At 67.4% G+C, this 57,527-nt stretch carries 51 protein-coding genes, 1 tRNA gene and 1 pseudogene (1 of these 53 running past the window's edge); 29 read left to right on the top strand and 24 right to left on the bottom strand.

The window, feature by feature from the left end; translation table 11 throughout:
- Positions 1–1,509, top strand: partial view of a xanthine dehydrogenase family protein molybdopterin-binding subunit gene (locus tag INP57_RS25925; RefSeq protein WP_200072973.1) — the 3' portion only. It extends 852 nt beyond the left edge of the window; the window shows 1,509 of its 2,361 coding nt (coding positions 853–2,361); its start codon lies beyond the left edge, outside the window; the stop codon is at positions 1,507–1,509.
- A gap of 421 nt (positions 1,510–1,930) precedes the next feature.
- On the opposite strand, the gene INP57_RS25920 is transcribed toward INP57_RS25925, so the two are convergent.
- The gene (locus INP57_RS25920; protein ID WP_233628300.1) at positions 1,931–3,355 is read right to left on the bottom strand and encodes an MFS transporter; all 1,425 of its coding nucleotides are present in this window, start codon (positions 3,353–3,355) and stop codon (positions 1,931–1,933) included.
- Positions 3,356–3,618: 263 nt separating this feature from the next.
- Between INP57_RS25920 and ligD the strand changes: the two genes are divergently transcribed.
- From ligD to INP57_RS25905, 3 genes are all read left to right on the top strand, one after another.
- Positions 3,619–5,208, top strand: a complete 1,590-nt coding sequence (gene ligD, locus INP57_RS25915; RefSeq protein WP_307850283.1) for a non-homologous end-joining DNA ligase — start codon at positions 3,619–3,621, stop codon at positions 5,206–5,208.
- A 232-nt stretch (positions 5,209–5,440) separates the two neighbouring features.
- Complete coding sequence (locus INP57_RS25910; protein WP_200072970.1) at positions 5,441–6,748, top strand: MFS transporter; 1,308 nt, start codon at positions 5,441–5,443, stop codon at positions 6,746–6,748.
- A 106-nt stretch (positions 6,749–6,854) separates the two neighbouring features.
- Positions 6,855–7,343 (top strand): DUF1707 SHOCT-like domain-containing protein, encoded by a 489-nt coding sequence (locus tag INP57_RS25905; protein WP_200072969.1) that lies wholly within the window; start codon positions 6,855–6,857, stop codon positions 7,341–7,343.
- A 4-nt stretch (positions 7,344–7,347) separates the two neighbouring features.
- On the opposite strand, the gene INP57_RS25900 is transcribed toward INP57_RS25905, so the two are convergent.
- Positions 7,348–7,809 carry an NUDIX hydrolase gene (locus tag INP57_RS25900; protein WP_200072968.1) on the bottom strand — a complete coding sequence of 154 codons (462 nt, stop codon included), beginning with the start codon at positions 7,807–7,809 and terminating at the stop codon, positions 7,348–7,350.
- 36 nt (positions 7,810–7,845) lie between these two features.
- Between INP57_RS25900 and INP57_RS25895 the strand changes: the two genes are divergently transcribed.
- The 13 genes from INP57_RS25895 (at position 7,846) to INP57_RS25835 (ending at position 22,707) form a co-directional block, all read left to right on the top strand.
- Entirely contained in the window at positions 7,846–8,901 is a 1,056-nt protein-coding gene (locus INP57_RS25895) for a DNA polymerase IV (RefSeq protein WP_307850282.1), read from the top strand.
- Between the two features lie 70 nt (positions 8,902–8,971).
- Positions 8,972–9,045 (top strand) — tRNA-Pro (locus INP57_RS25890).
- Positions 9,046–10,136: 1,091 nt separating this feature from the next.
- Positions 10,137–11,426, top strand: coding sequence for a phenylacetate--CoA ligase family protein (locus INP57_RS25885; RefSeq protein WP_233628298.1), 1,290 nt, complete (start codon positions 10,137–10,139; stop codon positions 11,424–11,426).
- Positions 11,423–13,183: a prenyltransferase/squalene oxidase repeat-containing protein gene (locus tag INP57_RS25880; RefSeq protein ID WP_200072966.1), complete on the top strand. Its 1,761-nt coding sequence runs from the start codon at positions 11,423–11,425 to the stop codon at positions 13,181–13,183. The genes INP57_RS25885 and INP57_RS25880 overlap by 4 nt, the downstream gene beginning before the upstream one ends.
- Positions 13,184–13,196: 13 nt before the next feature.
- On the top strand, positions 13,197–13,595 hold the full coding sequence (locus INP57_RS25875) for a hypothetical protein (protein ID WP_200072965.1): 399 nt from the start codon (positions 13,197–13,199) through the stop codon (positions 13,593–13,595).
- Between the two features lie 71 nt (positions 13,596–13,666).
- Positions 13,667–13,969: an acyl carrier protein gene (locus tag INP57_RS25870; RefSeq protein WP_200072964.1), complete on the top strand. Its 303-nt coding sequence runs from the start codon at positions 13,667–13,669 to the stop codon at positions 13,967–13,969.
- Complete coding sequence (locus tag INP57_RS25865; protein WP_200072963.1) at positions 13,966–15,024, top strand: acyl-CoA synthetase family protein; 1,059 nt, start codon at positions 13,966–13,968, stop codon at positions 15,022–15,024. Before INP57_RS25870 ends, INP57_RS25865 begins: the two co-directional genes overlap by 4 nt.
- The gene (locus INP57_RS25860) at positions 15,021–16,487 is read left to right on the top strand and encodes an amidase (RefSeq protein ID WP_200072962.1); all 1,467 of its coding nucleotides are present in this window, start codon (positions 15,021–15,023) and stop codon (positions 16,485–16,487) included. The genes INP57_RS25865 and INP57_RS25860 overlap by 4 nt, the downstream gene beginning before the upstream one ends.
- A 51-nt stretch (positions 16,488–16,538) precedes the next feature.
- On the top strand, positions 16,539–17,744 hold the full coding sequence (locus tag INP57_RS25855; protein WP_233628297.1) for a 3-deoxy-7-phosphoheptulonate synthase: 1,206 nt from the start codon (positions 16,539–16,541) through the stop codon (positions 17,742–17,744).
- A 30-nt stretch (positions 17,745–17,774) separates the two neighbouring features.
- Positions 17,775–19,256 (top strand): MFS transporter, encoded by a 1,482-nt coding sequence (locus tag INP57_RS25850; protein ID WP_200073042.1) that lies wholly within the window; start codon positions 17,775–17,777, stop codon positions 19,254–19,256.
- Positions 19,256–20,836, top strand: coding sequence for a tyrosine 2,3-aminomutase (cmdF, locus tag INP57_RS25845; protein ID WP_200072960.1), 1,581 nt, complete (start codon positions 19,256–19,258; stop codon positions 20,834–20,836). The genes INP57_RS25850 and cmdF overlap by 1 nt, the downstream gene beginning before the upstream one ends.
- Positions 20,837–20,893: 57 nt before the next feature.
- Positions 20,894–22,522, top strand: coding sequence for an asparagine synthase (glutamine-hydrolyzing) (asnB, locus tag INP57_RS25840; RefSeq protein WP_200072959.1), 1,629 nt, complete (start codon positions 20,894–20,896; stop codon positions 22,520–22,522).
- A 35-nt stretch (positions 22,523–22,557) separates the two neighbouring features.
- A complete protein-coding gene (locus tag INP57_RS25835; protein ID WP_200072958.1) occupies positions 22,558–22,707 on the top strand; it encodes a hypothetical protein in 150 nt (49 codons plus the stop codon).
- A gap of 189 nt (positions 22,708–22,896) precedes the next feature.
- Here INP57_RS25835 and INP57_RS25830 read toward each other — a convergent pair whose 3' ends face one another.
- Positions 22,897–23,622: an SDR family NAD(P)-dependent oxidoreductase gene (locus INP57_RS25830; protein WP_200072957.1), complete on the bottom strand. Its 726-nt coding sequence runs from the start codon at positions 23,620–23,622 to the stop codon at positions 22,897–22,899.
- Between the two features lie 123 nt (positions 23,623–23,745).
- Positions 23,746–24,546: an SDR family NAD(P)-dependent oxidoreductase gene (locus INP57_RS25825; protein ID WP_200072956.1), complete on the bottom strand. Its 801-nt coding sequence runs from the start codon at positions 24,544–24,546 to the stop codon at positions 23,746–23,748.
- Between the two features lie 220 nt (positions 24,547–24,766).
- Here INP57_RS25825 and INP57_RS25820 point away from each other — a divergent pair, with 220 nt between their 5' ends.
- On the top strand, positions 24,767–25,213 hold the full coding sequence (locus INP57_RS25820; protein WP_307850280.1) for a MarR family winged helix-turn-helix transcriptional regulator: 447 nt from the start codon (positions 24,767–24,769) through the stop codon (positions 25,211–25,213).
- A 225-nt stretch (positions 25,214–25,438) separates the two neighbouring features.
- On the opposite strand, the gene INP57_RS25815 is transcribed toward INP57_RS25820, so the two are convergent.
- From INP57_RS25815 to INP57_RS25800, 4 genes are all read right to left on the bottom strand, one after another.
- On the bottom strand, positions 25,439–26,650 hold the full coding sequence (locus INP57_RS25815; RefSeq protein ID WP_200072954.1) for a tyrosine-type recombinase/integrase: 1,212 nt from the start codon (positions 26,648–26,650) through the stop codon (positions 25,439–25,441).
- Positions 26,651–26,749: 99 nt separating this feature from the next.
- Complete coding sequence (locus INP57_RS30155; RefSeq protein WP_200072953.1) at positions 26,750–27,043, bottom strand: helix-turn-helix domain-containing protein; 294 nt, start codon at positions 27,041–27,043, stop codon at positions 26,750–26,752.
- Entirely contained in the window at positions 27,040–27,978 is a 939-nt protein-coding gene (locus INP57_RS25805) for a TRM11 family SAM-dependent methyltransferase (RefSeq protein WP_200072952.1), read from the bottom strand. Before INP57_RS25805 ends, INP57_RS30155 begins: the two co-directional genes overlap by 4 nt.
- 44 nt (positions 27,979–28,022) lie before the next feature.
- The gene (locus INP57_RS25800) at positions 28,023–28,733 is read right to left on the bottom strand and encodes a hypothetical protein (protein ID WP_307850279.1); all 711 of its coding nucleotides are present in this window, start codon (positions 28,731–28,733) and stop codon (positions 28,023–28,025) included.
- Positions 28,734–29,427: 694 nt separating this feature from the next.
- Here INP57_RS25800 and INP57_RS25795 point away from each other — a divergent pair.
- From INP57_RS25795 to INP57_RS25755, 9 genes are all read left to right on the top strand, one after another.
- On the top strand, positions 29,428–30,270 hold the full coding sequence (locus INP57_RS25795; protein WP_200072950.1) for a sigma-70 family RNA polymerase sigma factor: 843 nt from the start codon (positions 29,428–29,430) through the stop codon (positions 30,268–30,270).
- Positions 30,271–30,326: 56 nt separating this feature from the next.
- The gene (locus tag INP57_RS25790; RefSeq protein WP_233628295.1) at positions 30,327–30,719 is read left to right on the top strand and encodes a pilin; all 393 of its coding nucleotides are present in this window, start codon (positions 30,327–30,329) and stop codon (positions 30,717–30,719) included.
- Positions 30,720–30,721: 2 nt separating this feature from the next.
- On the top strand, positions 30,722–31,594 hold the full coding sequence (locus INP57_RS25785; RefSeq protein WP_233628294.1) for a TrbL/VirB6 family protein: 873 nt from the start codon (positions 30,722–30,724) through the stop codon (positions 31,592–31,594).
- A complete protein-coding gene (locus tag INP57_RS25780) occupies positions 31,591–32,757 on the top strand; it encodes a hypothetical protein (RefSeq protein ID WP_200072949.1) in 1,167 nt (388 codons plus the stop codon). Before INP57_RS25785 ends, INP57_RS25780 begins: the two co-directional genes overlap by 4 nt.
- On the top strand, positions 32,757–33,779 hold the full coding sequence (locus tag INP57_RS25775; RefSeq protein WP_200072948.1) for a PrgI family protein: 1,023 nt from the start codon (positions 32,757–32,759) through the stop codon (positions 33,777–33,779). Before INP57_RS25780 ends, INP57_RS25775 begins: the two co-directional genes overlap by 1 nt.
- A complete protein-coding gene (locus INP57_RS25770) occupies positions 33,779–35,656 on the top strand; it encodes a VirB4 family type IV secretion system protein (RefSeq protein ID WP_200072947.1) in 1,878 nt (625 codons plus the stop codon). The genes INP57_RS25775 and INP57_RS25770 overlap by 1 nt, the downstream gene beginning before the upstream one ends.
- 61 nt (positions 35,657–35,717) lie before the next feature.
- Positions 35,718–38,147 carry a type IV secretory system conjugative DNA transfer family protein gene (locus INP57_RS25765; protein WP_200072946.1) on the top strand — a complete coding sequence of 810 codons (2,430 nt, stop codon included), beginning with the start codon at positions 35,718–35,720 and terminating at the stop codon, positions 38,145–38,147.
- Positions 38,148–38,231: 84 nt separating this feature from the next.
- Entirely contained in the window at positions 38,232–39,236 is a 1,005-nt protein-coding gene (locus INP57_RS25760; RefSeq protein ID WP_200072945.1) for a replication-relaxation family protein, read from the top strand.
- Between the two features lie 7 nt (positions 39,237–39,243).
- Positions 39,244–40,191 carry a peptidoglycan DD-metalloendopeptidase family protein gene (locus INP57_RS25755; RefSeq protein ID WP_200072944.1) on the top strand — a complete coding sequence of 316 codons (948 nt, stop codon included), beginning with the start codon at positions 39,244–39,246 and terminating at the stop codon, positions 40,189–40,191.
- A gap of 82 nt (positions 40,192–40,273) precedes the next feature.
- Here INP57_RS25755 and INP57_RS25750 read toward each other — a convergent pair whose 3' ends face one another.
- Entirely contained in the window at positions 40,274–40,711 is a 438-nt protein-coding gene (locus INP57_RS25750; protein WP_200072943.1) for a hypothetical protein, read from the bottom strand.
- A 366-nt stretch (positions 40,712–41,077) separates the two neighbouring features.
- On the opposite strand from INP57_RS25750, the gene INP57_RS25745 reads away from it, so the two are divergent.
- Both INP57_RS25745 and INP57_RS25740 read left to right on the top strand, forming a co-directional pair.
- Entirely contained in the window at positions 41,078–41,701 is a 624-nt protein-coding gene (locus INP57_RS25745) for a hypothetical protein (RefSeq protein WP_200072942.1), read from the top strand.
- A 109-nt stretch (positions 41,702–41,810) separates the two neighbouring features.
- Positions 41,811–42,719, top strand: a complete 909-nt coding sequence (locus INP57_RS25740) for a hypothetical protein (RefSeq protein ID WP_200072941.1) — start codon at positions 41,811–41,813, stop codon at positions 42,717–42,719.
- A 578-nt stretch (positions 42,720–43,297) separates the two neighbouring features.
- On the opposite strand, the gene INP57_RS25735 is transcribed toward INP57_RS25740, so the two are convergent.
- The 15 genes and pseudogenes from INP57_RS25735 to INP57_RS25665 all read right to left on the bottom strand — a co-directional run.
- Positions 43,298–45,070 carry a VWA domain-containing protein gene (locus INP57_RS25735; RefSeq protein WP_200072940.1) on the bottom strand — a complete coding sequence of 591 codons (1,773 nt, stop codon included), beginning with the start codon at positions 45,068–45,070 and terminating at the stop codon, positions 43,298–43,300.
- A gap of 54 nt (positions 45,071–45,124) precedes the next feature.
- Positions 45,125–46,417: an AAA family ATPase gene (locus INP57_RS25730; protein ID WP_200072939.1), complete on the bottom strand. Its 1,293-nt coding sequence runs from the start codon at positions 46,415–46,417 to the stop codon at positions 45,125–45,127.
- Between the two features lie 835 nt (positions 46,418–47,252).
- Positions 47,253–49,553, bottom strand: coding sequence for an AfsR/SARP family transcriptional regulator (locus INP57_RS25725; RefSeq protein ID WP_200072938.1), 2,301 nt, complete (start codon positions 49,551–49,553; stop codon positions 47,253–47,255).
- Positions 49,550–49,960 (bottom strand): hypothetical protein, encoded by a 411-nt coding sequence (locus INP57_RS25720; RefSeq protein ID WP_200072937.1) that lies wholly within the window; start codon positions 49,958–49,960, stop codon positions 49,550–49,552. Before INP57_RS25720 ends, INP57_RS25725 begins: the two co-directional genes overlap by 4 nt.
- Positions 49,957–50,385 (bottom strand): TadE/TadG family type IV pilus assembly protein, encoded by a 429-nt coding sequence (locus INP57_RS25715; protein WP_200072936.1) that lies wholly within the window; start codon positions 50,383–50,385, stop codon positions 49,957–49,959. The genes INP57_RS25720 and INP57_RS25715 overlap by 4 nt, the downstream gene beginning before the upstream one ends.
- Entirely contained in the window at positions 50,382–50,783 is a 402-nt protein-coding gene (locus INP57_RS25710; protein WP_200072935.1) for a TadE/TadG family type IV pilus assembly protein, read from the bottom strand. The genes INP57_RS25715 and INP57_RS25710 overlap by 4 nt, the downstream gene beginning before the upstream one ends.
- A 13-nt stretch (positions 50,784–50,796) precedes the next feature.
- Positions 50,797–51,033: a hypothetical protein gene (locus INP57_RS25705; protein WP_200072934.1), complete on the bottom strand. Its 237-nt coding sequence runs from the start codon at positions 51,031–51,033 to the stop codon at positions 50,797–50,799.
- A gap of 20 nt (positions 51,034–51,053) precedes the next feature.
- Positions 51,054–51,923, bottom strand: a complete 870-nt coding sequence (locus INP57_RS25700; RefSeq protein WP_200072933.1) for a type II secretion system F family protein — start codon at positions 51,921–51,923, stop codon at positions 51,054–51,056.
- The gene (locus INP57_RS25695; RefSeq protein ID WP_200072932.1) at positions 51,920–52,609 is read right to left on the bottom strand and encodes a type II secretion system F family protein; all 690 of its coding nucleotides are present in this window, start codon (positions 52,607–52,609) and stop codon (positions 51,920–51,922) included. Before INP57_RS25695 ends, INP57_RS25700 begins: the two co-directional genes overlap by 4 nt.
- Positions 52,610–52,752: 143 nt before the next feature.
- Positions 52,753–54,096 (bottom strand): TadA family conjugal transfer-associated ATPase, encoded by a 1,344-nt coding sequence (locus tag INP57_RS25690; protein ID WP_200072931.1) that lies wholly within the window; start codon positions 54,094–54,096, stop codon positions 52,753–52,755.
- Entirely contained in the window at positions 54,093–54,887 is a 795-nt protein-coding gene (locus INP57_RS25685) for a CpaE/TadZ family protein (protein ID WP_200072930.1), read from the bottom strand. Before INP57_RS25685 ends, INP57_RS25690 begins: the two co-directional genes overlap by 4 nt.
- A 27-nt stretch (positions 54,888–54,914) precedes the next feature.
- A complete protein-coding gene (locus INP57_RS25680) occupies positions 54,915–55,517 on the bottom strand; it encodes an SAF domain-containing protein (protein ID WP_200072929.1) in 603 nt (200 codons plus the stop codon).
- A 116-nt stretch (positions 55,518–55,633) separates the two neighbouring features.
- Entirely contained in the window at positions 55,634–56,470 is an 837-nt protein-coding gene (locus INP57_RS29825) for a hypothetical protein (RefSeq protein ID WP_233628291.1), read from the bottom strand.
- On the bottom strand, positions 56,470–56,901 hold the full coding sequence (locus INP57_RS25670) for a hypothetical protein (protein WP_200072928.1): 432 nt from the start codon (positions 56,899–56,901) through the stop codon (positions 56,470–56,472). The genes INP57_RS29825 and INP57_RS25670 overlap by 1 nt, the downstream gene beginning before the upstream one ends.
- A gap of 101 nt (positions 56,902–57,002) precedes the next feature.
- A pseudogene (locus tag INP57_RS25665) lies at positions 57,003–57,527 on the bottom strand (prepilin peptidase); the annotation flags it as partial.

Here is a 57,527-nt window from a genome sequence, read left to right as displayed (position 1 = left end):
GCGCAGGTGCAGTTCGCCGAGCTGGGCCTGAGCCGCGAAGGCGACATCGTCGGCCTGCGCGCGCGGGTGGTCGGCGACGCCGGTGCCTACGCCGGTTTCGGCGGTTCGCTCGCGCTCGGCCCGACCCGGCTGATGTCCCAGGGCGTCTACCGCCTCCCGGCGTTGAGCTACGACGGCGTGATGGTCCTGACCAACACGACCCCGGTCGGCGCGTTCCGCGGCGCGGGCAGGCCGGAGGCCGCGGCGATGCTGGAGCGCCTGATCGACATGGGCGCCGCCGAGCTCGGCATCGACCCGGCCGAGCTGCGCCGCCGCAACTTCCTGCGCCCTGAGCAGTTCCCGCACACCACGCTGACCGGCGCCGGCTACGACAGCGGCGACTACGACCTGGCGCTGACCGAGGCGCTGCGGATCGCCGGTTACGAGCAGCTGCGCGCCGAGCAGGCCCGGCGCCGCGCCGCGGACGATCCGAAGCTGCTGGGCATCGGCCTGAGCAGTTACGTCGAGATCACCGGCGGCGGTTCCGGCGAGTTCGCCGAAGTGGACGTGCACGAGGGCGGCGCCACCATCAAGGTCGGCACTTCCGCGCACGGGCAGGGCCACGCCACCGCGTTCTCCATGCTGGTCTCCGACCTGCTGGGCATCCCGATGGAGTCGGTCGAGTTCGTGCAGTCCGACACCGCCACCGTCCCGCGCGGCGGCGGCACCGGCGGCTCGCGCTCGCTGCAGGTCGGCGGCAGCGCGGTGCGCGAAGCCGGGGAAGTGGTGCTGCGCAAGGCAAGCGAACTCGCCGCGGCCAGGCTCGAGGCGTCCCCGGACGACATCCGGGTCACCGACGGCGGGCTCGGCGTCGCCGGGGCTCCCGGCGCGACGGTGAGCTGGGCGGAGCTGGTGCGGGTCGCCGGTGACGGCGAACTTTCCGGCACCACCGACTTCCAGCCGGGTGGCGCCACGTTCCCGTTCGGCGCGCACGTTTCGGTGGTGGAGATCGACAGCGAAACGGGTTTCGTGACGCCGCTGCGGCACATCGCCGTCGACGACTGCGGCCGGATCGTGAACCCGAAGCTGGTGCGCGGTCAGCAGCAGGGCGGTGCGGTGCAGGGCATCGCGCAAGCGCTGTGGGAGCAGATGTCCTACGACGAGGACGGCAACCCGGCGACGGCGACGCTGGCCGACTACGCGATGCCCTCGGCGGCGGACGTGCCCGCGCTGGAGGTCGTCAACACCGAGACCGACACTCCGCACAATCCCTTGGGCGCCAAGGGAATCGGCGAGTCCGCCACGGTCGGGTCGACGCCCGCGGTGCAGAACGCGGTCGTCGACGCGCTCAGCCACCTCGGGGTTCGCCACGTCGACATGCCCGCGACTCCGCAGCGGGTGTGGCAGACGATCCGGGATGCGCGCGCGGGCACGCTGGCCTCGCCGTGGCAGGAGCCGCCCGCCGCGTTCGCGACGTTGCCCGTGCGGGGCGATGAGGTGCAGGAAGACGCCGATGAGGCGGTCGTGTAACGGCCCGAACGGCTTGTGGCATACCTCACCCGCGGCGAGCGAGATCGGGTGAAATACCGGCCCGGGGCGCAGCGATGCAGAGGGCGGGAGATGAAGAGCAGAACCGGTGGCGGGCGCAGCGTCTAAGCACCCAAGATCAGCTAATGCGGCGTTTTCTCCCATGACCGATCAAAATCGCGTTAGCCGCAGGAGAGATCTCCATGAACCACATCGTCGTGGCCCTGTCGATTGAAGCCGCCGGACTGTTCGCCATTGCCGGAGCGATCACCACGTGGACCCGCTCCGTGCTGCGAACCAGCCGCTGAGAGCCCGCTTTCTTAGAACCCGTCGGCAGCGAGCGGGTTCCAAGACGGCGCTGAAACCCGAAACGGCCCCGTCGCCCGGAATGCCCGGGCGGCGGGGCCGTTTTCGTCGCGCGGGCTCAGCCGGCCTTGGTGGCCAGCTGCTGCGCCTCCGCGTGGTCGACGGCGGCAGGCGGCGAACCCGGCAGGCGCTTGCCCGCGGATTCCTTGGCGAAGTAGACCGCCACCGCGCCGATCACGCCCGCGCCCATCAGGTAGTAGGCGGGGGTGTTCAAGTCGCCCGTCACCGCGATCAGGCTGGCGATCACGGTCGCGCTCGTGCCGCCGAACAGCGACACCGAGATGTTGAACGCGATCGAGAGCCCGCCGTAGCGGATGTCGGTCGGGAACAGCGCGGGCAGCGTCGACGGCGAGGTGGAGTTGAAGCACAGCAGCATCAACCCCATCAGCGCCAGTCCGCAGAAGGTGGCCACGGTCCCACCGGTCTTCAGCAGCATGACCGCCGGGATGGACAGCACCACCAGCAGCACGCAACCGGTGTACATCACCGGCTTGCGGCCGATCCGGTCGCTGAGCTTGCCGACGAACGTGATCAGCACCATGGACAGGACCAGCACGATGATCTGCAAGACCTGGGAGACCGTGCTGTCCGTACCCGCGTGGCCGTGCTCCGGCAGCGTCTGCGTCAGGTAGGTCGGCATGTAGCTGGTGAGCACGTAGTTGGTCACGTTGAACACCAGCACGATCCCGCCGCACACCAGCATCGCGGGCCAGTGGTTGACGAAGATCTTGCGGAACTCGGCCAGGGTCTGGTTGCCCTCGCGGGACTCGGACTCCGCGGCGATCTTGGCGAACGCCGGGGTCTCCTCCAGCTTCATCCGCAGGTACAGGCCGATCGCGCCGATCGGGCCCGCGATCAGGAACGGGATGCGCCAGCCCCAGCTCAGCAGCGCGTCCTCGCTGAGCAGCACCTCCAGCAGCGTCGCGAACGTCGCGCCCATCGCGTAGCCGGTCAGGGTGCCGAATTCGAGGAAGCTGCACAGGAAGCCGCGGCGCTTGTCCGGCGCGTACTCGGCGATGAACGCCATCGCGCCGCCGTACTCACCGCCGGTGGAGAAGCCCTGCAGCAGCCTGGCGAGCAGCAGCAGCATCGGCGCCGCGACGCCGATCGTGCTGTAGTCCGGCAGGATGCCGATGATGAACGTGCTGATCGCCATCATGATCACGGTCAGCGACAGCACCTTCTGGCGGCCGATCCGGTCGCCGAGCGGGCCGAAGAACAGCCCGCCGAACGGGCGCACCAGGAACGCCGCCGCGAAGGTCCCGAGCGTGGCGATCGTGCTCATCGTCGGGGAGAGGCCGGCGAAGAAAACGCTCTCGATCTTGACCGCGAGGTAGGAGTACACGCCGAAGTCGAACCACTCCGTGACGTTGCCGATCGCGGCGGCCCCCACGGCGCGCCGGATCACTCCCGGCTCGGTGACCGTGACGTCGTTTACCGAATATTCGCCCGATTCAACATCGGCCGAGTCTGCGTTTGCCAAGGCAAACATCCTTCGCTGTTCCGAGACCGTCCAACCCGGACGGCCGGTGTGCCGCCTTCTTCGCGGCACCTCGCCTGTCAGTTGTCGCGGTGCACCCTAGTGCGCGGACCACCGTCACCGAAAACGTTGTCATGAATAAGGTATTTGTTCGGTGTGCCGGGAACGCGCATTTCGCTGCATTTCCGCGCGCCCTTCGTGCGGGTGCGTGCGGAACGGCGGAGTCCGGATCTTTGCCGCAGGCGGAAATCGGGTATAGCACCGGGGTGGCTGATTCGCGAGCCGATCGATTGGCGAAATACCGGGGCAAGCGCGACTTCACACGCACGGACGAGCCGGCCGGGGCGGAAGGTGCGGCTGCGGCCGGAAATCGGTTCGTGGTGCAGCGCCACCGCGCGCGACGCCGGCACTACGACCTCCGGCTCGAGGCGGACGGCGTGCTGGCGAGCTGGGCCGTGCCGAAGGGCCCGACGCTGGACCCCGCGGCGAAGCGGCTTGCCGTGCACGTCGAGGACCACCCGCTGGAGTACGCCGATTTCGAAGGCGTGATCCCGTCCGGCGAGTACGGCGGCGGAGACGTCGTCGTGTGGGACCGCGGGCATTGGTGGACCTCCGACGGCGCCGACCCCGCCAGTGCCATCGAGGCCGGCGAGGTGCACCTGGAGCTGCTCGGCCGGAAGCTCGCCGGGCACTTCGTGCTGGTGCGCCGCGGCAGCGGGGATCCGGCGAACTGGCTGCTGATCCACAAGGACGACGAGCACGCCGAACCCGGCTGGGACGCCGAAGAGCACCCCCGCTCGGTCAAGAGCGGCCGCACCAGCGAACAGGTCGCCGCCGACCCGCAAGCCGTCTGGCGCAGCGACCTGCCCGCCGCCCGAGCCGAGCAGCCTCCCGCGGCGCACACCTGGCGCCCGCCCGAGGACGCCGAACTCGCCGAACTGGACCGGTTGCGGCGCAAGGGACCTTGGCACTTCGCGGGACGCGAGCTGGCGCTGACCAACCTGGACAAGGTGCTGATCCCGGCAGGCGCGCACGAACCGGCGGTCGAAAAGCGCGACCTGATCCGCTATTGCGCCCGGATCGCACCGGTGATGCTGCCGTACCTGGCCGGCCGCCCGCTCAACGCGCACCGGTTCCCGGAAGGCATCGGCGAACCCGGCTTTTGGCACAAGCAAGCGCCCGAGCACACCCCGGAATGGTTCCGGACCTGGGACTACGAGCACGCCGACGCCGACGAGGCCCGCACCTACCTGGTACCGGAGGAACCGGCGGCGCTGGCGTGGCTGGCCAACTACGGAGCCCTCGAACTGCACCCGTGGACCTCGCGCACCCAGGACGCGCAACGCCCCACGTGGGCGCTGTTCGACATCGATCCCGGCGACCGGACATCCTTCGAGGACGTGCTGGTGCTGGCCCGGCTGCACCGCACCGCGCTGGAGCACCTCGGCGTGCAGGCCCGGCCGAAGGTCACCGGGCAGCGCGGCATCCAGATCTGGGTGCCGATCGAACCCCGCTACACCTACGACGACACCCGCCGCTGGGCGCGGGCGGTGTCCGAGGCGATCGGCAGCACCGTTCCGGACCTGGTCAGCTGGGCTTGGCAGAAGGGCGAACGCCGCGGCAAGGCCCGGCTGGACTACACCCAGAACGTGCTGAACAAGACGCTGGTCGCGCCCTACAGCCCGCGCCCGCGGCCCGGCGCGCCGGTCTCGGTGCCGATCGAGTGGGACGAACTCGACGACCCGGAGCTGGCGCCGGACCGCTGGAGCGTGCGCACCGTGTTCGACCGGCTGGCCGAGGTCGGCGACCCGTTCGCCGCGCTGCTCGGAGTCCGCCAGCGACTGCCCGACCCGTGATCACGTCGTGCGGCTTTGGCTCGCGCGTCGGCGCGATCGGCCGCCGAAGCTCGCCGCCGATCGCGGACTCCCCGGTCGGCAATGCCCGCTCATGCGAGCAGCGGACCGTGTCGCTTCCCACGTCCATTTCCTGGAAATCGTGTCCCGATGGGTGGTCAGCCCGAGTTAGGCTGCGCAGGTTCGAACGCGGGCAGGTTCGAACGAGGGCAGGTCCACGAGGAGGTTCCGGGCCATGGCGGTCGGACACGTTTCCAGCGGCGTCGCGGAAAGCCGCAACTCCACGCGCCAGGTCGTGGTGGCCAGCCTCGTCGGGACCTCCATCGAGTTCTACGACTTCTACGTCTACGCCACCGCTGCCGTGCTGGTGTTCCCGAAACTGTTCTTCCCGGCCGGGGACGCGACGGCGGCCACGCTGCAGTCGCTGGCCACGTTCGCGATCGCGTTCGTCGCCCGGCCCGTCGGTTCCGCGCTGTTCGGGCACTTCGGCGACCGCATCGGCCGCAAGTCCACTTTGGTCGCTTCGCTGCTGACGATGGGGATCTCCACCGTCCTGATCGGACTCCTGCCCGGTTACGGCTCGATCGGCGTGGCAGCGCCGCTGCTGCTGGCGCTGTGCCGGTTCGGGCAGGGCATCGGGCTCGGTGGTGAGTGGGGCGGCGCCGCGCTGCTGGCCACCGAGAACGCGCCCGCGGGCAAACGGGCCTTCTTCGGGACCTTCCCGCAGCTGGGTGCTCCGATCGGGTTCTTCGTGGCGAACGGCCTGTTCCTGCTGCTGTCCGAGGTGATGGACGACGCGACGTTCCTGTCCTGGGGCTGGCGGGTGCCGTTCCTCGCCTCGGCGGTGCTGGTCGCGGTCGGGTTGTGGGTGCGGCTGAGCCTGCACGAGACCCCGGCGTTCGCGAAGGTCGTGCAGGCAGGCGATCGGGCGAAGGTGCCGTTCGTGCAGGTGTTCCGGACCGGCTTCACCGGCCTCGTGCTCGGCACGTTCATCATGCTCGCGACCTACGTGCTGTTCTACCTGATGACCGTGTTCACGCTGTCCTACGGCACCGCGGAGGGCGGGCTGGGCTACAGCCGCTCCGAATTCCTGGTGCTGTTGCTGGTCGGCGTCGTGTTCTTCGGGCTGACCGTGCCGATCGCCGGGCGGCTCGCCGACCGGTTCGGCCGGCGGCCCACGCTGCTGGTCGTCACCACCGCGATCATCGCGTTCGGCCTGCTGATGGGGCCGTGGTTCGGCTCCGGTTCGCTGCCCGCGGTGCTGTCGTTCCTCGTCGTCGGACTGGGGTTGATGGGCCTGACGTTCGGGCCGATGGGGGCGGTGCTGCCCGAGCTGTTCCCGACCGCGGTGCGCTACACCGGGGCGTCGGTGTCCTACAACATCGCGAGCCTGCTCGGCGCGTCGGTCGCGCCGTACATCGCGACGTGGCTGGCCAGTTCCCACGGGCTCGGCTGGGTCGGGGTGTACTTGGCGGCGATGGCGGTGCTGACGCTGATCGCGCTGCTGGTGAGCCGGGAGACCAAGGAATCCGCACTGGATTGATCTCGGCCGTCCGGCCGGATGTTCCGGCCCGAAGGCCGAGGCGCGGCACTCGCGTTCGTCCATAGCCTTGCCGGCGCAACCCACTGCGCAGCGAGAGGAGAACGTCGTGTCGTCCACGAACGTCCCGGCCACGCCCGGGGCCACGGGCAACGAGATGATCAGGTTGTCGGACGCCGACCGGTCGCAGGGGGAGCGGCTGCTCAACGAGCACGTGGTTTCCGGTTGCCTCACCTCGGACGAGTACGGGGACCGGGTCGTGCAGGCCAAGCAGGCACGCACCCGCGGCGAGCTGCTCACGCTGTTCCGCGACCTGCCGGAGCCGTGTCCGCGCTTCGACGAGCGGCAGGACGAGGCGCGGCACGACGAGGTCCGGCAGGACCGGACCCCCGCACCCCAGCCGGCCTCCGCCGTCCAGTTCCCGCGCCGGCACCTGCAAGCCGCCGCGATCGCGGTCGCGATCCCCTGCTCGATCGTCGGTGCGATCACCGGCTTGTTCTACGCGGCGGACGCGCCGATGTTGCTGCCGGTCGCGTTCGTGATCGTGGGGGCGCTGTACTTGGTGCTGCTGACGCTCGGAGACCGGGTCAAGCGCTGACCCCTCAGCTCAACGCCGCCAGCAAGCGGTCGACGAACTCGGCTTGGGCCGGGATCAGCTTGTCCCGCGCGGTCGCCGGGTCGAACCACTCGGCCCGGTCGACCTCGGGGAACGACGCGGTGCGTCCCGAGCGCGGCGGCCACGGCAGCTCCACCGGGTTGCTGACCAGCTGCGCGGGATCGAACTCACCGCGCAATGCCCAGGCCAGCACCGACTTGCCGCCCTTCTGCCGGATCTCGCCGAGCTCGACCAGCGCGCCCGGATCCGGCCGATGACCGGTTTCCTCGGCGAATTCGCGCAGCGCCGCATCGCGCGGTGACTCGTCGTCGCCGTATTCGCCCTTCGGGATCGACCACGAACCGAGGTCCTTGTTCCGCCAGAACGGGCCGCCGGGATGCACCAGCAGCAGCTGCGGCCCGCCGTCCCGCATCCGGTGCAGCAGGATGCCCGCGCTGCGCTTCGCCATCCGACGACCGTACCGGTGCGGTGGCACGCTGAGGGCGTGGAGCGCGTCGTGCTGCACGTGGATCTCGACCAGTTCATCGTCGCCGTGGAACTGCTGCGCCGCCCCGAGCTGCGCGGGCGACCGGTGCTGGTCGGCGGAACCGGCGATCCCACCCGCCGCGGAGTCGTCGCAGGCGCGTCCTACGAGGCCCGCGAGTTCGGCGTCCGCTCGGGAACTCCGCTGCGCACCGCGCTGAAACGGTGCCCGCAAGCGGTCTTCCTCGCCGTCGACCGGGACGCGTACCTGGCCAAGTCCGCGCTGTTCACGGCCGCGCTGCGCGAGTTCGGCGGCATCGTGGAGGAGGCGGGCTGGGACGAGGCGTTCCTGCAACTCGACACCGCCGACGCCCAGCACGACGCGGAATCGGTGCGCTCCGCGGTCCCCGCCCGCACCGGCTTGACCTGCTCGGTCGGCATCGGTGACAACAAGCTCCGCGCGAAGCTGGCCTCCGGTTTCGCCAAACCCGGCTCACCGCTGCGCGACGAGACCGGCACCTTCCGCCTCGACCAGCACAACTGGGCGCCGACCATGCACCAGCGCAGCCCCGAAGCGCTGTGGGGCATCGGCCGCAAAACCGCCGCCCGCCTCGCCGAACACGGCTTGACCACCGTCGGCGCCCTCGCGGCCGCGGACCGATCAGCCCTCGCCGCAACCTTCGGCCCGCGCAATGGCCCCTGGCTAGTGGCACTGGCCCGCGGCATCGACCCGACCCCCGTGCGCGGCGAGCCGTACCGGCCACGCTCCTACGGCCGCGAGTTCACCTTCCAGGAAGACGTCCGCGACCCCGCCGAACTCCGCGCCGAACTCGCCCGCCTGTCCCACCTCGTAGCCGACGACCTGCGAGAACACTCCTGCCGCGCAGGCCGTGTCGTGGTGAAGCTGCGCGACTCGCACTTCCGGACCCACTCCCACGGCACCCCGGTCGACCCGCCCAGCGCCGACCCCGAAACCCTCACCGCCGCGTCCCACCGCGCCCTCGCCCGCTTCACCCCGACCCGCCCCACCCGCCTCATCGGCACCCGCGCCGAGTCTCTGACCAGCGACGAACCCTGAACAGGGACCTCTCGGAGATCGACACCACCCGATGCGCTAAGCTGTCCGCGCACCCCACGGAGGGTGCGGCCGGGACGTGGCGCAGCTTGGTAGCGCACCTGACTGGGGGTCAGGGGGTCGTGGGTTCGAATCCCGCCGTCCCGACGGTCGCGGAAGCCCGCTGATCTAGCGTGAAAGCGCAGGTCAGCGGGCTTTTTGATGTTGTGCTGGTGATCTTGTAGTTGATCTTGCTGGTGGGTGTGCGCCGATTTATGGGAGGAATATGGGAGGACCGGTCGGCGCCGGGGTGAAATGGGGTCGCGTGATGGGAGGATTTCCTTGTCGCCCGGCTGGGTGATCTTTAGTGGGTGGTCGTCGTTCGGGGTGCCGGGCTACTGACGCCTGCTGCAGTGCGTTGACGGGTGGCGCGAACGCTCGGACAGTGCGCGTCGGGGAGTTTGCTAGAGAAGCCCGGTATGAGAAGTTGTGCGGGCCTTGTCTCGGTATGCTGCAGAACTGCCTATCTACTGCATTCGAACTATGGCAAGTTCACATGAGATGCCGATTGCCCAAAGGTTTTTGCTCTTGGGCGTCCACCGCCTCTACGGCAAGGTCGCAACGCGGCGGTACGGCGCAGCTGCCGCCCACGGGGCGGGATCCGTCTCCACCGCCCTACTAGGGGCGCAATCCGTTCGCTAGGCGGTCCAACTCGACGCCGCTGGCATCGTGGTGTCCTCACCAGCCGCCGCGCCACGCGCCGCCACCTCGCGACCATGTTGCGCACATCGGATCGGCCGTGGGCAGACGAACAAACCCGACGTCGACCACCGGCGGGCCGCTACAAAAGTCGAAGGCCCATCCTGGCACCGATCAACGTCAGTAGCACATTCCTCGAGTGTACGCAGGTTATGTCCAACCGATACCGAACGTTACGCTTCGAACCCGGTAACCCCAGTGACGATAGACACTTAGTATTCTCTAAGCGTCGTGTTGACAGTTGTCACATGCATTATCTTGAGCGCAAGAAGGGCAGATGGCGGTCTCTATCAGGCGCGCGCAAGGCGGCCGTCGAGGTGGGATGTAGGGGCATGGCTGCTTGACCAGGTGTTGTCCTCGACATTGCCCAAGTGGTTGCACGGCGCGCGTGTTTAGGCTTAAACTGCACGCTGCTGGGGAAGTTCAGCGAAGCCGCTGCCGCTCACTGGGAACGAGTAACTTTTGGGGGTATTCGTATGCTGATAAATTGTCCAGAACGTATGGACGAACTGCGTTCCGCTAGTAAGGAGATCTCCGGCAGTCGGGGTGGTATCCCGGATTCTTCATTCTATCAAGAAAAACTTCGGACCGTGTGGTGTCGAGCGCAGAAAACTGAATCCTATCGCTCGTTAGGTGAGTTTTCTTGGGAGGCGTTTGCAGGGCTGTCGAGGACGCCAAAAGATCGCCTGAAAGCGACTCCGGGAGAGTTTCTCGCAGGAGCAGCAAGGAGGGAGGTAAAATACTACGAAACGACTGGCACGACGGGGCAACCGACGCCAACGCCGAGAACAGCAGAAGACATTATATGGAACACTGTATCTGTTGCTGAATCGTGGCGCAATCTCTTAGGGAAAAACGAACGTGTGCTCGTTATGATGCCTTCGGACATCGTTCCTGTCGCGGACATGATCGTCGGAGTTTGCGAATACCTCGATCTTCCGCACGCGCGTTGCTACCCGTTCACTACTGGTATATCGGACTGGGACAGGCTTATTGGTCTATGGGAAACCTTGCAGCCTTCTACGGTTTTCATCGCCCCCGGCGTCGCGCTGCAGTTAAGCCGTTTACTCAAAGAACGAGGGCTGCTCGAGCGGTACGGAGCGTCTGTCACGAAGATGATGCTGCTTGGTGAGGTGAGTACCCCGCCGTTCCGCGCGCGCCTTGGGCAATGGTGGGACGCGAGTGCTTTCGACGCCAGCTACGGCAGTACCGAGACCGGTACCCTGGCGACTAGCTGTGCCAATGATCAACTGCACTTGCTGACAGCGACGAACTACTTCGAGTTGGCCACTGACGACGGAGCGGCTCCACTGTCCGACTCCGGTGCGGGACGATTGGTCGTTACGCCCCTCAACTTGCATGCCCGATCTTTGTTGCGATTGGACACGGGCGACGATGTCAAGATCAGCTCAGCTTGCGAATGTGGGGATGAAGCTCCGGTCGTGCAGGTCGTAGGACGTAGCTCCGATGCGCTGCAGGTCCGTAACGCTAATCTGACGGTCCGCGCTGTCGAGGAAGTCGTCTTTGGCGCTACTGAATCCACCGGATACTTGATGGAAGCTGATTCAGCTGGTCAGTTCGCTCGGCTGATATTGGAGCGCGATGTGAACTGGGATCGGGACAGCGAAACGGATATGACGGCGCGGCTCCAAGCATTATCGCAGGACAATCTGGGGCTGCAGTGGGATGAGGTAGTCTTCGTCAACCAGCTGCCCGCTACGACAAAAAGCGGCGCTTCCCAGAAAAATTGGAAGCGATCCAATTTCCGCGTGTTGGAGTCTACGTCATGAGCACAACTGGAGTTGCTGTTGCGCCCACCGGTACCGGGGTCGCCATGGGGGAACCTGATCTCTGGTGCACTTATGCTGCGGTCCGGACGCTGTCCTGGCTCAACCGAATATCCGACGTTCCGCAACTCGAGAAAACCATCGCCCAGCTCAGCGGTCGGCAGAACGCCGATGGCGGTTATGCATGGAGCAAGGGCATGGCTTCAGATGCATGGGCCACATTCTACTGCACGCACGCGTTAGCCGATATTCGAGGTAAAGTGCCTAGGCTGGAACGCACCGCGCAATGGCTCCGCAGTACGTGGTCCGGTGTCGCCTATGCGATGGTTCCAGGACAAGCGCCGGATGCGTGGGCCACGCACTTTTCGACCCGCACCGTGATTGAACTCTGCGGTGATGACGTCCCTGACGCCAGGGCATTGGTGAGCTGGTTGCGGAAGCTACAAGCACCCGACGGTGGGCTGACTTGGTCGCCCGAGCACGCCGAGGACGCCTACCGAACGAACGACAGCACTTCTGACGTGCGTGCCTGCTTTTACGGTGTCATGACGTGGCGTGCCCTGGCCTCGGTCCACCGTGATCTTCCTTTGCCATGGGACGCCCCTGCGCTCGTGAAGTGGCTTCGTGAGCAACAATGTGCGGAGGGCGGATTTCGTTTCGGCACCAGTGCCGAGGTCCCGTGTATGTGGGCGACCTACCGAGCGACTGCCACGCTCCACGCGTTGGGGGTTGAGCCCGCTGAAGCCATCGCTTGCATCGAGTGGATCAAATCATTGCGCCTGCCATCCGGGGCTTTCGTACGGTGGTCGGGATACGACGTCGCTGACGTGTGGGCATCGTTCTGCGCCATCGGTTCCTTAGACGCATTGCAAGCTGACACGGCCGCCCACTCGGAAGCGGTTGTCAGCAGGGTACGCGAGCTTTCGTGTCCTGGAGGTGGCTTCACCTACCGAGAGCCTACTGAGGCGGGAGACGCACTGAGCACGGCCGCCGCGGCATTGACCGCACCCGATGACGATTCGCGATTGGAGAGCTGGCGCCGGTGGCTCGCGGGCTGCCGACTGCCGAATGAGGGCGGCGTGATGTACATGCCGGCGCGGGGTAGTGAGGTTCGTTGCACGCTGTGGGCACTGGCGGCGGGAGCGTGCCGGAACGACGAGGAGGTTTGCCGCAGCATAGCGACATGGCTGCGAGCACTGCAAAACCCTGACGGCGGTTTCGGATACTGGGAAGGCCGCGGTTCGGACTTGGTCTCGACATCCTCCGCCGTGGGGATTCTAGAGGTCCTAGATGTCCCCGTTGCCGATGTGCTCGACGTCGGGCGCCTTGCCGGATTCGTCGTGACATGTGGCGACAGCCCGGCATCGGGGTACGGCAATGTTCCTGGAGCCGCGCCGACCTTGCGCGCCGGGTTGCAGGCTCACCGCGTGCTGCGCTATCTCGGACGAGGATCGTTCGAGGGGGTCGTCGCGCTCCTGGAGCGGCACCGAGTGCGCAGCGGTGGGTTCGCCAATGAGGGAAACCGCATGCCGGACCTGTTGAGCAGCTATGAGGCAGTGGCGACGGCCGATGCCTACGGCATCGTCATCGAGGCTGCCCAGCTCGAAGGTTTTCTCGGGCGCGTGCGTACGCAGGAAGGGACCGCGTGGACCCCACTCGCGCCCGCTGGTGGGGGACCTCTGGCTGACTGCCTCGCCGAACTCTTGGATCGTCGGTTCACTGGACACTTGCAGTGCCTTCCGGCGCTCACGCTTTCCTGAGGAGACGCGCGGAATGCCGACAATCGTGATCAATACACCGGCGATGAGTGCGCCACGCCGCAGGGAAGTGTCGGTACGGCTCACTCGCTGGCTGTACCGGCGGGGCAGTGATCGCCGGCATGTCGTTGTTCGATTCGAAGAAACCGACGAAGGCAGTGTTTTTGTCGGCGGGATGCCCGTGGAAGCACTACCCGATTCTGGTGAAGCGTTGCACTACGCGAGCGTTCTGTGTTGCATCGCCGAAGGCTGGGACGAACAGTTTCGCGATGAACTGGCTCGTGAGATCGCGCAAGCACTCGGTATGACCGAAAGCACTGCGTTGCTCTACATCGAATTTCGTCCGACTTCGCGGGGTGACGTGCGCTTCGGTGTCGCGGGCCAGCTGCGTAGCGCGGCGGAAACGGGAGACTAAGTCAGCTCAACGAGCAACCACTCGTAAAGTGGTTGATCTGGATATGTCCACACTTTGTGCGAGGGGAAAGTATGAGCGGGATGGAACCTGTCGATCTCGACCACATTCAAACGCAGATCCGTGGCGTACTCACGGGCCTGTTCGGCGACGAAGCTCGTGACGTGGCCGCCGATTCGGAGTTGCGCGACACGCTCGGCGACCGTTACGACAGCCTCGGTGCGCTCGAGTGCATCACTGAGGTGGAGAAACAGTTCGGCATCGAGGTCGATTTTGTGGCCGACGATATCCGATATGCCTTTTCCACGATCGACAATATGGCGCGGTTCGTGCGGAACCGTCGGGAAGACATGGCTGCTTTAGGGACTATCCGATGACCGAAACAACGGCAGGTGTCATTTCAGAAACCATCGGGGAGATTCCCTTCCGCACTTCAGGGAGCGCGAATACCCCAGTCGTTTGGTGGCGTACTGAGTGGCAGTTGCGTGCGGAAGCCGATGTTCTTGCGAGGGAACTTGTCGGAGAGGTTGACCAGGTCGTGAACTTCGCTCCGACCGACCATCTGTTCGGACGGTTGACGGGAGAGTTGCTGCCGGACCGTTTGGCGGTCGACGTGCTGAACGTTGGACACGAGCCGACCGCACTGCCGGGCTCTGCGATGCGAAAGCGCACGCTCTTCGCGTGTCTTCCATCGAGTTGGGTGGTTTTGCGGAGGTCATTATCCCAGCTCCGCGAGCTGCCAGCCTCGATGGCGCTGCACGGAACGGGGCCGACGGTGGACGCAACCGACGAGGTCGTCTCCGCCCTAGCCGATACCCAGTTTCGTGCAGTGGAGCTGTTCGGGTCCACTGAGACCGGTGGTATCGCTCATCGCAGAATACCGCCGCACCGCGGCAGCCGAGGGCCGTGGACGTTGCTCTCCGACGTCGAGTTCGCCGAGTGCGTTTCCGAGCAGGAAAGGTATCCGGAAGGCGAGTGGTTGTCAGTTCGGAGTCCTCGGCTGGCTCGACGCTCCGACATGACGGATCCCCCAGCGGAGTGGCAGTTGTCCGATGTGGTCACTCGCAAAGGTGAGCGCTCATTCGATTTTGGTGGGCGCGGTACCGATCTGGTGAAGATCAACGGGCTTCGGTGCGAATTGTCCGACATTGCCGACGCGTTACGGGAAGCAGTTCCGGGTACCGATGCCGTCTGCGTACCGGTGCATGATTCGGTACGCGGCGAGCATTACGAGATATTTTATCGGTGCGAGCGAACCCTTAGTGCAGGACAGATCTTGCAGGCGATCCGCAGTGTGCTAGAAGACGTAGTCCCGCCGCGCGCTGTGCACCGGGTCTGCCGTATCCCGAAGACGTCGACAGGAAAAGTACCGGTAACTCAACTGTACGCGAACATCGAACCGTGCGCGGATATGGGGGGATCCTGCGGATGAGATCTCGTGCAACCGAAAGCCCGATCTGGTCGATAGGAAACGAAAATTCGGAGGTGCAAGCGAATCAGCGCCCCGACCGAGCTGTCGCTTCTTACGCGCGTCGCGCCGGCCTCAGTTACCCGGACGAATTGCTGCAACCCCCGCCGCTGGTGCGGACGTCGTTGGAACAACGATTTAACCAAATCGACGTGGGCGACTGGGACGACGACGCGTGGGCAGAGCAATGCGAGGAGTGGACGCTTGCGGCCGATGCCCGTTACCGACCCATCGTGGCCCGGCGGTCAGCTACTCCAGCGGTGCGTGTCGGTGTGAAGGACACCATCGACGTGGCGGATTTTCCCACCGGCCTCGGACTGCGGTGGTACCGGCATCATCCAAAAGCATCTGCACCTGCCATCGAATCGATCGAGCAGGGTGACGGGGGTACAGCTTCGGTGATCGCTAAATTGGTGAGCACCGAGCTGAACATTGGTGTCGGATCGGGTTGCGTCAATCCTTGCTTTCCGCACATCGACCCGGCGGGTTCCAGCACGGGGGCGGGCGTCGCCGTAGCGGCGGGTCTTTGTGATCTGGCTGTCGGGACTGATGTACTGGGATCAGTGCGCTGGCCTGCTGGCCAGTGCGGCACCGTTGGCTTGCGGATGAGCCACGCCCCCGACCTGCTCGATGGCGTCTTCCCGCTCTCGCCTCCGATGGATGCGATCGGATTGGTGGCACGCAGTGCTGCCGATCTCGCGCTGCTTTGGAGGCGGCTCGGGCTCGGCTCGCTGGTCTCGGAGGAAAATCGTTCCTCGAGCGGGGTGGAATGGGAACGGCGACGTTATCGAGTAGGAGTAGTGGATAACATCCGCCACGGGTGTGCCTCCTCTGAAATGTTGGAGACCGTGGATAAGGTAAGTGATTGGTTGGCCGATGACGGCCACGTGGTCGACGAGGTCCGCCTGGGCGATCTTTGGCGATTTCGGGGAGATGCCTGGCAACTCTGCGCGCGCCAGGCAAGGGACGGATACCAGCTCTGGCGACGCTGGATCACAGTGCCATTGCTCGACAGCACGCACCGTGCCTTGGACGTCGGCGCGAAGGTAGATGACGAGCGTTATGCTGAGATTCTGGAAAATATGGTGTCTAGTCGGCGAGAGGCTCCCGCAATGTTTGGGGACGACCTCGACGCCTGGCTACTGCCGCTGGATCCATCGGCACCGCCGGACATCCGAGTGCACAGTTCGTCGCTGAGCACGATCCCGATGCCGGGTGAGCCCGACTACGACCGAAGAATCGGGTACACGCCGATCGCCAGCTTCGCGGGTCTCCCAGCAATCACAGTTCCAGCACAGCGGAGCCGAATTAACGGGGCGCCGTTGGGGGTGCAGCTGGTAGGTCCGCGCGGTAGTGAGGAACGGCTCATTCACCTCGCCCGGCGGGTCGAGCAGTCCGCGGGCGAACTCGAGATGCATCCAATGTAGACACCTGAAGGGCAGACTTACCTAATGCCTTCAATAGGACCGGGTAGACCCTTGAAAGATTCCCAGCCGGTAGCCGTCAAAGCTGCCCACCAGGTCAGTTGGGAGGATTCGGACGTCCTTGTCAATGTTTTCGATAAACTGCTGAAGAGGCCGCCGTTGGTTTCTGCGGAGTCGGTTCATGCGCTAGCCGGTGAATTGGAGTTCGTCGCGCGGGGTGAGGCGGTCGTCATTCAAGCCGGTGAGTGCGCTGAAATCTTCGACGACGCCGCCCCCGACCGCATTCGCGAAAAAGCCACGCAGGTGCATCGGCTCGCCGATATCGTGGAAGGTGCGGGAATGCCAGCGATCCGCGTAGGCCGTTTGGCCGGGCAGTACGCGAAACCCCGGTCGCAGTCGACCGAGACGCTGGTGGATGGGACCGTGCTTACGACCTACCTGGGCGATGCCGTCAACGCTCGGGAAGCCACTGCCCTTTCCCGGCGCCCGGACCCGACGCGACTGCTCGCAGCTTACGACCACGCATCGAGCGCGTTGGAAGCGCTCTTCATGCGCCAGTTGCTGATTTCCGAAAGCAACAGCGGCCTGCGGTCTATGCTCGCGCCTACCTACGTCAGTCACGAGGCCCTGCTTCTTGAGTTCGAGAGCGCCCTGGTCCGGCCTGATCACGTTAAGGGGGGAAATTATGCGTCTTCCGCCCACCTACTGTGGATCGGGGAAAGAACACGGCAGGTCGACCATGCGCACGTGGAGTTCGCGGAAGGAATCAGCAATCCGGTTGGAGTCAAGCTAGGGCCTGCTGCGGAACCGGCGGACGTCGTCGCCATCGCCGAACGATTGACGGCCGGACGAAGGCCGGGCCGGGTATCCATGATCGTGCGTATGGGCGCTGGCCGACTCTACGAACGGTTACCTGCGCTCATTGACGCGTTGGGCCCCCTGGCGCGGGAGGTGGTGTGGCTCTGTGACCCGATGCACGGCAATACCGTGCGCGCCGGGGACGGGCGGAAAACGCGGGTGATGACCGATGTCGTAGCGGAGGTCGAGCAGTTTTTCGAAGTACTGCGGGCGCGCGGGTGTTGGCCAGGGGGTCTGCACCTGGAGACTACTCCCGACGATGTTTCTGAATGCGTCGAAATCAAGGCGGAACTCGCTTCGCCGCAACCCGCAGGTTTGTTCAAATCCGCTTGTGACCCCCGCCTAAATTATTCGCAAGCTGAGCGGGTTGTATCCCGCGCCGTCGACCTCATAGGTTCTTAGGGATAGGTAATCAGCGTGGCAACATCTATAATGAAAAGTTCGCCTGCTCGGGCGTCCAGTACCCGTGACTGGATCGGTGTCGGAGTAGCGTTGCTAGCTATTTTCATGGGGCAGATCGACATGTTCATTGTTAACGTGGCGAGCCCGCCGATCCAGAAAAGCCTGGGTGCTTCATTCGGTCAAATGCAATTTATTATTGACGGATACGTGATCCTCTACGCGGCCGGCATGGTGACCTGTGGCAAACTTGGCGACAGGCTCGGTCGGAAGAGAGTTTTCCAGTACGGTGTTGCCGCGTTCACGCTGACGTCGTTGCTGTGCGCGCTGGCTCCGACGGCCAGCTTGCTGATCGCGGCGCGAGCTTTGCAGGGCGCGGCCGCCGCCGTACTCATGCCGCAGGTGCTGTCGCTCATCTACGGTACCTTCGGTGACTCCCGTGACCAGCAGCGGGCCGTGGGTCTCTACGGCGCGGTAATCGGACTGGGTGTGGTCGCAGGCTTGATCGGTGGCGGCCTGTTGTTGCACTGGAACATTCTTGGACTCGAGTGGCGGACGATATTTTTGATCAACGTTCCCGTGGGGCTGGTCATGTTGGCGGTGGCTCCGGCGACGATTAGAGAGAGCCGGAGTCCGACGACTGCTCCATTGGATACCGTCGGCACGGTGCTCACCGCGACGGTGCTCCCTGCATTGTTGGTGCCGCTGTTCCTCGGTGCTGAGCACGGTTGGCCACTCTGGGTATGGGTATTCTTTGCCACCGCCGCTGTCCTCACTGCTCTGTTGTTCCGACATCAGCGATGGTTGGCTGCGCGGGGAGGAGATCCACTGCTACCGCCAAAACTATTGGGTCGGCCTGGGTTTCCGACCAGCATGGCCGCTATCACCGTGTTCTTCTGCGGCAATTCCGGTTGCTTTCTGGTGTTGACCTACCACCTGCAGTCCGGCCTTGGGCTGGGGCCATTAGGTACGGGACTGGTATTCGTACCGATGGGATTAGGGTTCGCGATGGCGTCGGTGTTCGGACGCGGCCTTGCTGAGCGCTATGGCAGCCGAGTCCTGGTCACTGGTGCATTGTTGATGGCTGCGAGCTATGCCCCGGTTCCGTTCATCGTCCAGGCTGGCAGCGGAACTCAAGCCGTGCTGTTGGCAGCGGCCATAGGAGTCTCCGGCATCGGTCAGGGACTGGTCGTTTCTCCGCTGATCAACTTGACCATGGCGCAGGTACCCGACTCACTTGCAGGCGCCGCCTCCGGAGTGATCAACACGATGACGCAGGCGGCTATGGCGTTAGGCATCGCGGCGGTAGGCACCCTGTATCGCGGCGTGCTGGGGGCCAATCCGCAGCAGGCTGCGGGCGCCATCCCTAACAGCGCCTATGCGAACTCGTTCGCGATTACGTGTGTCCTGCTCGGCCTCTTAGCACTGGCGACCGCGGTCCTCAGCAGAGTGTTGGGGCGTCGCCTGAACACACCTGAGGCCGGGACCAACGAGCGGGTCCTGGAGATGCGCTGATGAGCGTCGCTGCTGCACGCGCGCCGATCCCGCTCGACGGAGAAACGGTGTGCCTCGACGATGTGCGCAAGGTCGCCGAGGAAGACGCTCCATGCGAGATCCCTGGGGCCGCACTCGAACGCGTGACCAGAAATCGGGAACAGCTCGAAGAATTGATCCGACGTCGAGCTCCGGTCTATGGTGTCACCACCGGCTTCGGCGAAATGGTCAACTTCGTCGTGGACGCAGCCAATGAGACCGAACTGCAGACAAACCTGGTGCGAAGTCATAGCTGCGGTATGGGGACGCTGTTCTCGGCGGCAGAGGGCAGAGCGATTCTGTGTGCGCGGCTTAACGCCCTCGTGCGTGGCTACTCGGCGGTGCGTCCGGAGTTGATCCAGCGAATGGAATGCTACCTCAACACGCGCATCACCCCTGCGATCCCGGAGGTCGGATCCCTCGGTGCCAGCGGCGATTTGACCCCGTTGGCACATGTCGCCTCCACCATGATCGGCGAAGGCTTCGTCCTTGGCACCAACGGACCTATCGAAACGGCACACGTCCTCCGCGAACGCGGAATCGAGCCGTTACGGCTGCGGTTCAAGGAAGGGCTCGCCCTGATTAACGGGACGTCGGCGATGACGGGGCTTGGCGCACTTATCGTGTGCCGAGCGCTGGAGCAGGTACGACAAGCCGAGACCATCGCCGCGCTGGCGCTTGAGGCACTGGAGACGTCGTCCAGTCCCCTTGCCGAGGAGGGGCACGAGTTGGCTAGGCCGCACCCAGGCCAGATCACCTCGGCCGCGAATCTGCGGGAGTTCACAACCGGTGGCAAGCTGCTCCGGAGCGACGCCCAGCTCCAAGCGCAAGCTCTGCGACAAGCCGAGGAACAAAGCAGTTCAAGTGGAGTCCACCATACCGACGTGCTTCTGCAACAGGCCTATTCGCTACGGGCAACACCGCAGGTGCTCGGTGCGGTGCGCGATGCCCTAGGCCACGCGGAGCAGGTGGTGCGAACCGAGCTGAATTCGGCCAACGACAACCCGTTGATCTTCGACGGTGGTGAGGTTTTCCACGGGGCGAACTTCCACGGTCAACCGGTCGCCTTGGCGATGGACTACGCTACCCTCGCACTGACCCAACTCGGCGTGCTCTCCGAGCGCCGGACCAATCGGTTGCTCAATCGCCACCTCAACGGCGGCTTGCCCGGATTCCTGGTGGCTGGTGAGCCAGGCCTTTCTAACGGCCTGGCCGGTAGTCAATACCCTGCCACCGCCCTGGTCGCGGAGAATCGTACCATAGGACCCGCCAGTACACAGAGCATCCCTGCGAACGGGGATAACCAGGATGTCGTGAGTATGGGCCTGATCGCCGCCCGCAACGCCCGTCGCGTCCTGCGGAACAATGACCGCATTCTTGCAGTAGAGGCATTGGCGGCGGCGCAGGCCGTGGACGCCGGCGATCGGAGCTTTTATCTGAGCCCGGTGGGCAAGCGAACTCATAATCAGATCCGCGAGCACGTTCGAACGCTGACCGCGGACCGGTTCATGTCGGCTGATCTCGAGCGTTTGGCCACCGTTCTCGCCGAAGGAAAGCTATAGGGACCCGGGCCAGGAGTCGAACCCGGGGAAAGTATATCCAAGATCGAGCGAGGTTCTATGTGCGGTATCGTCGGCTGGGTCGATTTCCAGCGACCCAGGGGATCCGACCGAGAATCATTGGAATTGATGACCGCGGCGATGGACGCTCGGGGGCCGGACGCGGGCGGCCACTGGCTAGACGCGCACGCCGGCCTCGGACACCGACGGCTGGCGATTATCGACGTCAAGAGAGGCAACCAGCCGATGCTGGCTGGATCGGAAGCCGACCCGCACGCGGTGCTCTCCTACAGCGGCGAGGTGTACAACTTCAAGGAGTTACGACACGAGCTGTACCACCGAGGTCATTACTTCCACACGCACAGCGACACCGAAGTCGTGCTCGCCGCCTACCAGGAATGGGGCACGGGTCTCGTCGATCGGCTCAACGGGATGTTCGCGTTTGCTCTCTGGGACGCGCGCGAGCAGCGGCTGCTGCTGGTCCGCGACCGATTGGGAATCAAGCCGCTCTACTATTCTGAGTTGGCGGGTGGTGTGCTGTTCGGCTCCGAACCCAAGGCTCTACTGGCGCACCCGGACTTCTCCAAAGTCGTCGACTACGAGGGGCTCGCCGACCTGCTGGCCCTGGCCAAGACGCCCGGCAAGACGCCACTACGCAACTTGTACGAGGTGCCTCCTGGTTGTTTCTTGGCGGTAGGGCGCACCGGTAGCCGTCTGCACCGCTACTGGCGTCTTGAGAGCGAGCCGCACGCCGACGGTATTCCCGAGACAGTTGGACACGTCCGGGACTTGCTCGAGGACATCGTTCAGAGGCAATTGATTACAGACGTGCCGCTGTGCACTCTGCTATCCGGCGGGCTCGATTCCAGTGCGTTGACCGCCATCGCGGCAAACGAGCTCGCCGCCAATGGGAAAGGCCAGGTGAGCTCGTTCTCGGTGGACTTCGCGGGCAGTGCTCGCGACTTCCAGAGCACCGAATTTCGGCCTGAGCGTGATAATCCGTATGCGGTCCTGGCGGCCGAGCACATCGGAACAGATCATCGCACGATCGAGTTGGCGTCGGAGTCGCTGCTTAGTGACAAGGCGCCTCGCGCGGTGCTCGATGCGCATGATCTGCCGCTGACATTCGGTGACGTGGACAGTTCACTGTACCTGCTGTTCTCGCGGATTCGGGAGCATTCCACGGTTGCGCTTTCCGGGGAGTCGGCCGATGAAGTGTTCGGCGGTTACGGATGGTTCCATGACCCGACAGTTGTCGCAGGGGCCGAGTTCCCATGGCTCAGCCGTATGCAGCTCATTCCGCCGAGTTTGTTGACCTGTCAGTTTCGGCGGCAGACGCGGTTCGACGAATACGTTTCGGATGCCTACCGGTCCGCCGTGTCCGAGGTTGCCCGTATTGACACAGAAGACGCGGGCGAGCAGCGTATGCGCGAGCTAAGTCATCTCCATCTGACCCGATGGCTCCAGATCCTGCTGGACCGCAAAGATAGACTGAGCATGGCTTCGGGTCTAGAAGTGCGTGTCCCCTTTTGTGATCACCGGTTGGTGCAGTACGTCTACAATATTCCGTGGAAGATGAAATGTTTCGACGGAAAAGAAAAGAGCGTACTCCGCGGCGCAGTTTCCGATCTACTTCCGGAGTCGGTGCTAAACCGAAAAAAAGTCCTTACCCGACCACTGGAAATCTGACGTATGAGTGGGATCTGCGCGACAGGGTGCGGCGGGTGCTGCATCAGGGCGAGTCTCCTGCGCTTGATATCGTCGATCGTGCAGGAATCCAAGAGCTGTTAAAGCAGCCGCTGGGGAGCTTCAATTCACAACTGAGCCGCAACCCGTTCGAGACCACGCTGATGCTCGATCAATGGTTGCAGTAGCAAATGCACTCGATGTGGAATAGTCGAATCATACGGTTGTGTCGACATCGAAACTGAACGGGCGGAGCCTTGCTTGTTTAATACTAAGCAAGGCTCCGCCGGTGGTTGCCGGTTCGATCGGGAGTGGAATCGGAATCCCGGCGGCAGCGGTCGCGGCTCGGGGCCTGTTCCAGCTTCCGGAAATGGTAATCAGCGGGTTGTGCTGGCGCCCCCGTTGACGTTGATGACCTGACCGGTGATGAAGCGTGCGTTGGGCGAGGCGAGGAAGTGCACGGCCTCGGCGATCTCTTCGGGGTAACCGTGCCGACCCAGGTTGGTCAACGAGAGCAAGTGGTCGTGGACGCTTTGGGGTAGTCCGTTGCCGAAGAACTCGGTGTCCGGAAAATAGCCGGGTGCCACCACGTTGGACGTGATCTCGCGCGGGCCGAACTGCTTGGCCAGCCCGATGTTGTAGGATGCCAACGCTGCTTTAGCCGCGCCGTAGGAGCCGCCGCCCTGGTCGGCGCCGATGGATCCGATGTGGACCAATGCGCCGCCGTGCGCCAGTTTGTCGTCACATGCCTCGGTCATGAGGGCCGCGGTGATGACGTTCGCATCGATGTTGGCCCGCCAGCGGTCCAGGCTTCCTTTTAGCCCGCCTCCGGTGGGCATGTTGAAGTCGGTGTTCCCGCCCGCGTTGTTGACCAAGACGTCCACTGCACCGTCGATGCCCGCCACTGCATTCTCGACCGCGGCCGGGTCGGTCCCGTCACACGGAAGCGCATGGGTGCTGCTACCGAGTTCACCGGCTGCCCGCTCCAACACGTCGACTCGTCGCCCCGTGATGAAGACCCGGTCGGAATCCTGGGCGAACCGAGCGGCGATGGCACGGCCGAAACCGCTGCCACCGCCGGTCACGAGCACAGTCCTGCTCATGAAGCACTCCTTTCATGTTTAGGTCTAAATATAGTACCGTGATGGAGCGCTGTTCGCAAGCAAGTCGGCGGAAGGGAACCTAGTCGTACTGGTCGATGTTCGGTCTTGTAGGCAACGGGGCCTTCAGTATCCGAAAGCGGTTGGCGCATTTTGGGCTCGATCGGCCGGGATATTTGTTCCGCTGATAGCGGCTGCTTCCTCGGAGAGGAGGAAACATGCCACATCGGCTATTTCATCAGGGCCGGGGAGCTCTTTTCCAGGAAATTCTCGCTGGAAGGTTTCGTAAGCGGCGGGATCGTTGAGTCGTAGCCGATCCCATGTGCCGCCCGGAATGCACATCGAACCTGGCGAGAGAGCGTTGACCCGCACGCCTTGTGGGCCCAGCTCGCGTGCCCACGAGGCGGCGAGGCTCAATTGGGCTGCCTTGGCCGCCGCGTACTGGGCGGGCGGAGCCGGCTTCCAACCCGAGATGGACGAGATCAGTAGTGCAGAGCCGCGCGATGCGCTCAGGTGCGGTAAGCACGTTCGGAGGGCCCGTGCAGGGTGGCCCACATTGAGCTCGTAGGTCCGTTGCCAGTCTCGCGATGTGGACTCCGCCAATCCGCCGCCACTTGCGCCCCCAGCGCACAGCACTAAACCGTCGACCCGTCCCAACGCATTGGCTGCCCGTTCGATGAAACCTTCGAGGTCGCCATCAACGACATCCAGGGCTTCGGTGTGGACCTCGGCGCATGATTCATGGCGCAACTCAGCGGCCGCGCTGCGCAGCCGACCCGTATCCCTGCCGCAAAGCGCCAGCGCATCCCGCTGTCGAGCCAGTCGTTTGGCTACCGCATACCCCAATCCTTTACTCCCGCCGGTGATGATGATACCTCGGCGCGTCGAGTGACGATCGTTGCTGATCCGAACCGATGAGGGTGTCATTGCGGAAGACCCTTCTGGTGTTTAGGGATAAAGTAGTAGCGTATTATATTTGCCGGAGCATTGCTGCGGGAGGTAGCGGAGAGTGACAAGGGATAACGCAGACGGTACCGAACAGGCGCCCGATCAAAGGGACGTCTCGGATGCTGCAGATGAGATCGCAGCTTCTTGGGAGCGGGAGCGGCCAGGTACACGCACTGCGTCGATAGGGGTGGTGACTCGGGTGTGGCAACTGGCCAAGTTGTTCGGCGATGACCGCCGACGGGTCCTGTCCGATGCAGGGGTCGACTCCGCAACGCTGGATCTGCTCAGCGTGCTGCGCCGCAGCTCATCGCCCTACAGGCGTACTACCAGGGAATTGACCGAGTTGACGTTGGTCACGGCGGGTGCGATCTCACAACGGGTGGCCCGGGCCGAACGCGAGGGTCTGGTGGTGCGATGGACGGATCCCGTTGATCGGAGCGTCTGGGTGGAGCTGACTCGCGCTGGCCACGCGCTCGTCGAGCGGACCGTCGACCTGGTTCTTAGCCGTGAGGCCGAACTTCTCGATGGCATCGAATCCGGGCGGCGTGAGCAGTTGGCCGAACTCCTGCGTGACCTTTTGCGCGACGTACAGACGCGCCAGGGTGATCAAGGTATCTCGCACGTGGGCGAGACCGGACTTCCCTGACCTCGCACGCGTCGCAGATCATCATTGTGATGATCACTGCGAGGAAGAGCGGTCTCAGCTGTTATGGGAGGCAATTCGCCGGAACTCCGTGCGACGCAGATTTAACCCACGGTTTCGGTCAGAGCGCTTTATAAGACTAGGTCAGGAACCGGACCGACAGGCCCACCACAAGATCAGGAAACGGAGCCCGCAGCGTCACACCCCCGCACCGCCATTCCGTGGGTGTTAGTTCACTGCTCTGAGTGTGCGGTGTGCGGTTGTGTGCGTCAGCCAGTTTGGCGGGAAGTGGTGGGTGGGGTTGTCGGTGATGGCGTTGGTCCAGCGTTGTTGGAGAGTGTCGATGAGGTGGGGTTCGACGGTGGGGCCGAGGTGAGAGTAGATCTCGCGGATTTCGTCTCCGAGGGTGTGGCCGAGGCGGCGAGCTTGGGCGATTTCGGGAATGTTGTCTTCGATCAGCCAGGTTTTGTGGCTGTGGCGGAGTCCGTGGAAGGTCAGGCCGGGTTTGACCGGCTGGGTGCGGATGGCGGGGTCGGTGAGGTGGTGGTTGCCGTCGGTGGCGGGGCGCATGGCGCGGCGGGAGAAGTTGGACCGCCGGGGATGCTCGTCGTCTCTGGTGACGAAGACATGGGGGTGGTCGTGGCTGGCGAGGTGGGAGCGGAGTAGTTCGACGAGGAAGGGGGGCAGGGTGATGGTGCGGGCGGATTCGGCGGTTTTGGGGGAGCCGAGGCTGAATCGCCCGTCGACTTCGTGCAGGGCTCCGATGTCGGGGTCGATGACGAGGCGGGCGTCGTCGAGGTGGGTGTTGTGGCGTTGCAGCCCCAGGAGTTCTCCCCAGCGTGCTCCGGTCCACCCTGCGGTGATCAGCAGTGCGGCTGCCCAGGGGCCGACCAAGGCGGCGGCTTGGTCGGCGATGCGTACGACGTGGTCGGGGGTGGCCCAGAGGCGTTCGGTGCGCTTGGCGCGGCGGCGTTTGCCGCGTTGGCGGGTGCGGATCGGGTTGGCGGGGATGAGGTGGTCGTCGGCGGCGTCGGCGAGCATCATCGACAGCACTTTGGTCATGGTGGATACGGATGCCTCGGCGTAGCCGCGGGCGCGGGTTTTCTTGGCCCAGGTGGTCACACTGCTGTTGGTGATGTCGGACAGAGCGACCTGGCCCCAGCGGGGCAAAATATGGTTTTTGAGTAGGCAGCGGTATTGGGATTCGGTGTTGGCGGCGACGTCAAGTGCTTCGAGCCAGTCGACGCTCCACTCTTCGAGGGTGATCTTCCCGGCGGAGGGGTCGATCCAGGTTCCTTTGCGTTGATCGGACTCGATCGAGTCGGCGTAGTTATCGGCGGACGTCTTGGTGGGAAAACCGTTGATCGAGCCGAGTGTGCCGTCGTCTTTGCTGTAGCGCACGCGCCACGAGTGCTTTCCGTGTTTTTCGCTCCACGCCATGAGTTGCTCCAGAATGCGGTGGGTTTGACGAACAGATGGACGCTCGGTTTCGCGCGGAGCGGAAGTGTTTCCGCGGAGATTTCCCTGAATGGATGTCGATCAGCGTCGCGGTCGTCCCCGGCGGGCGGCTGGAGTCCTCGCCCCGTGGGCGATGATGGCGTGGAGATCTCGTTCGGAAAAGCGCAGGTGCTTACCGAGGAACGTGCAGGGGATGGAGCGTGTCCCTGCCTTGCGGCGCAGCCAGGACTCTTTGACGGTCAGCATCTCGGCGGCCTGTTTGGGCGTGTAGAGCTGCGCGGATGTAGCGGTCGCGGAGCCGTTTTCGGACTCGGTAGGCGTGGACTTGTCCCGGTGAGAATCGGCAGGTCGGGTTTCTTTCCTGCGAGGGGTCATGGGGTGGGATCCAGCGTCTTGTCGGTTGCATAGGGGGTGTGGTCGTGCGGTGTGGTGGCGGGGTCGGTGTGCGGCGGTGCGCGGAAGATGAGCACGTCTTCATGCGCGATCAGATGCAGCGGCAACCCTGACTCGCGCTGTTTGCGGATGAAGTCGCGTTGGAAGAACGAGCCGCGGGCGATGAGTTCGGTGTCGGTCACGCGGGCCAGCAGCGCGACGCAGCGTTCGGTGGGGATGAGTCCGGCGTGGGTGCCGCAGGCCAGTATTTGGGCGGGTAGGTCGATGAGTTCGGCGTGTTCGCGCCAGGGTCGAGCGGTGATGGCGATGTGTCCGCCAGGTTTCATGAAAGGCCGCAGGGCGGTGAGGATGCGGGTGAATCCGGCCAGGAGTCGATGGTGGCCGATGTTGGCGAGGTTGCCGCGGTCGAGAGTGTTGCCGTAGCGGTGATGGAACTTCTGCACGACGTTGTTGGTGGTGATGACCTGGCCGTGCGCCGAGGGTCCGTAGGGCGGGCTGGTGACCACGAGCGACACCTGTCCGCGGTAGTCGGTGGGTAGGAGTGCGGGCAGTCGGCGGGCGTCGCCTGAGTAGACCTCACCGGATTCGGGTGCGCCGCTGTCGTGGGCGAGTTCAACGTTGCCGCGGGCGGTGCGGACCCAGTGGGGTTCGTATTCGACGCCGACGGCACCGCGTCCAGCATCGAGGGCTTCGACGAGCGTGGTGCCGATGCCGCACATGGGATCGAGCACCAGCTCGCCAGGGCGGGTGTAGTGGGTGATGGCGTGGGCGGCCACGGCCGGGAGCATCTTGGCCGGATGCGCGGTCGAATCAGGGGTGTAACGGTGTTTGCGCTGGCTGGCGGGCGCGGACTGGGCCGTGGCCCAGACCGACACCCCTGGTGACGTGACCGGTGTGTCGGCGGATTGTTGGGGCATGGCGGATGCCTTCCGGTCGGGATGGTCGGGTCGGTGGTCCGCGGTCACGGGTGGCCTGGGTCGTCGGACTCGGCGAACTCGGTGGGTTGGGCGAACACGAGCAGGTCCGAGTGAATGCGCTGGTGCACGGCGTGTTCGCTCGTGTGCGCCTCAGCGAAGGGGCGGCGGTGCAGGGGCGTGTGAAGCACGACGAGGTGTTGCAGGTACAGCAGATCGGCGTTTTGCCCGGCCGCGACGAGTGCGCCGGTGGGATCGATCAGCGCACCCTCATGGTAGTCACTGTGGGTGAGCACTGCGAGGAGGCCGCCGGTGCGCAAGCGGTGTGCAGCGTGCAGGGCCACGAGATCACAGCGGGCGTCCCCCGATTCGTCTGGGCGCAGGCTTGTGATCACTAGATCCAGCTCGGCAGCGGGGGCCTCGGCGGGAAGATCGGGTGGTTGAGTGGCGCGGTCAGGGACGGCCGCGTGGTGCGCGTCGGCGGTGGCGAACCGGTCCCAGAACGGCCGCGACATCGAGCCGTGCCATCCCGATGCGGGTTCGGGGTGCTGGTCGAGGACGCCGGTACGGCCGAGGCGTTCGATCGCGACGAGGGCATCGTCGGCTTGCGTGTCGGCCTCGGGCCGGTCCGCACTCTCGGGGGCGGTGGTGTCGTCGGTGGGCCAGGGCAGGAGTCCGACCCGGGCGCCGGGTTCGGACAACGCGGTGGTGATCATGCGCACGAGCGGCGGCGGCCAGGTCAGGGCGGGGTCGACCACGGCGGACGGTGCCCACACCGAACTCGGGATCGCCGCGGCGCGCGGGCTGGGTGCGCGGAGGGTGCTGGAGCGGCGGGCGTGGTGGGGCCTAGTGCGGGATCGGGCGCCGGGGTACGGGCGCGGATCGGTTCCACGCGGGGGCCGGTCATTCCGGGAATGCTCTCGCGGCATCAGGGGCCTTTCGTCGGGCAGGGGGTGCCGTGTGGCGGTGACACCTCTGAACTCCGCTGAAATGACCTCGATGGAACACATGCCCTCGAACTTTTTGCTGCGAATGCGTCCGAATTCATCGAAGCATCCCCTGACCAGTGGGGCTTTGAGCGCGGCACCGGTCTCGCACGTGATGGTTCCGGAATCATCGCGCCGTATGGCGTCTCCGTGTGCGCAAGATCGTCCGAAAAACTCTTGGGCGATCTTGGTGAAAGTCGTGCGCGGCAGCACGGTATGTTCGTAGTGGAGCACGGACCTCTGGCCGTGCGGCGCTAACCTCCCAGTACACACCAAGTACTGGCGATCACAACGTGATCGACCGCGCTCCCGCCGCGACGACGTCAGACGATCTCGGACCGGGCTGCGGTACTTGTTCGGTACTCGGTCAGTCATTCTCCGGTACTGATGTGGTCAGAGATCGGTACTACCTCATGTGGCTTCCTTGCCCGGCATTGCTCGCCGCGTTTCTGCAAGGAGCTCTCTCATGCACGACGACCAGGTCGACAGGGCCAGAGGGGGCGCGCTGGATAGCGCCCGCCAGGCTTTTTCGTTGCTGACCACCGGACCGCATCCGCTGGCGGTGGATGGCCGGGATATTTCGGGTTTGCCTGCCCGGTGCGTGCGCCTGGATGAGGTGCGGGAGGTGGTGTTGCATCGCCGTTGCCCACAAGCTCTTCGCGATCGGGTGTGGGTGGTGCTGGTGACCCGTTCGCGCGCTGAGGGTGGGGCGTGGACAGTCGCGTGTGCCGGGGTGGCACTACCGGCGTTGACGGCGATCGCCGCGCGATTGTCGGCGCGGTTCGCCGCGGATCCAGCCGATCTGCACTCCGCGGTACTGGCCGGGTTTCTCGGCGAGCTCGCCGAGGTCGACCTCGATCGGCCCCGGATCATGAACCGGCTGCGCTGGGCTGCGTTCCGGGCCGGGTATGCCGCGCTCCGCGAGGCCCTGGATGCTCCCGTCCCCACCTGCGACAGGTCGCGGCGCCGCGACCCCGTCACCCGGCGCGCGGCGGGACATCCGGATGTGGTGCTGCTTCGGGCGATCGCTGAGGGCGTCGTGACTGAGGACGAGGCGGAGCTGATCGGGCAGACCCGCCTCGATCGCCGTCCGCTCACCCGGCTTGCCGCTGAGCGCGACAGCTCGTATCCGGCGCTGAAACAGCAACGTCGCCGCGCCGAACGCCGCCTGCTCGCCCACCTCGCCGACACGGATGAGGCGCCGCCCAACGTCGCCCTCCCGCACCCTGAACGATCACACACCGTAACTGCCGTCGGGGATGCACCTGCGGCGTCGCGGCAGGGGCCCGAGTCCGGAATCGCGCGATGAGCCCCGATCACCCCGCCCTGTGCCTGTCCGATCACCGCTGTCCCGGAGGTGCCGTCATGGCCCACACGTCCCGGCCGCGTTCGGTTCGTGCCCGCCCTTTCCTGCCGTCCCGGCCGACTCTGCGCCGCGCGCTGGTGCTGACCCTCTTTGCTGCGACCGCCGTGATGGTGGCTGCCTGTCCGGCGCAGGCAACCACGACCCAGGTCGTGGCGCTGGTGGGGTCGCTGGGTGAGCTGTTGATCAATATCCGGACCTGGATTATGGGGGTTCTCGCGCTAGTCGCGACGGTGTTCCTCACGATCGGCGGAGTCCGGTATCTACTGGCCGGTGGCGATCCCGGCGAAGTGGAAAAGGCCAAAGGCTGCTTTCGCAACGCCGCGTTCGGATATGTGCTGGCCGCGCTGGCGCCGGTGGTCGTGGGCATTCTCCGCGGCCTGGTCGGAGCCTGATCATGCGTCCGATTCTGCGCGTGCCGGTGATGGTACTGCTGGCGCTGACAGTGCTTGCGGGCCTTGCCGCTCCCGCAGAAGCCCAGCTACCTCCGGTGTCATCGCCGGTATCGGCCCCGACGGCTCCGGTGCCCGAACCCGGCGATTCCGCACCTGCCAGCGAATGCGGCTTGTTCAACCTCCCAGCCTGCGTCTCGGAGGCGATCGGGAGTTTTTTCACGGCCCTGGTCACGCCGGGGCTCAGCGAGGTGCTCGGGTTGCTGTCGGACTCGCTGCTGGTGACCCCGAAGTTGGACGAGGTGCCGGTTCTCAGCGGAATCTGGGAGCAGTCCCGCCACATCGTGCTGCTGTCGTACACACTCGTCGTCTCGGTCGCCGGGCTCGTGGTGCTGGCCTACCACACGTTGCAGACGCGGGCGTCGATCAAAGAGATTCTGCCTCGGATCGTGGTCGGGTTCATCGCAGCGAACTTCTCGTTGCTGTTCGCCGGCTATGCGATCGACGTGGCTAATGCGTTCTCCCGGGCGATCTTGGGGAGCAATCTGGATCCGAATCAGGTCGGGCAAGCCATGGCGGACACGCTCCTGCACGATCTCGACGGCGGCAGCCTGTTGTTGGTGTTCGTCGCGCTGGCTTTGCTCGGGATGCTGCTGGTGGTGTTGCTGACCTATGTCGTGCGGTTGATGCTGACCATCCTCCTGCTCGCCGCCGCGCCGCTGTTGCTCATGTGCCATGCGTTGCCGCATACCGAGTCGATCGCTTTCTGGTGGTGGAAAGCTTTCGCCGGAACCCTGGTGATCCAGATCGGCCAGTCTTTCGCGCTGGTGGCGGCATTGAAACTGTTCTTCTTGCCCGGCGGAATCGCACTGTTTTGACCCCGGCGCTCCGTTGTCGCAGTCACGAATCGCAGCTTGGTGCGTTCATGATTCACTTTTTGGTGGCTCTCGCCCTGTGTTATGTCTTGATCAAAATCCCGTTTTGGGTTCTCGGTGCGATCAAAGGAGGCGGATCGTCCTTCCTCGGCGGGCTCGTGCGCGGATTCATTGCCTACAAAACCCTGGGCATGGTCGGTGGCGGCGGTGGCCGTGCCGGGCGGGCACGGAAAACGCCTTCGGCTCCTACGCCCCCGGCTGAGCCCGGCGATCCGTACGCGCGGGCGCGGACCGATTCCCGCGGCCAGTACGTGATGCCCTTCGAGGGGTTGAAGCGCACCAAGCCGAAAAAACCGCCCCACGAGCGCTATGCGCAGCGTCGGCAACGTCCGAACAAGTCCTCGGGTCCGCGAGGGAAGCAAGGCGCGTTGTTCTCGGTCGAGGCCGACGCTGAGGGAGCTAGGACGGTGCAGCCGCATCGGCGGGCACTGCCTCCCGATCTGGGGCCAGGCGCGGCACGGCACGAGACGCAGCCGGGGCAGCAGACCATGTTGCCGATCCCGACCCGCCACGCCCCGGATCGCACTGGCCGCCGCACCCTCGCCGACGACCCAGCACCGCCGTCGGGCGCTGCGGCCACGGACCACGATCAGGAAGCCCTGCTGTTCCGCAACGGCCGGGTGCGCGCGGCGGCCCGTCCGCCCCGTGCCGGGCAGTCCGGCGCACTGCCGGTCAGCACGGAGCCCGGCCAGCAGCATCACCTACCGCTGGTCGGGCCCTTCACCAGCCAGGCTCGGCCTAGTGCGGCGACATCGGAGTCGGCGCAGCCCGAGCCGACTGGGCCGAGCCGGGTGCCGGGACAGCAGCCGTTGCTGCGCCGCGACGGCAGCGTCCACCCGACGGCACGCGCCCGCCGTCCTCGCCGCGCCCGACCGCCCGCTCCGAGGCTGCCGGACGCCTATCGCGGGCTGCGCCCGGACAAGCACGGGCAATACCCGCTGCCGTTGGCGACCGCGCCTCGGCCGCGACCGCGACCGGGGCGAACGTCCCGGCCCGAGTCGTCGTGGCCGCACCAGCCCGCACACCACCCGCGGCAGCAACTGCTGGCGCTGGAAAACCTGCCGACCGACCCCGACGACCCGCCTGCTGCTGGGAGTGATCGCTGATGAGTGCTCCGGTGAAGATTCCCGCCGATGTCGACATCGAGGACCGGGTGCTCGGTCCGCTCACCGCGCGGCAACTCGCCCTGTTCACCGCAACCGGGCTCGCCCTCTACCTCGCGTGGCGCGCCACTCAGAACGTGCTGCCGGTGCCGGTGTTCGTCGTGGTCGCGCTCGTGCTCGCCGGGGCCGTCGCGGTGCTGGTCCTGAGCACCCGTGACGGGCTGTCGTTGGATCGGCTACTGGCCGCCGCCGTGCGGCAACGTCTCGGGCCGCGGCTGCGGCTGGCCGCCCCGCAGGGCATCGCACCGGTGCCCGAGTGGCTCAGCGCCCACGCCACCAGCACGGCCCCGCAGCCGGGTACGGCGGCGGCCGGGATCGGGTTGCCGGCCGAGGACGTCTCCGAGGCCGGAGTGATCGACCTCGGCCGCGACGGTCTGGCGGTCGTGGCGGCATGTTCGACGGTGAACTTCGCCCTGCGCACCCCGGGCGAGCAAGACGCGCTGGTCGGGGTGTTCGCCCGCTGGGCACACAGCCTCACCGCGCCCGCCCAGATCCTGGTCCGTGCCGAACGGCTCGACGTATCCGGACAGGTCGCCGAGCTGGAGGCGCGCGCACCGTCGCTGCCGCATCCGGCGTTGGAAGCCGCCGCGACCGCCCACGCCGACTACCTCGCCGATCTCGCCGCCAGCAGCGATCTGCTGCGCCGCCAGGTGTTGCTGGTACTGCGCGAACCCCGCGCCGCACTTCCGGCCCGCCGGGGGCTCGCGGGGCTCCTGCCCAGCCGTGGCGCACCGGTCCCACCGCACGACGAACCTGAGCGCCGCGCGGCCGAAACCCGCCTGGCCCGGCGTCTGTCCGAAGCGGCCGAGCTGTTGCACCCGGCCGGAATCACCGTCACCGGCCTCGACGCCACCCAGGCCAGCACCGTGCTCGCCGCCGCCTGCAACCCCGACCGGCTGGCGCCTGCCCACACCGCCGCCGACGACGACGTGATCACCACCGCCGATGCCGAGGAGCCCCGGTAATGCACCAGCACGCCCGCAACACCGATGCGTCGGTGTTCACCCCAGACTCGCTCGCGATCAGCACCCGGCATGTGCAGGTCGGTTCCGACTGGGTGGCCAGCTTCGCGATCACCGGCTACCCCCGCGAGGTCCACCCGGGCTGGCTCTCACCGCTGCTGACCTATCCCGGCCGGGTCGATGTGAGCGTGCACATCACCCCGATCGACCCCGCCACCGCCGCGAAGAGCCTGCGCAAACAACTCAGCAAACTCGAATCCGGCCGTCGCCACACCGCCGAGCACGGGCGCCTGCACGAACCGCAGGTCGAGGCCGCCACCGAAGACGCCTACGACCTATCCGACCGGCTCGCCCGCGGCGAGGGCAAGCTGTTCCGGCTCGGGCTGTATCTGAGCGTGCACGCCGACTCCGAGCAGGCACTGGCCGACTTGGTGCAGGCTGTGCGGGCGCTGGCGGCGAGCCTGCTGCTGGATGCACAGCCGTGCTCGTTCCGCTCGATGCAAGGCTGGGTTTCCACCCTGCCGATGGGCCTCGATTTGATCGAGATGCGCCGCGCGTTCGACACGAGCGCGCTGGCCGCGGCCTTCCCGTTCACCAGCCCCGATCTGCCTCCGCCCGATCCGGCCTCGCCGGCGGTGGCCGACGGCGTGCTGTATGGCTACAACCTCGGTTCGCAAGGATTGGTGCACTGGGACCGGTTCGCCGCCGGGATGCACAACCACAACAGCGTCGTGCTGGGCCGCTCCGGATCGGGCAAGTCCTATTTGGTCAAATTGGAACTGCTGCGCAGCCTCTACCGCAACGTCGAAGTCGCTGTGCTCGACCCCGAGGACGAGTACGCCCGGCTCACCACAGCTGTCGGCGGCACGCAGATCCGCCTGGGCGAGGCAGGTGTGCGGCTGAACCCCTTCGATCTGCCCGTCCACACCCGTGCTGATGGGCGCCGCAGCGTGTCCCCGGATGCGTTGTCGCGGCGCAGCCTGTTCTTGCACACCGTGCTGGCCGTCCTATTCGGACGCGACCTGGACCCGGCTGAACGCGCCGTGCTGGACCGCGCGATCACCACCACCTACCGCAGTGTCGGCCTGACCGACGACCCACGCACCTGGACCCGCCCAGCCCCAACCCTGCGCACGCTGCGCGACGTGCTCGCCACCGACGAGGACACGGTGGCCCGGACTCTGGCCGAGCGGTTGCACCCCTACGTCGATGGTGCCTTCTCCGGCCTGTTCGACGGGCCGAGCACCACCCGCCCCGAGGGGCACCTGGTCACCTTCGGGCTGCGCGACCTGCCCGACGAGCTCAAACCCATCGGCACCCTGCTGGCCCTGGACGCGGTGTGGCGACGGGTCACCAACCCCGCCGAACAGCGACCCCGCCTCGTCGTGGTCGACGAGGGCTGGCTGCTCATGCAACAACCCGAAGGCGCCCGGTTCCTGTTCCGGCTGGCCAAAGCCGCCCGCAAGCACTGGGCCGGGCTGACCGTAGCCACCCAGGACACCGCCGACGTGCTCGGCACCGACCTGGGCAAAGCCGTCGTAGCCAACGCGGCCACCCAGATCCTGCTGCGCCAAGCCCCGCAAGCGATCGACGAGATCACCACGACCTTCGCTCTCTCCGGCGGGGAACGCCAGTTCCTGCTCTCCGCCGATCTCGGGCAAGGTCTGCTGGCCTCCGGGACTCAACGGGTCGCCTTCCAAGCCCTGGCCTCCCCCGCCGAGCACAGCCTGGTCACGAGTAACCCCGCCGAACTCGCCAGCGACCAAGACCCCGATCAGGCCATTGTGGACAGTATGCCCGGCGGGAATGCCGCCGAAACCGCTCATGCCGAGGAACTCGCGGTCGACGCTGACGGTGAGATCGACCTCGGCTCCGTCTGACACGCGGCCCCAACGCGGGCGTTTTCCTTGCTATCTCCCGGAAAGAGGAGGACTCATGCCAATGGGGACCATTCTGTCGAGCACAGTAGGTGCGACCGCGGTGATCGCGGGATGGGCGGAAGACGCGCTACGAGACCCTGGCGCTGTAGTGCGGGGCGTTGTCGGCACCGCCACGAACCTGGTCGGCACCGGGTGGCCGTTGCTGGTGCTTGCCGGTGCCGCGCTGTCCGCGGCCCGCTACGGCTGGGTCCGGCGCTGCCGCGCCCGATGGGCAGCCGAGGCGCGGGTGGTGACCGTGCTGGCGCCGCCGTCGGTGGATGCCGCGGGCGGGGCGGCGGTGTGGTCGAATCTGCTCGGGTTACTGCGCCCGTCGTGGCGGCGCTGGCTGTCCGGGCAACCCCACCTCGCCTGGGAATACGCCTTTTCCGAGGCCGGTACCGCACTGCGCTTGTGGGTGCCCGGGGTGATTCCACCCGGCCTGGTCGAGCGTGCCGTGGAAGCCGCCTGGCCCAGCGCGCGCACCAGCACCGAACCCGCCGGGGTCCCGTTTCCCGAACCCGACCGCGGGCAGCAGCGCGTGGTGGTGGCCGGACAGTTGCGGCTGGGACGTGCCGAAGCGCTGCCGATCCGCACCAACTTCGAGGCCGACCCTACCCGCGGGCTACTGGGCGCTCCGGTGGGACTTCAGACCGGCGAATACGCCTGCGTACAGGTATTGGCCCGCCCAGTCGCCGGAACCCGGGCCGCCCGTGCCCGCCGAGCCGCCCGACGGCTGCACACCGGCCGCTCATTCAGCCTCGCCGGGCAGGTGCTGGACCTGCTCACGCCGCACAGCAGCAACCGGCGCCGCACTGCCACCGCCTCGCGCACCCCGGCGCACGACCCGCAAACCTCCCTCGCGACCTCAGCGCTGAACCGGGCCATAGTCGCCAAGCAGCAAGGCGGCCAGTACGAAACTCGCGTGCGCTACACCGTGGCCACCGACCTGCCCGCCGACGCCGACGCCGACCAGCTCCGCGCGGCCCGCAAAGCCGCCCGCGGCCGGGCACACGCCCTCGCGGCCGCGTTCGCGGTCTTCACCGACCACAACCACTACACCCGCCGCCGCCTGTACCGGCCCACCCGCCGCGTCGACCAACGACGCCTGGGCCGGGGCGATCTGCTCTCGGTCAACGAACTCGCCGCGCTGGCCCACCTCCCGCACGACGACAACCTCCCGGGCCTGCACCGCGCCGGTTCCAAAGCCCTCGCCCCGCCGCCCGGCGTGGCCATCCCTGGCCCCGGGGTGAAACCCCTCGGCGACGCCGACACCGGCCAAGGACGCCCGGTCGGGCTGCGCATGTCCGATGCCCGCCACCACCTGCACGTGCTCGGCGCCACCGGGTCCGGCAAATCCACCTTGCTCGCCCACCTGCTCCTGGACGACGCCGAAGCCGGACGCGGCCTCGTGCTCATCGACCCCAAAGGCGACCTCGCCACCGACCTGCTCACCCGGCTCCCCCGCAAGGCCGCCTCGCGACTGGTGCTCTTCGACGCCGACAGCTCCCGCAGGCCGCCGTGCCTGAACCCTCTCGACGGCGACGACACCGACCTGACCGTAGACAACCTCGTATCGGTGTTCCGCCGGGTGTACGCGGCATTCTGGGGCCCACGCACCGACGACGTGATGCGCGCAGCCTGCCTGACCCTGCGCGCCCAAACCGGCCTCGCCACGCTGGCCGACCTTCCGAAACTCCTAACTGAGCCCGCCTTCCGCGCCCGCGTACTCGCCCGCATCCACGACCCGGTCCTGCGCGGATTCTGGGCCTGGTACGACGACCTCACCGACTCCGCGCGCAGCCAAGTCATCGCCCCGTTGATGAACAAACTCCGCGCGTTCCTGCTGCGACCGTTCGTCCGCGACGCCCTGGCCGCCGGATCCTCCACAGTGGACATGCCCGCAGTGCTCAACGAAGGCGGCATCTGCCTGGTGCGCATCCCGAAAGGCTCCCTCGGCGAAGAAACCACCCGGCTCGTCGGTTCCCTGGTAGTAGCGCAGGCCTGGCAAGCCACCACCGGCCGCGCCCAGCGGCCACAACACGAACGCCCGGACGCCTCGCTGGTCATCGACGAAGCACACAACTTCCTCAATCTGCCCTACCCGATCGAGGACATGCTCGCCGAAGCCCGCGGCTTCCGGCTGTCGATGACCCTGGCCCACCAACACCTCGGGCAACTCCCACGGGATCTCCGCGAGGGCATTTCCACCAACGCCCGCTCGAAAATCTACTTCGCCGCAGGGCCCGATGACGCCCGCGACCTTGCGCGGCACACCCACCCACACCTGTCCGAACACGACCTGACCCACCTCGGCGCCTACCACGCCGCCGCTCGTCTGGTCACCAACGGCGAACACGCCCGCCCGTTCACCCTCACCACCCGCGCACTACCCGATGCGATCCCCGGCCGCGCCCGTCATCTCCGCGCCGCGCAGTCCATTCAGGACAGATAAACCAGGGGCGCACGACGCTTTCCGCCACCGGACATTCCTGCCACGCCCGGCCTCCCTTGTCCCCATGATGCTGTGAGGTGAGCCATGCCCAAACCTGCCTGGCGTCAACGCGCACTGCGCAACCCCCGCGTCGACGGGCGCCTCCCGCGGGCGGCCAACACGATTGAGCACCACGTCTTCCTCGTCTCCCGGCTCACGCCCAGGGACCGGTGGCTGGCCGCGATGGTGCACGAGCACCGCGTACTAACCAGCACCCAAATCACCCAGCTGGCATTCCCGTCCGAACGCGCCACCCGCGCCCGACTGCGCACCTTGTTTCAGTGGTCGGTACTCGACCGCTTCCAGCCGTTTCTCACCTACGGCACCGCGCCCATGCACTACGTCCTCGGCCCCGCCGGAGCCAGCATTCTCGCCGCCCAGCACGGATTCGAGGTCAAAGACCTCGGATACCGACGCGAACGCGCCTTCGCCATCGCCAACAGCCTGCGCCTGACCCACCAGGTCGCCACCAACGACCTTCTCTGTCGACTGGCCGCGACCGCACCACCAGGCGCGGCGGGCCTGACCTGCTGGTGGTCGGAAACGCGCTGCGCGCGGCACCTTGGCGACCTCGTCCGGCCCGACGCCTACGCCCGCTGGAACACCACCCGCGCCGAACTCGACGCGTACCTGGAAATCGACCTCGGCACCGAATCCCTGACCCAACTCGCCCGCAAACTCCCCGGCTACCACGACCTCGCCCGCGCGACCGGCCAGGTCACGCAAGTCCTTATCTGGTTACCGACCGCGCGCCGCGAAACCGCCGCGCGCCGAGCCCTGCACCGAACCTGGACCAGCCTCGACGACCCCTCCACCGTGCCCCTCGCGACCGCCACACCCGAGCCGAGCTGCGACCCCACCGGGCCGGTGTGGCTACCGCTGGACTCGCCCGGGCCGCGACGCAGCCTCGACGCGCTGTCCAGCTGCTGGCCTCAACTCAGCACCCACGCAGCCGCCAGCGATACCGAAGCACCGGCCCCAGCAGGCGCCACCGTGCTCCTGCCACCACCCGCACCGCGCGTCCCCACCCTGCACCCCGGCCGGCGGTAACCCGGCCATGCGCCTCGCCGCCAGCATCGCCTCCGTCCTCCTGCTCGTGTTCGTCACCCTCATCGCCGCGATCACCGCGACGTTGACCTCCGTCTTCGGCAGTGGAAGCGACAGCGGTCCCAGCCCGGAGGCCGTGGCCGACATCCCCGCCGACTACCTCGCCCTCTATCAGCAGGCCGCGCCGGTGTGCCCGGGGCTGGACTGGCCCGTGCTGGCCGCGGTCGGCAAGGTCGAAACCGACCACGGGCGTCTCGACGCACCCGGTGTCCACAATGGAGAAAACTCGGCCGGAGCGGCGGGGCCGATGCAGTTTTTGGCCCCGACTTTCGCCTCCGTGGTCGCGCGGCACCCGCTACCGCCGGGCGGCGCCAGCCCGCCGTCGCGGTACGACCCGCACGACGCGACCCATGCCGCCGCGTTCTACCTGTGCGATTCCGGCGCCCGCGACGGCGACCTCCGCGCAGCGATCTTCGGCTACAACCACGCCGACTGGTATGTCGAGAAGGTGCTCGCCCAGGCCGAGCGCTACCGCGCTGCGGCCAGCACGCCACCGGCCTCGCAGGGCGGCTGGGCGGTGCCCGCGGCGGGCCGGTGCAGCTCCGGGTTCGGCCCGCGCGACGGGGACTTCCACCAGGGGCAAGACCTCGCTGCCCCGATCGGCACGCCGATCGGGGCCGCGGCCGAGGGCACGGTGCTCGACGCAGGCCCCGCCAGCGGTTACGGCCTCCGGGTGCGCGTGCAGCATCCCGGCGGCACGGTCACGACCTACGGGCACAACCACACCAACCACGTCACCCCAGGCCAACCCGTCCGCGCCGGACAGCCGATCGCCGAGGTCGGCAACCGCGGCCAGTCCACCGGCCCGCACCTGCACTTCCAAATCGACACCGACGGCGGCCCGGTCGACCCCGTGGCCTTCTATGCGCAGCGCGGGCTGCGGTTGTGTGTGGGCTAGCACGACCGCCCGCAGGGAGCACAAAACAGGGTGTGGCGCGGTTTTGCGCGCCACACCCCGGATTTTCGCGGTCGGGGACGGGTCAGGGCGTGGTGCTGGTGGTCTCGTTCCAGGGTGCTCCGGCGGGAAGCGGTTCGGTCTCGCCCATCCCGGCGCCGACCAGCGCGGCGAACGGCCGGTCGTGCCGGTCCAGCAGCACGATGCGCACGGTGAACAGCGGCGGGGTGGTCTCGTCGAGAGGCACGATGTTGTGGAAGCTGGCCAGCTGGAACAACGTGGCCAGCACGCTGCGGGCCTCGGTGCGGTCCGGGTCGTCGTCGGGGCAGAGCCCGCGGCCGCGCAGCGTGAGGGTGCGGCTGTGCGGGTTGATGTCGGTGTGGGTGTGCAACCGGGCGGGCAGGTCCCCGTCGTCGCGGAGTTCGCCGATCGCGTCGGCCAGCCGCACGGCGGCGGCTTCGAGACTGAAACCGCGGCCGAGACCGGCCGCGAGCCCGTGCACGGCATAGGTGTATTCCGGCATGAAACACGCTCTCTTTCTGTCCACGCATGGCGGCGGCGCGGAATAGGGATACGGGACGTGTCGACACAGCGGCGGGCTGATGTCTGACGCATCCCAGCAACGCTCGGCTTCGGTGGCATTGTCAACCTGAATCGTGCTGACCGGACCCAGATGGGCGTATCCCCGGCCCGTTTTCCCAGGGCGGAAAAACAAGATGCGTGTCTGGGTGGACGGATCGCTTGACAATCGACTGGTAAGCGAGCGTTCCTGGTGGGGCGCGATTTCCACGCGCCGCATTCCCGGGGGCACATCCGGGGTGCGCATCACCACCGGCTCGGGAACGGGAATGCTCGGCCGGTGGGACCGATTTCCGGAGAAGGGATGGTTATGTCTGCCGACACGCACACCGCCGCCGATGGTGGGCCGCGTACCGACACCGAGATCCGCATCTGGGACACGCTCAGCGCCCAGCCGCAGACGACCACGCAGGTCGTGGCCGGGGCCGGGGTGGGTCGTTCCACGGCGGGCAAAGCCCTGGCTCGCTGGGCCGCAGCCGGGCTGATCATCCGCCACGATGCCCCTGACCACACCACCGCCACCACCTGGCTCCACACCCCCGACGAGCAGCACGAACCGGGCGCGGACACCGCCGAACCGGACGACGCCCCACCGCCGGACGACCACACACCGCCCGAACCCGCCGAGGCCCTGACTGCCGACGCCCCGGCCGACGACGACGCTGGCGCCGCGGAGGAGCCCGAGTCGCCGGCCTCGGCCGGGCCCAGTGCCGGGCGGCCGGAACGACTCAAGTCCGGCGGCCTGTACGGGCTGGTCGAGGACTATCTCCGCGACCGACCCGGGCAGGAATTCGGGCCGAGTCAAATCGGCAAAGACCTCAACCGGTCCTCCGGCGCGGTGAACAACGCTCTGGAAAAGATGGCTGCCGAGGAGGTGGCGGTCAAAACCCAGGCCGCGCCGAAACGGTTCTCGATCGCCCCCGACGACGAATGACCACCCAGCCGGACCGTTTCCGCACATGGGGAACGGTTCTCTTCCGGAGGCGTGGGTGGAACCTCCTCCATTCTCTCACTGCGAAACGAGGTCAGTTATGGATGCAGAAATGATCCTACACGCCGCGTCGGCGGAGACCGATTCGGATGCCGGACAGGTCGCGCGGATTACCGTTCCGGAGGGGCAGGTGTTGCTGTATGCCCGGGGAATGCGGGTCCCGCCGCCGCAACCGCCCCGGTCCGCGTGGGTGCTGATGATCACCGGGGTGTTGCCCGGCGAACGCGAGTCCGCCCCGCCAGCGGCGGTGACCGCGAAGTGGTGCCACGGCCCACTGTGCTCAGCGGAAACGGCACGGCGGCGGGTGGCGGTCGTGCCACGGCAGCGGTCCGAGACGGCCACCGAGGTGGTGATCGTGCAGGAGGGCCGTGCGGGCTGGCGCGTGGTCCGGCGCGTGGACGCGCTCGGCCCTGACTGGCCGGGCGCGATCGCGGCCACCGTCGCGGAGACGGTGGCGCACCCGCCGCACGATGACCCGCCGCCGTTCGACGAGGCGCTCTGGCGGTGGGATCGAGACCACGACGAGGTGCTGCTGGCGCATCCCGGGATGCTCATCGCCCCGCCGATGGGCACGCCGACGCAGATGTGGGCGCTGGAGATCACCGATCTGGAACTGTCCGAACCACCCGGCGAACACCGCGGGCCACCGCCGGGGTTTGTGTACGGGGTGTGGCACCGGGCGCCGCTCCCGCCAGACCCGGGGTTCGATGACACGGTCGTGGTCCGGGCGATCGCGCATCCGCCGGGGCCAGGCGGGCCGCGGGTGACGGTGCGGCTGCTGCACCGCGAACACGGCCAGTGGCGCCTGGTCGGCCAGTGGCCGGATCTGGGCACCGACTGGCCCGAGATCATCACACCGACCGTGCGGCTGCTGCTCAGCGCTCACCGGCGCCTGCTGCCCCATGCCGCGCCGCTTCCCTCCTTGCACCCGTACGACCCGGACCCCGACCTCGACGAGTAAGCCCGCCCGCGCGGCGAACCTGTGCCCCGCCACCCTGCCCGGGATGGCGGGGCACAGGCGCATTCAGGGCGGCCCGCGCGACGCTGCACACCGTGCCCGCCGGGGCAGCCACACCGGCACGTCACGCGTAGGGCGCCCGGGCGCGTGCCCGGCCGCAGGTGGCGCCCTGCGCACGCCGACACCGCAACCCCGGGCGAGCCACCAGCCCGGCACCGGGTGACGGGAACAGCGGCCGCACCACTGGGCCCGGGCCCGGGACACGCCGAAACCAGGTTCGCGCGCTGGCCGGTCGGATCGGTCTATCGACCCGGTCGCCCCGGCGGTTCCTGCCGCCCTCGTCGTTGATCGGCGGGCGTTAGGGCGTGATCAGGGCTATGCCGTCCCGGTCGGTCGTGGGCAGCAGGCACCGCCCCGCACGGGAACCGGCGCGCGGCCCGGGTGTGGCGGTGTCGGTGCGCCATCGGCGGTACGCGGGCACCGCACCCACTGGGGGTGCGGGCGGCGGGGGTGACCGAGTGCGGTGCGGGGCCGACCAGCCAAGTGGTCGGCCCCGCACCGGGCTCGGGCAGTGGGTGGGGTTAGTGGCGGCGGGCGGTGGCGCGCAGGGCTGCGGTGGCCGCACGGCCGATGACGGTCGCGGTGGTGGCCGGGTCGGTGAGCTGGTGCACGGTGGCGCCGCGCATGGGGCGGGAGTCGGGGTCGGTGGCCAGCCACAGCAGCCCGCACCCGGCCGCCCGCAGCCGGTCCAGCACGTGTTGTCCCTGGTCGTAGTTGTCCTGTTCGAACACGCCGTCGCTGAGGATCACCAGCAGCCGCGCCGCCCCGGGTTGGGACAGGCCCAGGGACCCGTCCAGGGCCCGGATCGCCCGGGGAATGTCGTGATAGCAGTCCTCGGAGTCGAACGTGGTGACCAGCCGCGGCGCGCTGCCGGGGTGGGTCAGCGGATGCACGTGCTGTCCGAATAGGACGGTCGCGGATTGGGCGGGTGTGCTGGTGTGGCGGGTGGCGTTGGCCACGATCCAGGCCGCTGAGGCGACCGCGCCGGTGTAGGGCTGCATGGACAGGCTGGCGTCGCAGGCGATGCCGACCGTCAACGGTGGGGCGGGCGCCGCGCGGCGGTGGGTGCGGGTGAACGGCTCGGCGGTGGGGATCTGTCCGGCGGCGCGTTGGGCGTCGGCGGCCAGTGCGCCGCGCATCCGCAACCGGCCGGGCGGGGTCGCCACGGTGGTGCGGGTGGTGTGGCGTTCGGTGACCCCGGCGGTACTCAGCGCCCGCGCCAGGGTGCGGGCCGCGCGGCGCTCACCGGTGGTGGGTGTGCGGGTTCCGGCCGTGCCGGTACCGCCCGCGGGGGTGCCGCCCGGAGCACGGCCGAACACCTGCTGTGCCGCCGTGCGGGCCTGCTGCTGCGCGGTGCGGTCGGCGGCCTGCTGGGCGGCTTGCGCTGCCGCAGGCCCGGTGTCCCCGTCCGGTGCTGGTTCGTCGGCGACGTGGTGCGCGATCAGCGAGGTGGTGGCCTGCACGATGCGAGCCAGCGGCGACCGGTCCGCCTGCCCGTCCCTGTCCCCGTCCGAACTGCTGGCGCTGGTGGTGTCCGGGCCGCTGTGGGTGGCGGTGTCCGGGTCGGTGCCGAGCGCGGCGCACCAGCGGCGGCCCAACTCCAGCATGGTCTCGGCGTCGTCGTCGGCGACGGTGTGGGCTTCCCGCCACAACTGCTGCAGAGTGTCCAGTGTGGACGTGCCGAGGATGTTGTGGATCACGCTGGTGATGGCCGTGGTTTCGCTGTGGTCGAGCACCCCGGCGTCGCGGCGTGCCAGCAGCAACCCCGCTGCGCGTGCCGCGGAGTTCGTGTCCATGCCGGTTGTGGTGGTGGGCATGTCGTCGAGGATCAGGTTGCGGGTGGCCGCGCGCAGCCAATGCCGGTCATCGGGGCGCCGGGCCAAATGGGCGGCTTCGATGCGGGACTCTTCCAACAACAGCGCCGCCTCGGCGATCCCGGCTGGTGCCCCGGTGGGCGGGTCCCATCGGGAATGGGCGGCGTGGGCGCATTCGTGGGTGAACAGGCCCCACGCGGTCGCGTAACGGGCACGATCAGCCGGGTCGGCGGGGTCGGCGGTGCGGGGATCGACCGCGCCCAGGTGCGCCCCGTCGATTTCGATCGACGCGTGCGGCGGCAGGAAACAGGCCGGGGACCCATGCCCGGCGCCGGGCGCGATCGTCACGATCAAGTCATCGCGGTCGGCGATGATCGGGGCTTCGTCGGTGAACCCGGCCGACAGTGCCCACCAGTCCGGCCGCAGCGGGGCGGACATCGTGCCGGTGGCGGTCGGGTCGGCGATCACATGCGTACTCATCGTGCGAATCTCCTTACATGCAGCGGGACAAGAACGGTGACCAGAGATCACGGACTAGATGCGATCGCCCAAGGCCAGGGGCGCCACCGTGCCGCCGAACACGGTCCGGACCACGGCGGCCACGGTGTCGCGGTCCTCCTCCGGGGCGAGATTGAGCAAATTCCCGGCCGCCGCATCCGCACCTAGCACCGCGGCGATGCGGTCGAAAGCGATCAGTTCCCGCAGCTGCGGGGCCCAGCCGATCTCGCCCCGCTGTTGCTTGGTGGACAAGTTCAGCGCGGTCCGCACCGCCTTCGGGTTGATCTTGAGTTGCCGAGCGAGGTCGTAGTCGCTGGAAACCCGCACCTGCGCGGAAAACCGCGACGACAGCGCGTCGGACACGATCGCCCCGTGTACGCCGGGGTTGTGCCCGGCGATCACGTAGAACCCGTCCGCGGCGGTGACGCGCTCGCCGCCGTTGGCCTTGATCGTGACCTCCCGGCGCCCGTCCATCGCGGGATACACCACGGCTAGGACCGTCGGCGGGATCAGCGAGGCGTCATCCAGAAACAACGGGCGGCCCTCCCGCATCGCGGTGACCAGCGGGCCGTGTACGAATTCGTAGCGCCCGTCCGGGGTTTGGGTGTACTCACCCACCAGATCGGCCACCGCGGTATCCCCATCCCCGGCAACCGTGATCACATCGGGGAACGCGGCCTCGACCACGGCGGTTTTCCCGGTTCCGGGCGGGCCGTACAGCAGCACCGGCACCTCCGCGGCCCGCAACCGCTGCAACGCCGTCACATCCGGCAACCCCGCGAGCTTGCGCGGGTGATACTGCTGCCCGTTCGGCCGCGCCACCGGACCCGACACCGGCACCGACGCCGCACCCGACCCAGCCGAGGCAGACTTCCCGCCGGACGCCGTGCCCGCGCCCGTGGCGGACGTGCCGCGAGTGGATGCGGATGCCGCCGCACCGCCGGACTTCCCGGCCGCAGATCGCCCGGACTTGCCCGGCTGCGCGGACTGACCGGCCCGCGCGACCGTGGAACCCGCGGCGGATGTGCCCGCGCCTGCCGCGCTGGCCGGGGCGGCGGCCGCGGCCTTCCGGGTCGTGCGGGTGGCCTTGTACCGCACCGGCGCCGTACTGGTCACCTGTGCCGCACCCTGCTCGACCAACGTCGCCAACGCATTGCCCACCGCCCCGGCCGAACGATCCAACCGCACGGCCACCTGCCGCGGGCTGTGCTCACCCGTGCGGTCATCGGCCAACACCTGCGCGACCTGCGCCCGCAACTGCCCACTGCGCAACCGCCCCGACGACGCCGCAGCGGTGGTGGTCCCGTTGTTGCTACTAGTGGAAGGCATACCTCGTCCTCTCTCAGAATGCGCACACTGCGCCCGATTTCCGACATAGCTCACGCCAGCCGGGCCATTTTCTGAAACCCCGGGGAATCCCCGCGAACAACTCAAAGCTAGCTCTGCACCGACCCGCCACACAACCACAAATAGTCCTCCAAACGGGTCCTCCTGTAAACAAACCCCGACGCTATGACCAGTGGAAACCGTGTCCTCGTCGGCAGAATTCGACGCGGCGGCGCGCACAAACACGACTCGCGAGAAAACCGTCAACCGAGCAGATCGCCTCCCTGCGACCGGCAAGAAAGAAACCTGGCAGCCGAGCTGCATCATGAAAAGAAGGAGTATGGACACACCACACTGGGTATCCTCGATTACTTAACCCGACAGCATCGGGCGAGTCCTACGGAACGCTGCTGTTGCGTCTCCCGCGATGCGGGCGGGTCGTGCCGCGCGCCGCTGATGTGTCTTTCGCAGTGCGGGACGCACGAGCCTGGGTGTCCGTCGGAACCACCTGTGGCAGACGTGACCTGCGGGCGAGGCGCCGGGGCGGGGCGAGTGTTGAAGCGGTTGCCCGTACGGCGCCCCGGTTGGTACCCCGGCCGGTATCCCGGTCGGCGCGACGGTAAGAGCCCGTCGCAAGGCCGCGTCGACCGATTCCTCTCTCGCAGCCATCCCAGATTTGTCGCGTTTTCACTACGATGAACGAGCGAGTCATGGCAGGCTGCACAATGTGTCGAGCGCGGAATGGCAAAAGCCTCGCACTGGGTTGCCCTTATCCTCCCCGGAACGGGAACAAACCATGTACACGGACTGAAAGACAGGCCGCGATCGAATGCCTCGGTCAGTGCGCGAGGCGTGCGCCGAGTTCGCGGGTTCCGGTGGTGGGCCGTGTGCCAATCTCTGCGAGCCGGGATTCTAGCAGGCGCATGGTGCGTGGAACTGATTCGCGGTGCCCAAGCAGGGATTGCAAACGCATGATGTCGCGATACAGAGGTTCGTGCAGCGGGTCGAGGTCGCGGGCGTTTTCAAGCAGGCTCAGCGTGCGCTCGGGATCGTGCTGGTGCCAGGCGCGGGCGCAGGAGGCGACGGCGTCGAGGAAGCCGCGGCGGGCGTGTTCGCGCAGCGGCTCGACCCACGCGGCTTCCATGCCTGGTGCGATGCTGCCGTGGTAGCTGGCCACGATCTGCTCGTCGGCGACGTGACGGTCGGCGTCAGTGTGCGCGGTGCGCCGGGCCGCGAGGGCGCTGGTGAAGTGCCAGTAGTCCACGCTGGCCAAGTCGGGGTCGAGCCGGTAACGGCCCGGTGCGGCCTGCACGAGATCGGTCAGCTCCGGGTCGATCTTTTCCAGTGTGCGACGCAGCCGCGACAGGGCGGTGTTGAAGGCGTTGCTGGTGGGCGCTTCGCCCCAGAGCGCGTCCATGAACTCGTCGCGGCTCACGCCGCCCGGATGCAAAGCCAGAAACACCAGCAGCTCCCGCATCCGGGGTTGCAAAGCATCGGTCACCTCCCGCAGCGCGGCGCCGTCCTGCGGAACGTAGTGCAGGCACGGTGGACCGAAGATTGTGATGCGCAACCGCTGGCCGTCCCCGATGGCGGTCTCCAGTGGAACAGCACCGGGCTCGCCGGTCGCTTCCGAGGTGCCCGGGGTGGTGCGCGCGATCTCCAACCCGCCACCGGCGACGGGCTGGCCGCCCGAGGCAGCCGTGGGCGTGGAGGCTGCCTGCGCCGGTTGTTCGGGAGCCGGCGCGGTGCTGTGCTCGCCAGCAGGCTCCCTGTGTGCCGCGCTCGCCGGCGTGCTGATGGTGCTCGCCGCAGGACGGTGGCCCTTGCCTGGTGACCAGTCGGCTTCGTCTTCGTCGACGTCGGTGTTGGCCTCGTCGTCGGCATCGGCGGACATGTTCGTCGCTAGTCGGTGCTGGGCGAGCGGGAGCGGGTAGATCGTTGGGAGCGGCTCGGCCTTGGTGCGGCGATGAGGGCGTCGGCGGCGGAATTGGTAGTGGACCAGGGCGACAGCACCCAGCGCTCCAGCCGTAGACACTCCTGCCACGACTCCCGCCGAAACGCCCACGTCCACGTGCTTAATGCGACCGTGCGCAGACGGCTGCGGCGAGGTGGTTGGCCGCTGCGGTGCAGCAGTGACCGGTTCGGGCGCGAGCAGCGGCAGCGATACCGGTTCCCCAGTGGACGGTCGCAGATGCGCAGCATCGGAGTCATTGGTGCCGGTCGGCGGAACGGCGAGACGCCAGCCGGGCATGAGGAAGCCGGGCCTGCGCAGAGTGCGGTCGGCGTCTTGGGTGCGGCCGCGGTTGAGCTCGAAAATTTCGTGCCATCGGTCGGGGTCGCCGAGGTGTTGCTGGGCGAGGCTGGAGAGGGTGTCGCCGTCGGCGACGATGATCCACCGAGCCCCGTCCGGCAGCGGTGCGGGCTCGGTGTGTACGGCGTCGTCGGGCAGTCGGAGCCAGTCGCCGGCGCGGAGGAACTGCGGTTCGGGCGAGAGGTGTGGGTTGAGGTCGGTGATCTCGCGCCACCGGGTGCCGTCGCCGAGGTGGATTTTCGCGAGCTCCCACAGCGAATCGCCGCGGTGGGTGCGCAGCATGGGGCCGGAGGCGGACGGGCCGGGGCCTGGCCCGTCCGCCTCCGGTGCCGCCGGCAGCGGGGCATGGTGCGGGCCGCTGGGGTGGCGGGGAGCACTGGCCGCCACCGGATTCGCAGGTACTGCTGCGGCGAGGCTGGGGCTGGCGGTGCTGACGAGGACCGTGCTGGTGACCAGGGCGGTGATCCAGCCGCGGACCCCGTCGGGGCCGTTGGCGCACAGGCGGCGGACGCCGAAGCGCAACAGAGCTACGGTGTCGGTGACTAGCCAGCAGATCATCACCAGCCAGGTGCCCCAGAGCGCCAGGAGGCAGCTGGCCAGCAGCAGGCCGTCCATGCCGAGGCTGAGGCGGATCTCGTGGTACGTCGCTACTGCCCACGCGCGGACGTCGGCGGGTTCGAAGGCGCCGAGGAACCCGGAGTGCAGCGGTGGCCACGTCACTGCGGGCCAGTCGAACCACCGGGTGCACAGCACTAGCACTGTGGGCATCACGGTGAGCAGGAACAGGATGCCGAGCACTGCGGGCACACGGCGCCACACGGTGCTCATGGCGTGAGTCCCGGGCTGCTGGTGCCGAGACCGAGTTCGGCAGTGGCGTGGCCGGTGACGTCGTGGATGCGTCCGAGCAGGCCGATCTTGGTGAGTTCCGAATGTGCGACTCGCACCTGCACGCGCCGCCCGTCGAGGGTGATCGTGCCGCGGTGCCCACTGGCGGCAAGGGCTGAGTGCGCGGCACGGCGTGCTCGGTGGGTGTCGATGGTGATCGTCGTGGTGCGGGTGTCGAGGGCGGTCAGCGCGGCGCGGGCGGCTTCGGCTGCGACCGCGTCGGCGCGGGCGAGCGCGCGCATCCGGTCGGCACCGTCGACGACGAGGGTGAGCACGAGCAGCAGGCAGGGCAGCAAGACGGCTACGAGCACGCTGATCGAGCCGCGGTCGTGTTCGTGCGGCCGGATCATATGCGTTCCCGGTACGGGTCCAGAGGACTGGCGAACTCGCTGGTAAGGGCCACGCTGCCGGGTAGGCCGGGTAAAGAGAGCTCGGCCAGCGGCACGGTGCAGGAGGTCCGGACGGTGACGGTGCCGGTGTGGCCGGGCGTGGTGGCGAATCCGCCGGTGTCCACGGCGAGATGTTGGTCGGTGCAATGCAGCCCGTGTTCGCCCAGGGCGTGGTCGGTGACGGTGCGGGCCGCGGTCTGGGCGTGGCCGGCGGTGCGTGCGAGCGACGCGGCGCGAGCTGCCGCGGTGGTGGCGGTGTCGAGGGCGGCATTCGCGGTGACGATGCGTCCACCGGCGATCACGAGTGCCAACACCAGCAGGACGACGGGGGTGAGTACGGCGAGTTCGATGCTGGCCGATCCCTGCTCGGATTCCGGGATGCTCATCGCGTTTCTCCTGGGGTGGTGAACCGTTCTTGGGCGGCGCTGGCGGTTTCGTGGACGCGGAAGTCCAGCCCTGGAATCGGCAGCACCCGTGGCGCGGTCGCCGAAACTCGAACCGATACCTCCGTGGCGGAGGCGGAGACGATCGTGGCGGGGTCGCTGGCGGCGTTCGGAGCGCGGTGCAGGAACTCGGCCGCGGCCCGTTCGCCCGCGTCGGGGGTGGCGTGCAGGGCACGGGAAGCTTGTAGCCCCGTCGCCGCGGCGTGCAGACACAGGTTGCGGGTGTGCCACCACAACCCCGCTTGCACGACCGACAGCAGCAGTACGACAGCGAGCCCGGCGAGCACGGCCGTTTCCACGGTTTCCGAACCCCGATCGGTGTGTCTGGTGTGGACAGTCATGTCGGGCCCTGGGTTAGTGGAGTTGGCCTTGGTATTTGGACACCACGGCGGCGATCGCTCCGGCCAGGCCGAGCGCGATGGTGAGCCCGATCGCGGTCAGCACGGCTTTTTCGGTGCTTTCCGAGCCGTGGTCGTCGACTCGGATGCGGCGTGCGCGGCTGAGGCAGTGGTCCAGTGCGGTGGTCGCGATGAGCGCGAGAGTCAGGACGAGTCGTTCGAGGCGTGCTCGGAAGGTGCGTAGGTGCTGCATGGCCGGGGTTCCTTTCGGGGTCAGGACTGCAGGAGTGGGCTGATCGCGGGGTAGAGGGCGAGTCCGAGGAAGGCGACGATCAGGACGGTGGCGGGCACGGTGAGGTGTTCGCTGCGGGAGTTGGCTCGGGTGGTGTCGTCGGTGAGCGCTGCGTGGCGCAGTGCGGTGGCTTTGGTGTGCAGGCTGGTCGTGATCGCGGCTCCGTCGGCGGCGGTGTTCGCGAGGTCGGCCACGTCGGTCAGTTCTGCCACTTGCAGGCGGTCTCCGAGGTCGCGCAAGGCGTCCCAGGGGGTGTTGCCGAGCCGGTGGGCGTGGGTGACGGTGGCGTGGATGCGTCGGAACAGCGGGTGGTCGCTGGTTTCGGCGGCTTCGCGCAGGGCCGGGGTTGCGGCGCGTCCGGCGCTGCGTTCTTGGGCGACGAGGTCCAGGTAGACCGCCAGCACTCGTCGGTAGCTTTTCCTGCGTTCGGTGGCGGTCTCGCGCACCTGGAGATGTGGCAGCATCCCGCCGCTTGCGGCGCCCGTGACCGCGCACAGGACTGCGACAACTGCTGGAAGTAGGTTCACGACCAGACCGAGTGCGCCGAGCGCGGCCCCGGCCGTGAGACCGAGTGCGGCGGCCCGCAGACGGCGAGCGACGTAGTGCTCGGTCGACAATTCCAGGAGGTTCAGGTCCGCATCGGGTGGGCGCAGCCATGGGTGCTGACATCGTTGTGTGCGGGCGGATAGCCACGGGACGACGTTCGGCCTGGTCGGTTCGTGGTCTGCAGTGTTGGTGACGTGGTGCAGTGCTGCCGGTAGGTCGAGTCGTGCTCGGGGCAGGCAGTAGGTGAAGGCAGCGGCCAGTCCGGCGCCGAGGGCGAGACCGCAGGTCACGGCGAGCGGGATCATCTGTTCTCCGTGGCAGGGCTGAGCAAGTAGCGCGGGGGCGTGCCGGGGCGGGTGAGCCGGTGCATCCACGCCACCGCCGCGGCGCCGAGCAGTCCGAGCCCAGCGAGGACGCCTTGCCCGCTGGGAGTGTCGAACGGGGTGAGGTAGTCGCCGGCGAAGGCCACGAGCCCGGTCAGCATCGCCACCGTGATGCCGAGCAAGCAGCGCACGGTGGTGCGCGGTTTCGCCCGGTCGGCCTCGATTTGGCGCCGGGAGGTGACCTCGCGGGCTTGGGTTTCGGCGTGCTGGTGCAGCAGGTCGGCGAGGCCACGTCCTCCGGCGCGCAGTCGCAGCAGCAGGGCGAGCACGACGGTGTCCACGGCGGGGTCGGCGAGGTCGTCGGCGAAGGCGCGCAGTGCTGTTTCGGTGCCCTGTGTGCGCATTCGGTGGGCGAGGCGTTGCACCGGCGACGTCAGGGGCTCCGGGGCGGTCGCCGCGGACCGCGTGATCGCGTGGGAGAGGCCGCCGGAGCCGGAGGCGAGCAGGTCGCCGAGTCGTCTGGTCCACGTGGTCAGTGCCTCGGCGCGGGCGATGGCCTCTTTCGCCGCAGGCGGGGCGAGTACAGGCGGCAGGCCCACTGTGGTGGCGGTCGTGATCGCTCCGGCTACCGGCCAGCCTGTCGCCCACCAGGCGAGAGTGCCAAGCACGAGCCCACCTGTGGCGAGGCGCCACGACCGCGGCACGTTCCACACCGGCGGAACGCGACGAGGAATGTGGTGTCCATAGAGGAGGAGCAGGACGGCGAGCGCGAGGATTAGTCCGCAGGCCCCGGCGGTGAGCAGCTCGGGGTTCATTGATGCTCACCGCCCCAGGCCGGTGCAGCGCAGTCGAACACTCCGGGGTTGAGACCGGCGCGAGTGAGCCGGTCGAGCAGGTGCGGGGCCGGTGGCCCGATGGGGGTCGGCTGGTCCTGGCCAGTCGGAGTGGCGAAAATCGGGGTCAGGTCGGGAGTTTCAGCGTCACCGACTGGTCCGACTTCGACGATCTCGCCCACGCTGCGCCTGCGCCCGTCGGGTCGATCGTGGCGAGTGACGTGCACGATCAGATCGAGCGCGGAAGCGGTCCAGCGGTGTGCGGCGTGGATCGGCAGCGGTGGGTTCGCCAACTGGCCGAGGGCGGCGATCCGATCGGGGACCGCACGAGCGCTGGTGGCGTGCAGGGTGCCCATCCCACCTGCTGCTCCGTTGCCCAATGCCCGCAGCAATGCGGTGATTTCTCCGGCGCGGACCTCACCGACCACCACTCGTGACGGTGAATGCCGCAGGGCTTGTTTGAGCAGATCGTCGAGGGTGATCTCCCCGGTTCCTTCGGCTCCGGCGGTCCGCGATTCCCACGCGCTCACCACCGGGTGCCGTGCGGAATCGAGGTGCAGGCCGAGTTCGTAGTCGTCTTCGACGGTGACCACGTGCTCCGGGGCGGGAACCTGCTGGCACAGCGCCCGCAACAGGGTGGTCTTGCCCGCATACGGCCCGCCGGTGACTAGCACGTTGAGTCCGGCAGCCACCGTGGCGGCGAGGAACTGGTGCAGCCGGGCATCGAGAGTGCCGTTGGTGTGGAGGTCGTCGAGGGTGGCGTGGGCGAGGCGGTGTCGGCGGATCGCGACCTTGGGCCGGTCGCAGAGTTCGCGCACGGCCGCGATGCGGGCGCCGAGTGGCCCGCCGGCAGGGATGCGGACGTTGGCGATGGGATGTGCCGGGGAGAATTCGCGCGAGGTGCGGCCGGCGCGGGCGAAGATCTCACCGAGGGTGTCCATCAGGGCTTCGTCGGAGTCGGCGACCGGGTGTGGCCAGCGTGCGGTGGTGCCGGTGGCGGTTTCGACGAGCACGTGGTCGTGCCCGTGGATGTGGATGTTTTCGATCTGGTCGCGATCTAGCAGGGCCGCGATACCGCCGAGACCGGCCAAGGCGCCGTGCACCGCGCGGATCACGCGGCGTTCCACTGCGTCGGCAACGGCAGGGAGCCCGGCGCTGGCACGTTCGGCGGCCCAGGCGAAGACGACGTCGGAAACCACCGCCTGCTCGTCATGCTCCTGTCGGCTCAGGCGCGCGGCGGCCCGTTGCCGCAAGGCGTCCACAGTGGCCGGGTCGGGAATGGGGTCGCCGTCGTCGAACCACGGCAGCGCGTGTGTGGTCATTCGCCGACACCTGCCCGTGTCGAGTCGCGGCAGAACCGGACCGTGACGTGGGCCTGACGATGCAACCCGCGAGCGGTCGAGCGAATCGCCTTCCACAACGGACGGCGATGCAGATGCTTCGGTTGCTCGGCGCCATCGGAGAACACCCGCGCGCTGGGCGCATCCTCGGGCAGTGAGAACCCGACAGGCACGCCCAGAGCCTGCGCGGTGTCGGCAGCCTGTCGAGAATCCGCTGCCAACACGGCGAGTTCGACGCGCTGGTACCGATCAGTCAGGTACCGGGCGAGGTCGGTGCTACCCGAGCAGGACCGCAAACTCGGCCGCACCGCGAGCAACACCCGGTCAGCCGCGTTCAGCAGCGGCCACGGAGTTTGCGGGCACCACCGTCCGGCATCGACGAGCACGTCCGGTCCGGACTTCGTGACATCGCGCAGGGCACTGGCCAACCGTGACCAGCCATCGGAGCCGATCGCGATCGCCTGTTCGGCGTGCAGCACCCCGGGGAGGACACGGATGTGCCGGGCGTGGGGAACGGCGTGGACGTGCCCGGCCAACCCTTCGGCCGGCACCGTGGTCATGCGTCGAGTGCTGGCGGCGAAAGTCACCACCCCGGTCTCGGTCGTCAGGCGCCCGTCGACCCACCAGCGTGAGAGCCACCCCGGTACCAACGCTCCGCGTACCGGGTCGGCATCCGCCGCCAAGAGGGGGCCGGGCCAGGCGGTGGCCAACGCCGCCACCGTCGTCGACACTCCAGGCGCGCCGAGTGCACTGATCACTGCGGTGATCGCCATTGCATTTCTCCTTTCACAACAGGGGAATCACTGGTGGTCCGGGCCGAGGAGGCTGACTTGTGCCCCGCCGACCGCGGCAGCAACCGCCTCAGATGCGGTGGCGTCCGGGATGAGCAGGTCCGCGGTGATCGCGCCCTCGGCATCCGGTGGAGAACTGCGCACGACGCGGGCCGTGAACTCCGCCCCCGGCTCGGCCTGCTGGGTGGACGTGGTGGTCTGCTCGGGCGCGGGGTGTACGGCGACGGGATCGTTCGGCAGCAACCCCCGGACTGGAAACCGGCCTGGTTCCAACCGGAGTCCGAGCACCTGTTGCCCGGCCGCGGGGATGGCCTGCCGAGCCAGATCGCTGTAGGCGAGCAGACCTCCGGCGTGCAGGTTCTGCCCGGCCACCTGCCCGACGACCGTTCCGCGATCGGTATCCGGGACCGCGAACTGGGTTACGTCGGCGGAAAGTTCGACAGGTTGGACGTCGGCCTGCGAGATCCGCTTGCCCCAGGGCACATCTCGGGCCAGTACGAGTACGGGCTCCCGATCCGACAACGCAGCGATCAAAGCGGCGTTGCCGCCGGTAGCGCCGATCACGAGCACGACCGCGGTCGCCCACACCCAGCCACGCTTCTTCCGCGGCACCCGCGGCTCATCCGAAATGCGTTGACCATGCCGGTCCGTGCTGGGTGATGTGTCTGTTGTGGACATACGTCTCCCCGGAAACAAGAGAACAATGCGGAAAACGAAAAGAGGAGGTGTCAGTCGGTAGTGAGGGCTTGGGCCTCGGCCACGGCCAGCTCCGCGTCGGCTCGCGAAGTCATCGGTGCCAGGGTGCCGCCTGCAGGGATGGTGCCGTCGAATCCGCGCCACGACACCGACCAGGCGATCGCCCACTCGGCGCGCACCTGCTCGCCGGGCCGACCGACTGAGGAGCGGTCGAAGACGATGTCGCAGTCCGGAGAAGCGGTGTGCAGTCCGAACGACCGCGCGTAGGGCGTCCCCGGACCAGCACAGGAGGCCGCTGGCTGCCCGGTACCTGGATCCAGGTTCAACCGTTGGGGCGTGGCGGTGACTTCTGCCCACACCGGCCCGATCTGCACCCGCCGCGACACCGGTCGCCAGTCCGTGGGTTCGGTCCAGAACCAGGTGTGCTCACCGACCACCGTGGCCGCGCGCCCGTCCGGGAGCTGCAGATCCGGCGAATGCAGCGGTGTCGGCAACGGCAACCGCAACTGCTCGGCCGCCTGCCTGGCCAGCACGCCCGGCGACGGCGCCGCGGGATCAGTGAAATCGGGAAAGCGGAACTCCGGCAGGATCGAAAACCACTCCGGCACACCGCCTGCCGGGGCCGACCAGCTCAATCCCAAAGGCGGCCCAGCAACATCGCCGCCGGTCCCGTCGGACTCGTCGGAACCTGGGCTCCCCGATCCTGCGTGTGTTCCTCCGGCCACAGCACCCAGGTCGATCGAGGGCGAGCCGTAGTAGCCCTGAGCATCACCGGGCAGCACCATGACGCCGTCGGCGAACGCAGGTGCCGGTAGCAACGCTCCGGCGGTGAGCCCGGCCAGCACGGAAAACACGCTGCGCGCCCGCATCAGCAGCTCCCGCCCGGATAGTCGATCCGCACCATCCGCCACTGCCCATCCGCGTCGTGGTGCAACGTGCTGGAGACCGGGTTGCGGGCCAGACCCACCGTGCGCGGCTGTCCTGAGGCATCGGCCTGTCCGGAGCGGCTGGCGTCCTGGCAATCCGTCACCACCGCCCGAGATCCCTCGATCCGTACTTCGCTGATGCGGGGCCGGATGTGTCCGTAGAGGGTGATCCTGCGGGTGCGCTGCTGTTCCAGGTTGCCGAGCATCGTGTTCGTCAATGACTCGGTGGCCACGCTCGCCAATTCGGGGCGTTGCTGCTCGACCGGGTGGTGTGGCACGGCCTGCGACACCCGCCAAAACCGCTCGTAGCTCTCGGCGACCCGAGCCTGCTCGCCATCGCGAGGCGACTGGGCCTGCGGCGGACCCGCGATCACCGGTTTATCCGGAGGATCTGGCGGCTCAGTGTTCGCGCAAGCCGTGAGCATCCCGGCTAGCAGCACCGTGCCGAGTGCTGCGGGCAACCGACGGAAGCGGGCTACAGCAGCGGAATCCACGCGCCCAACAGCAGCACGGGACCGGCTGCGATCCGGGTGTTTCGCTCGCGGAGCCCGAGTAGCCAGGCCAGTCCCGCGAAGCTCCCGAGCACGAGGTGCGCGGTGATCAGTCCAGTAAGGACGGTCGGCCAGCCGTGCCAGGCCCAGAACGGGGCTAGCGCGGCGAGTAGAAGCGTGTCGCCGAAGCCGACCTCGCCCGGTATCACCCACTGCACCAACAGCCCGAGCGCCAATACCAGCAGGCTCGCCGCGATCAGACGTGGCAGAAGTTCCGGCCGAGTTGTCCCGAACACCACGAGACCGCCCGCCAGCAGGATCGTCAGCCACGGGTGCGGAAGCCGATGGTGTAGCGCGTCGATCAGCGCGAGCACCGTGCCGATCACGGCTAGCTGTTGCGGGTCGTGACGTTGGTGTCGGCTGGCGGGGTCTGAGGAGGGGGACGGGTCTTTCGGCGGCAGGATGAGAAGTGCGACCAACTCGTCCGCCGGACAGAAAGACCCGTCCAT

Source organism: Saccharopolyspora galaxeae (assembly GCF_016526145.1).
Taxonomy (GTDB): Bacteria; Actinomycetota; Actinomycetes; order Mycobacteriales; family Pseudonocardiaceae; genus Saccharopolyspora_C; species Saccharopolyspora_C galaxeae.
The sequence above is the reverse complement of the archived record's forward strand: the minus strand, read 5'-3'. Positions and strand labels throughout refer to the sequence as shown.

What these genes read in the sequence shown, in the direction of transcription:
- INP57_RS25880 (WP_200072966.1), top strand. Translation starts at nt 11,423, where the DNA reads ATGAGCACAACTGGAGTTGCTGTTGCGCCCACCGGTACCGGGGTCGCC.
- INP57_RS25790 (WP_233628295.1), top strand. Translation starts at nt 30,327, where the DNA reads ATGGCCCACACGTCCCGGCCGCGTTCGGTTCGTGCCCGCCCTTTCCTG.
- INP57_RS25740 (WP_200072941.1), top strand. Translation starts at nt 41,811, where the DNA reads ATGATCCTACACGCCGCGTCGGCGGAGACCGATTCGGATGCCGGACAG.
- INP57_RS25685 (WP_200072930.1), bottom strand. Translation starts at nt 54,887, where the DNA reads ATGGCGATCACCGCAGTGATCAGTGCACTCGGCGCGCCTGGAGTGTCG.
- INP57_RS25875 (WP_200072965.1), top strand. Translation starts at nt 13,197, where the DNA reads ATGCCGACAATCGTGATCAATACACCGGCGATGAGTGCGCCACGCCGC.
- INP57_RS25700 (WP_200072933.1), bottom strand. Translation starts at nt 51,923, where the DNA reads ATGATCCCGCTCGCCGTGACCTGCGGTCTCGCCCTCGGCGCCGGACTG.
- INP57_RS25715 (WP_200072936.1), bottom strand. Translation starts at nt 50,385, where the DNA reads ATGAGCATCCCGGAATCCGAGCAGGGATCGGCCAGCATCGAACTCGCC.
- INP57_RS25770 (WP_200072947.1), top strand. Translation starts at nt 33,779, where the DNA reads ATGCACCAGCACGCCCGCAACACCGATGCGTCGGTGTTCACCCCAGAC.
- INP57_RS25750 (WP_200072943.1), bottom strand. Translation starts at nt 40,711, where the DNA reads ATGCCGGAATACACCTATGCCGTGCACGGGCTCGCGGCCGGTCTCGGC.
- asnB (WP_200072959.1), top strand. Translation starts at nt 20,894, where the DNA reads ATGTGCGGTATCGTCGGCTGGGTCGATTTCCAGCGACCCAGGGGATCC.
- INP57_RS30155 (WP_200072953.1), bottom strand. Translation starts at nt 27,043, where the DNA reads ATGACCCCTCGCAGGAAAGAAACCCGACCTGCCGATTCTCACCGGGAC.
- INP57_RS25730 (WP_200072939.1), bottom strand. Translation starts at nt 46,417, where the DNA reads ATGCCTTCCACTAGTAGCAACAACGGGACCACCACCGCTGCGGCGTCG.
- INP57_RS25830 (WP_200072957.1), bottom strand. Translation starts at nt 23,622, where the DNA reads ATGAGCAGGACTGTGCTCGTGACCGGCGGTGGCAGCGGTTTCGGCCGT.
- INP57_RS25900 (WP_200072968.1), bottom strand. Translation starts at nt 7,809, where the DNA reads ATGGCGAAGCGCAGCGCGGGCATCCTGCTGCACCGGATGCGGGACGGC.
- INP57_RS25805 (WP_200072952.1), bottom strand. Translation starts at nt 27,978, where the DNA reads ATGCCCCAACAATCCGCCGACACACCGGTCACGTCACCAGGGGTGTCG.
- INP57_RS25725 (WP_200072938.1), bottom strand. Translation starts at nt 49,553, where the DNA reads ATGAGCACCGTGTGGCGCCGTGTGCCCGCAGTGCTCGGCATCCTGTTC.
- INP57_RS25825 (WP_200072956.1), bottom strand. Translation starts at nt 24,546, where the DNA reads ATGACACCCTCATCGGTTCGGATCAGCAACGATCGTCACTCGACGCGC.
- INP57_RS25760 (WP_200072945.1), top strand. Translation starts at nt 38,232, where the DNA reads ATGCCCAAACCTGCCTGGCGTCAACGCGCACTGCGCAACCCCCGCGTC.
- INP57_RS25815 (WP_200072954.1), bottom strand. Translation starts at nt 26,650, where the DNA reads ATGGCGTGGAGCGAAAAACACGGAAAGCACTCGTGGCGCGTGCGCTAC.
- INP57_RS25885 (WP_233628298.1), top strand. Translation starts at nt 10,137, where the DNA reads ATGGACGAACTGCGTTCCGCTAGTAAGGAGATCTCCGGCAGTCGGGGT.
- cmdF (WP_200072960.1), top strand. Translation starts at nt 19,256, where the DNA reads ATGAGCGTCGCTGCTGCACGCGCGCCGATCCCGCTCGACGGAGAAACG.
- INP57_RS25910 (WP_200072970.1), top strand. Translation starts at nt 5,441, where the DNA reads ATGGCGGTCGGACACGTTTCCAGCGGCGTCGCGGAAAGCCGCAACTCC.
- INP57_RS29825 (WP_233628291.1), bottom strand. Translation starts at nt 56,470, where the DNA reads ATGCGGGCGCGCAGCGTGTTTTCCGTGCTGGCCGGGCTCACCGCCGGA.
- INP57_RS25720 (WP_200072937.1), bottom strand. Translation starts at nt 49,960, where the DNA reads ATGATCCGGCCGCACGAACACGACCGCGGCTCGATCAGCGTGCTCGTA.
- INP57_RS25775 (WP_200072948.1), top strand. Translation starts at nt 32,757, where the DNA reads ATGAGTGCTCCGGTGAAGATTCCCGCCGATGTCGACATCGAGGACCGG.
- INP57_RS25735 (WP_200072940.1), bottom strand. Translation starts at nt 45,070, where the DNA reads ATGAGTACGCATGTGATCGCCGACCCGACCGCCACCGGCACGATGTCC.
- INP57_RS25765 (WP_200072946.1), top strand. Translation starts at nt 35,718, where the DNA reads ATGGGGACCATTCTGTCGAGCACAGTAGGTGCGACCGCGGTGATCGCG.
- INP57_RS25690 (WP_200072931.1), bottom strand. Translation starts at nt 54,096, where the DNA reads ATGACCACACACGCGCTGCCGTGGTTCGACGACGGCGACCCCATTCCC.
- INP57_RS25870 (WP_200072964.1), top strand. Translation starts at nt 13,667, where the DNA reads ATGAGCGGGATGGAACCTGTCGATCTCGACCACATTCAAACGCAGATC.
- INP57_RS25755 (WP_200072944.1), top strand. Translation starts at nt 39,244, where the DNA reads ATGCGCCTCGCCGCCAGCATCGCCTCCGTCCTCCTGCTCGTGTTCGTC.
- INP57_RS25785 (WP_233628294.1), top strand. Translation starts at nt 30,722, where the DNA reads ATGCGTCCGATTCTGCGCGTGCCGGTGATGGTACTGCTGGCGCTGACA.
- INP57_RS25860 (WP_200072962.1), top strand. Translation starts at nt 15,021, where the DNA reads ATGAGATCTCGTGCAACCGAAAGCCCGATCTGGTCGATAGGAAACGAA.
- INP57_RS25745 (WP_200072942.1), top strand. Translation starts at nt 41,078, where the DNA reads ATGTCTGCCGACACGCACACCGCCGCCGATGGTGGGCCGCGTACCGAC.
- INP57_RS25850 (WP_200073042.1), top strand. Translation starts at nt 17,775, where the DNA reads ATGAAAAGTTCGCCTGCTCGGGCGTCCAGTACCCGTGACTGGATCGGT.
- INP57_RS25865 (WP_200072963.1), top strand. Translation starts at nt 13,966, where the DNA reads ATGACCGAAACAACGGCAGGTGTCATTTCAGAAACCATCGGGGAGATT.
- INP57_RS25705 (WP_200072934.1), bottom strand. Translation starts at nt 51,033, where the DNA reads ATGCAGCACCTACGCACCTTCCGAGCACGCCTCGAACGACTCGTCCTG.
- INP57_RS25795 (WP_200072950.1), top strand. Translation starts at nt 29,428, where the DNA reads ATGCACGACGACCAGGTCGACAGGGCCAGAGGGGGCGCGCTGGATAGC.
- INP57_RS25710 (WP_200072935.1), bottom strand. Translation starts at nt 50,783, where the DNA reads ATGACTGTCCACACCAGACACACCGATCGGGGTTCGGAAACCGTGGAA.